Origin of the sequence: Leclercia sp. LSNIH8, assembly GCF_002920195.1 — a bacterium.
Classification (GTDB): Bacteria; Pseudomonadota; Gammaproteobacteria; order Enterobacterales; family Enterobacteriaceae; genus Enterobacter.
This window is the reverse complement of record NZ_PQJY01000002.1, coordinates 686,988-741,640: the sequence shown is the minus strand read 5'-3', so window position 1 is coordinate 741,640 and position 54,653 is coordinate 686,988. Positions and strand designations below refer to the sequence as shown.

The 54,653-nt window shown below is 55.6% G+C and carries 49 protein-coding genes, 1 tRNA gene, 2 rRNA genes and 1 pseudogene (1 of these 53 only partly in view); 23 read left to right on the top strand and 30 right to left on the bottom strand.

From position 1 onward, the window contains the following. The first annotated feature begins 3 nt into the window (after positions 1–3). The 3 genes from rrf (C3406_RS08520) (at position 4) to rrf (C3406_RS08510) (ending at position 368) form a co-directional block, all read left to right on the top strand. Positions 4–119 (top strand): 5S ribosomal RNA (gene rrf / locus C3406_RS08520). Positions 120–133: 14 nt separating this feature from the next. After that, a tRNA-Thr gene (locus tag C3406_RS08515) sits at positions 134–209 on the top strand. A 43-nt stretch (positions 210–252) separates the two neighbouring features. Then, positions 253–368, top strand: a 5S ribosomal RNA gene (gene rrf / locus C3406_RS08510). Positions 369–469: 101 nt separating this feature from the next. Here rrf (C3406_RS08510) and C3406_RS08505 read toward each other — a convergent pair. The 7 genes and pseudogenes from C3406_RS08505 to C3406_RS08475 all read right to left on the bottom strand — a co-directional run bounded on the left by C3406_RS08505 (position 470) and on the right by C3406_RS08475 (position 9,843). Continuing rightward, entirely contained in the window at positions 470–1,228 is a 759-nt protein-coding gene (locus C3406_RS08505; protein WP_103824982.1) for an amino acid ABC transporter ATP-binding protein, read from the bottom strand. Positions 1,229–1,235: 7 nt separating this feature from the next. After that, a complete protein-coding gene (locus tag C3406_RS08500) occupies positions 1,236–2,339 on the bottom strand; it encodes an amino acid ABC transporter permease (protein ID WP_103824981.1) in 1,104 nt (367 codons plus the stop codon). A 9-nt stretch (positions 2,340–2,348) separates the two neighbouring features. Further along, positions 2,349–3,530, bottom strand: coding sequence for an amino acid ABC transporter permease (locus tag C3406_RS08495; RefSeq protein WP_103824980.1), 1,182 nt, complete (start codon positions 3,528–3,530; stop codon positions 2,349–2,351). 68 nt (positions 3,531–3,598) lie between these two features. After that, complete coding sequence (locus C3406_RS08490; RefSeq protein WP_103824979.1) at positions 3,599–4,624, bottom strand: amino acid ABC transporter substrate-binding protein; 1,026 nt, start codon at positions 4,622–4,624, stop codon at positions 3,599–3,601. Between the two features lie 416 nt (positions 4,625–5,040). After that, positions 5,041–5,262, bottom strand: a complete 222-nt coding sequence (locus C3406_RS08485) for a lipoprotein (RefSeq protein ID WP_103824978.1) — start codon at positions 5,260–5,262, stop codon at positions 5,041–5,043. Positions 5,263–5,580: 318 nt separating this feature from the next. Next, positions 5,581–8,636, bottom strand: a pseudogene (locus C3406_RS08480) (efflux RND transporter permease subunit). 67 nt (positions 8,637–8,703) lie between these two features. Next, the gene (locus C3406_RS08475; RefSeq protein WP_103824977.1) at positions 8,704–9,843 is read right to left on the bottom strand and encodes an efflux RND transporter periplasmic adaptor subunit; all 1,140 of its coding nucleotides are present in this window, start codon (positions 9,841–9,843) and stop codon (positions 8,704–8,706) included. A gap of 393 nt (positions 9,844–10,236) precedes the next feature. Here C3406_RS08475 and envR point away from each other — a divergent pair, with 393 nt between their 5' ends. Further along, positions 10,237–10,875, top strand: coding sequence for an acrEF/envCD operon transcriptional regulator (envR, locus tag C3406_RS08470; protein WP_103824976.1), 639 nt, complete (start codon positions 10,237–10,239; stop codon positions 10,873–10,875). A 10-nt stretch (positions 10,876–10,885) separates the two neighbouring features. On the opposite strand, the gene C3406_RS08465 is transcribed toward envR, so the two are convergent. The 14 genes from C3406_RS08465 to acuI all read right to left on the bottom strand — a co-directional run bounded on the left by C3406_RS08465 (position 10,886) and on the right by acuI (position 23,817). Then, entirely contained in the window at positions 10,886–12,967 is a 2,082-nt protein-coding gene (locus C3406_RS08465; protein ID WP_103824975.1) for a putative bifunctional diguanylate cyclase/phosphodiesterase, read from the bottom strand. A 127-nt stretch (positions 12,968–13,094) separates the two neighbouring features. Continuing rightward, positions 13,095–13,259, bottom strand: coding sequence for a DUF2556 family protein (locus C3406_RS08460; protein WP_039030652.1), 165 nt, complete (start codon positions 13,257–13,259; stop codon positions 13,095–13,097). A gap of 199 nt (positions 13,260–13,458) precedes the next feature. Continuing rightward, the gene (gene fis / locus C3406_RS08455; RefSeq protein WP_000462905.1) at positions 13,459–13,755 is read right to left on the bottom strand and encodes a DNA-binding transcriptional regulator Fis; all 297 of its coding nucleotides are present in this window, start codon (positions 13,753–13,755) and stop codon (positions 13,459–13,461) included. A gap of 23 nt (positions 13,756–13,778) precedes the next feature. Then, entirely contained in the window at positions 13,779–14,744 is a 966-nt protein-coding gene (gene dusB / locus C3406_RS08450) for a tRNA dihydrouridine synthase DusB (RefSeq protein WP_103824974.1), read from the bottom strand. A gap of 330 nt (positions 14,745–15,074) precedes the next feature. Then, entirely contained in the window at positions 15,075–15,815 is a 741-nt protein-coding gene (locus tag C3406_RS08445; protein ID WP_103824973.1) for a carbonic anhydrase, read from the bottom strand. 120 nt (positions 15,816–15,935) lie between these two features. Continuing rightward, the gene (prmA, locus tag C3406_RS08440) at positions 15,936–16,817 is read right to left on the bottom strand and encodes a 50S ribosomal protein L11 methyltransferase (RefSeq protein WP_103824972.1); all 882 of its coding nucleotides are present in this window, start codon (positions 16,815–16,817) and stop codon (positions 15,936–15,938) included. An 11-nt stretch (positions 16,818–16,828) separates the two neighbouring features. Further along, the gene (gene panF, locus C3406_RS08435; protein ID WP_103824971.1) at positions 16,829–18,280 is read right to left on the bottom strand and encodes a sodium/pantothenate symporter; all 1,452 of its coding nucleotides are present in this window, start codon (positions 18,278–18,280) and stop codon (positions 16,829–16,831) included. Continuing rightward, positions 18,270–18,515: a YhdT family protein gene (locus C3406_RS08430; protein ID WP_103824970.1), complete on the bottom strand. Its 246-nt coding sequence runs from the start codon at positions 18,513–18,515 to the stop codon at positions 18,270–18,272. Before C3406_RS08430 ends, panF begins: the two co-directional genes overlap by 11 nt. Before the next feature lie 109 nt (positions 18,516–18,624). Next, positions 18,625–19,974, bottom strand: a complete 1,350-nt coding sequence (gene accC / locus C3406_RS08425) for an acetyl-CoA carboxylase biotin carboxylase subunit (RefSeq protein ID WP_103824969.1) — start codon at positions 19,972–19,974, stop codon at positions 18,625–18,627. A gap of 10 nt (positions 19,975–19,984) precedes the next feature. Further along, positions 19,985–20,455, bottom strand: a complete 471-nt coding sequence (gene accB / locus C3406_RS08420; RefSeq protein ID WP_103824968.1) for an acetyl-CoA carboxylase biotin carboxyl carrier protein — start codon at positions 20,453–20,455, stop codon at positions 19,985–19,987. A 22-nt stretch (positions 20,456–20,477) separates the two neighbouring features. Further along, positions 20,478–20,930, bottom strand: a complete 453-nt coding sequence (gene aroQ, locus C3406_RS08410; RefSeq protein ID WP_103824967.1) for a type II 3-dehydroquinate dehydratase — start codon at positions 20,928–20,930, stop codon at positions 20,478–20,480. Between the two features lie 233 nt (positions 20,931–21,163). Next, a complete protein-coding gene (gene msrQ / locus C3406_RS08405; RefSeq protein WP_103824966.1) occupies positions 21,164–21,763 on the bottom strand; it encodes a protein-methionine-sulfoxide reductase heme-binding subunit MsrQ in 600 nt (199 codons plus the stop codon). After that, a complete protein-coding gene (gene msrP, locus C3406_RS08400) occupies positions 21,764–22,765 on the bottom strand; it encodes a protein-methionine-sulfoxide reductase catalytic subunit MsrP (protein ID WP_103824965.1) in 1,002 nt (333 codons plus the stop codon). Between the two features lie 77 nt (positions 22,766–22,842). Beyond that, the gene (acuI, locus tag C3406_RS08395) at positions 22,843–23,817 is read right to left on the bottom strand and encodes an acrylyl-CoA reductase (NADPH) (protein ID WP_103824964.1); all 975 of its coding nucleotides are present in this window, start codon (positions 23,815–23,817) and stop codon (positions 22,843–22,845) included. A 183-nt stretch (positions 23,818–24,000) separates the two neighbouring features. Here acuI and csrD point away from each other — a divergent pair, with 183 nt between their 5' ends. From csrD to tldD, 8 genes are all read left to right on the top strand, one after another. Continuing rightward, complete coding sequence (gene csrD, locus C3406_RS08390; RefSeq protein WP_103824963.1) at positions 24,001–25,941, top strand: RNase E specificity factor CsrD; 1,941 nt, start codon at positions 24,001–24,003, stop codon at positions 25,939–25,941. Positions 25,942–26,221: 280 nt separating this feature from the next. Beyond that, positions 26,222–27,265, top strand: coding sequence for a rod shape-determining protein MreB (gene mreB, locus C3406_RS08380; RefSeq protein WP_000913396.1), 1,044 nt, complete (start codon positions 26,222–26,224; stop codon positions 27,263–27,265). 62 nt (positions 27,266–27,327) lie between these two features. After that, on the top strand, positions 27,328–28,344 hold the full coding sequence (mreC, locus tag C3406_RS08375) for a rod shape-determining protein MreC (protein WP_103824962.1): 1,017 nt from the start codon (positions 27,328–27,330) through the stop codon (positions 28,342–28,344). Continuing rightward, complete coding sequence (gene mreD / locus C3406_RS08370; RefSeq protein WP_103177230.1) at positions 28,344–28,832, top strand: rod shape-determining protein MreD; 489 nt, start codon at positions 28,344–28,346, stop codon at positions 28,830–28,832. Before mreC ends, mreD begins: the two co-directional genes overlap by 1 nt. A gap of 9 nt (positions 28,833–28,841) precedes the next feature. Beyond that, complete coding sequence (locus C3406_RS08365) at positions 28,842–29,435, top strand: Maf family protein (RefSeq protein ID WP_103824961.1); 594 nt, start codon at positions 28,842–28,844, stop codon at positions 29,433–29,435. Beyond that, positions 29,425–30,894 (top strand): ribonuclease G, encoded by a 1,470-nt coding sequence (gene rng, locus C3406_RS08360; protein ID WP_103177228.1) that lies wholly within the window; start codon positions 29,425–29,427, stop codon positions 30,892–30,894. Before C3406_RS08365 ends, rng begins: the two co-directional genes overlap by 11 nt. Positions 30,895–30,936: 42 nt before the next feature. Then, the gene (gene yhdP / locus C3406_RS08355; protein WP_103824960.1) at positions 30,937–34,734 is read left to right on the top strand and encodes an AsmA2 domain-containing protein YhdP; all 3,798 of its coding nucleotides are present in this window, start codon (positions 30,937–30,939) and stop codon (positions 34,732–34,734) included. Positions 34,735–34,820: 86 nt separating this feature from the next. After that, on the top strand, positions 34,821–36,266 hold the full coding sequence (gene tldD / locus C3406_RS08350; RefSeq protein ID WP_103824959.1) for a metalloprotease TldD: 1,446 nt from the start codon (positions 34,821–34,823) through the stop codon (positions 36,264–36,266). A 34-nt stretch (positions 36,267–36,300) separates the two neighbouring features. On the opposite strand, the gene aaeR is transcribed toward tldD, so the two are convergent. Next, positions 36,301–37,224 (bottom strand): HTH-type transcriptional activator AaeR, encoded by a 924-nt coding sequence (gene aaeR / locus C3406_RS08345; protein WP_103824958.1) that lies wholly within the window; start codon positions 37,222–37,224, stop codon positions 36,301–36,303. A gap of 177 nt (positions 37,225–37,401) precedes the next feature. Between aaeR and aaeX the strand changes: the two genes are divergently transcribed. The 5 genes from aaeX to C3406_RS08320 all read left to right on the top strand — a co-directional run bounded on the left by aaeX (position 37,402) and on the right by C3406_RS08320 (position 42,374). Further along, positions 37,402–37,605 (top strand): p-hydroxybenzoic acid efflux pump operon protein AaeX, encoded by a 204-nt coding sequence (gene aaeX / locus C3406_RS08340; RefSeq protein ID WP_032614553.1) that lies wholly within the window; start codon positions 37,402–37,404, stop codon positions 37,603–37,605. A 7-nt stretch (positions 37,606–37,612) separates the two neighbouring features. Beyond that, on the top strand, positions 37,613–38,545 hold the full coding sequence (aaeA, locus tag C3406_RS08335; protein ID WP_103824986.1) for a p-hydroxybenzoic acid efflux pump subunit AaeA: 933 nt from the start codon (positions 37,613–37,615) through the stop codon (positions 38,543–38,545). A gap of 5 nt (positions 38,546–38,550) precedes the next feature. Then, positions 38,551–40,518, top strand: a complete 1,968-nt coding sequence (aaeB, locus tag C3406_RS08330) for a p-hydroxybenzoic acid efflux pump subunit AaeB (RefSeq protein ID WP_103824957.1) — start codon at positions 38,551–38,553, stop codon at positions 40,516–40,518. 87 nt (positions 40,519–40,605) lie between these two features. Then, the gene (locus C3406_RS08325; RefSeq protein ID WP_103824956.1) at positions 40,606–42,060 is read left to right on the top strand and encodes an NAD-dependent succinate-semialdehyde dehydrogenase; all 1,455 of its coding nucleotides are present in this window, start codon (positions 40,606–40,608) and stop codon (positions 42,058–42,060) included. Between the two features lie 44 nt (positions 42,061–42,104). Continuing rightward, on the top strand, positions 42,105–42,374 hold the full coding sequence (locus C3406_RS08320) for a barstar family protein (RefSeq protein ID WP_103824955.1): 270 nt from the start codon (positions 42,105–42,107) through the stop codon (positions 42,372–42,374). Between the two features lie 61 nt (positions 42,375–42,435). On the opposite strand, the gene yhcN (C3406_RS08315) is transcribed toward C3406_RS08320, so the two are convergent. The 3 genes from yhcN (C3406_RS08315) to argR all read right to left on the bottom strand — a co-directional run bounded on the left by yhcN (C3406_RS08315) (position 42,436) and on the right by argR (position 43,923). Then, positions 42,436–42,699, bottom strand: coding sequence for a peroxide/acid stress response protein YhcN (gene yhcN / locus C3406_RS08315; RefSeq protein WP_103824954.1), 264 nt, complete (start codon positions 42,697–42,699; stop codon positions 42,436–42,438). A gap of 112 nt (positions 42,700–42,811) precedes the next feature. Beyond that, entirely contained in the window at positions 42,812–43,075 is a 264-nt protein-coding gene (gene yhcN, locus C3406_RS08310; RefSeq protein WP_103824953.1) for a peroxide/acid stress response protein YhcN, read from the bottom strand. A gap of 377 nt (positions 43,076–43,452) precedes the next feature. Continuing rightward, entirely contained in the window at positions 43,453–43,923 is a 471-nt protein-coding gene (argR, locus tag C3406_RS08305) for a transcriptional regulator ArgR (protein ID WP_103824952.1), read from the bottom strand. Between the two features lie 404 nt (positions 43,924–44,327). Here argR and mdh point away from each other — a divergent pair, with 404 nt between their 5' ends. Continuing rightward, a complete protein-coding gene (gene mdh, locus C3406_RS08300) occupies positions 44,328–45,266 on the top strand; it encodes a malate dehydrogenase (protein ID WP_103177218.1) in 939 nt (312 codons plus the stop codon). 68 nt (positions 45,267–45,334) lie between these two features. On the opposite strand, the gene degS is transcribed toward mdh, so the two are convergent. The 3 genes from degS to zapG form a co-directional block, all read right to left on the bottom strand. Next, positions 45,335–46,402: an outer membrane-stress sensor serine endopeptidase DegS gene (gene degS / locus C3406_RS08295; protein WP_103180994.1), complete on the bottom strand. Its 1,068-nt coding sequence runs from the start codon at positions 46,400–46,402 to the stop codon at positions 45,335–45,337. Positions 46,403–46,490: 88 nt separating this feature from the next. Further along, a complete protein-coding gene (degQ, locus tag C3406_RS08290) occupies positions 46,491–47,858 on the bottom strand; it encodes a serine endoprotease DegQ (protein WP_103824951.1) in 1,368 nt (455 codons plus the stop codon). A gap of 170 nt (positions 47,859–48,028) precedes the next feature. Continuing rightward, entirely contained in the window at positions 48,029–48,427 is a 399-nt protein-coding gene (gene zapG, locus C3406_RS08285) for a Z-ring associated protein ZapG (RefSeq protein WP_103177216.1), read from the bottom strand. Positions 48,428–48,617: 190 nt separating this feature from the next. Here zapG and zapE point away from each other — a divergent pair, with 190 nt between their 5' ends. The 5 genes from zapE (at position 48,618) to sspB (ending at position 52,306) form a co-directional block, all read left to right on the top strand. Then, complete coding sequence (gene zapE, locus C3406_RS08280) at positions 48,618–49,742, top strand: cell division protein ZapE (RefSeq protein WP_103824950.1); 1,125 nt, start codon at positions 48,618–48,620, stop codon at positions 49,740–49,742. A gap of 279 nt (positions 49,743–50,021) precedes the next feature. Then, the gene (gene rplM, locus C3406_RS08275) at positions 50,022–50,450 is read left to right on the top strand and encodes a 50S ribosomal protein L13 (protein ID WP_024551131.1); all 429 of its coding nucleotides are present in this window, start codon (positions 50,022–50,024) and stop codon (positions 50,448–50,450) included. A gap of 15 nt (positions 50,451–50,465) precedes the next feature. After that, positions 50,466–50,858 carry a 30S ribosomal protein S9 gene (rpsI, locus tag C3406_RS08270; protein WP_003860436.1) on the top strand — a complete coding sequence of 131 codons (393 nt, stop codon included), beginning with the start codon at positions 50,466–50,468 and terminating at the stop codon, positions 50,856–50,858. A gap of 312 nt (positions 50,859–51,170) precedes the next feature. Next, positions 51,171–51,809, top strand: a complete 639-nt coding sequence (sspA, locus tag C3406_RS08265; protein ID WP_103177214.1) for a stringent starvation protein SspA — start codon at positions 51,171–51,173, stop codon at positions 51,807–51,809. Between the two features lie 5 nt (positions 51,810–51,814). After that, the gene (gene sspB / locus C3406_RS08260; RefSeq protein WP_103824949.1) at positions 51,815–52,306 is read left to right on the top strand and encodes a ClpXP protease specificity-enhancing factor; all 492 of its coding nucleotides are present in this window, start codon (positions 51,815–51,817) and stop codon (positions 52,304–52,306) included. Between the two features lie 79 nt (positions 52,307–52,385). Here sspB and gltD read toward each other — a convergent pair whose 3' ends face one another. Together gltD and gltB are read right to left on the bottom strand one after the other, a co-directional pair. Next, on the bottom strand, positions 52,386–53,804 hold the full coding sequence (gene gltD / locus C3406_RS08255; RefSeq protein ID WP_103824948.1) for a glutamate synthase subunit GltD: 1,419 nt from the start codon (positions 53,802–53,804) through the stop codon (positions 52,386–52,388). Between the two features lie 9 nt (positions 53,805–53,813). Continuing rightward, a protein-coding gene (gene gltB / locus C3406_RS08250; protein WP_146052371.1) for a glutamate synthase large subunit crosses the window boundary here: on the bottom strand, positions 53,814–54,653 show its final stretch. Its footprint extends 3,621 nt past the window's final position; the window shows 840 of its 4,461 coding nt (coding positions 3,622–4,461); its start codon lies off the right edge, out of view; it ends in the stop codon at positions 53,814–53,816.

Sequence of the window (54,653 nt, the reverse complement as noted above, 5' to 3'; positions counted from 1 at the left end):
TTGCCTGGCGGCTGTAGCGCGGTGGTCCCACCTGACCCCATGCCGAACTCAGAAGTGAAACGCCGTAGCGCCGATGGTAGTGTGGGGTCTCCCCATGCGAGAGTAGGGAACTGCCAGGCATCAAATTTAGCGTGCTGATATGGCTCAGTTGGTAGAGCGCACCCTTGGTAAGGGTGAGGTCCCCAGTTCGACTCTGGGTATCAGCACCACTTTATACTTAGGTTAAAGTTCGGCAAGAAGTAAAAGAATTTGTCTGGCGGCTGTAGCGCGGTGGTCCCACCTGACCCCATGCCGAACTCAGAAGTGAAACGCCGTAGCGCCGATGGTAGTGTGGGGTCTCCCCATGCGAGAGTAGGGAACTGCCAGACATCAAACAAGTGAAAAGGCCATCCGAAAGGATGGCCTTTTTGCATTTCTGCGCCACAAAAGCCATGGCCCGACGCGTACAGCGCCGCCGGGCCAATCAACATTAGTGGATAACCTGCGACAAAAACGCGCGCGTACGTTCTGATTTCGGGTTGGAGAAAAATTCATCCGGCGGTGCCTGCTCGACAATTTCTCCGCGATCCATAAAGATCACTCGGTCCGCCACGGTTCTGGCGAAGCCCATCTCGTGCGTGACGCAGAGCATGGTCATTCCCGATTCCGCCAGGCCTATCATCGTATCCAGAACCTCTTTCACCATCTCGGGATCGAGCGCTGAAGTCGGCTCATCAAACAGCATAATTTTAGGTTTCATGCACAGAGAGCGGGCGATGGCCACGCGCTGCTGCTGCCCGCCCGAGATCTGCCCCGGAAATTTATGAGCGTGTTCAGCAATGCGTACCCGCTCCAGATAGTGCATGGCAAGTGCCTCCGCTTCTTTTTTCGGCATCTTACGGACCCAGACAGGCGCCAGGGTGCAGTTTTGCAGAACGGTCAGATGGGGGAATAAATTGAAATGCTGGAAGACCATGCCCACCTCCTGGCGAACACGCTCAACGTTGCGGATGTCGTCATTCAGCTCGATACCATCTACCACAATCCGGCCTTGCTGATGCTCTTCCAGATGGTTGATACAGCGGATCGTTGTTGATTTACCCGAGCCTGAAGGCCCACAAAGGACAATACGCTCGCCTTGTTTCACCTTCAGGTTAATGTTTTTCAGCACATGAAATTGCCCGTACCACTTATTCACGTTATCCAGCGTAATCATCGCGTCAGCGGGGGTCATAGTTATCTGGCTCATAGGTTCCTCAGTGCGGTGTACGCCCGGTGTTAAAGCGCTTTTCCAGATGCTGGCTGTAGCGCGACATGCTAAAACAGAAAATCCAGTAGATAAGTGCTGCAAAAACGTAGCCTTCTGTCGACATGCCCAGCCACGCCGGGTCGACGGTAGCCTGCTGCACGCTACTGAACAGATCGAATAATCCAATAATGATCACCAGACTGGTGTCCTTAAACAGCGCAATGATGGTGTTCACCAGGCCCGGGATCACCAGCTTCAGCGCCTGGGGAAGGATCACCAGTCCCTGCGTTTTCCAGTAACCCAGCGCCAGCGATTCGGCTGCTTCATACTGGCCTTTGGGGAGCGCCTGCAATCCGCCGCGCACGACCTCGGCGACATAAGCAGACTGGAACAGAATGACACCGACCAGGGCGCGGATCAGCTTGTCGATGGTAGTGCCTTCCGCCATAAACAGCGGTAGCATCACGGAAGACATAAAGAGCACGGTGATCAGCGGAACGCCGCGCCAGAACTCAATAAAAATTACCGAGAGGACGCGCACGACCGGCATGGTTGAGCGGCGACCCAGCGCCAGTAAAATCCCTAATGGCAGTGCGCCGGCAATCCCTACCGAGGCGATAATGAGCGTCAGCGTCAGACCGCCCCACTGGCGGGTTTCAACGCGATCCAGCCCCAGCACACCGCCATACAACAGCCCCCAGACGAGCAGGGGATAAATCACCGCCCAACAGGCGATGTATCGTCCCCGATGGGGTAACCTCTTCCAGAACATGGGAACGACAGAAAGCAGCCCGATAACCAGCGCAAGGTTAATGCGCCAACGCTGATCGTGGGGATAGAGCCCATACATAAACTGGCCGAAGCGCTGATGAATAAAGACCCAGCAGGCTCCCTCTTTTGTGCAATCGGCGCGGGTGGTACCGATCCAGTTAGCCTGCAAAAAAGCCCAGTTAATGAGTGGCGGGATAAGCTCCCACATCAGCCAGAAGCAGAACAGGGTGAGCAAACTGTTGCTCCAGCTGGAGAACAGGTTTTTACGAGCCCAGTTAATGATGCGTCCGTTGCCGGTTGTGGCCGGACGCGCAGGGTGAGACAAGACCGCTTTTGTCATCATGGTTCCTTAGCGTTCAACCAGCGCGATACGACGGTTGTAGATATTCATCAACAGTGAAATGGTCAGGCTAATAATCAGGTAGACCGACATCGTAATGGCAATGGTTTCTATTGCCTGGCCGGTCTGGTTAAGAACGGTTCCGGCAAACAACGAGACCATATCGGGATAGCCGATCGCCGCCGCGAGAGAGGAGTTTTTCACGATGTTGAGATATTGGCTGGTCAGCGGAGGGATGATCACCCGCAAGGCCTGGGGGATGATGACCTGGCGCAGAGTGACCGGATTGGGAAGCCCAAGGGAGCGAGCAGCCTCATGCTGACCATGGGGAACGGCCTGAATACCGGCGCGAATAATCTCTGCGATAAAGGCTGAGGTATAGATGGAGAGCGCCAGCGTCAGGGCGGCCAGCTCCGGGATCAGTACCATGCCGCCGCGGAAGTTAAACCCCTTCAGCTGCGGAACATCCCAGTGCATTGCCGGGCCAGCTATTGTATGCGCCAGCCACGGCAGGATCACCACTAAAACCAGGGTGACGGGCCAGGTGCGCCGTAGCTGGCCGGTTTTAATCTGATGCATGCGGTTGTAGCGAAACAGCGCAACCGAAACGCCAATTACGCACGCCAGCGCGGCCAGCAATGCCAGCATCCCTTCGGCAATCTGCGGCGCGGGGATATAGAGACCGCGGTTGCTTAAAAAGGCCAGATCGAACGCATCCACCGCCTGACGGGGGCCTGGCAGGTTGCGCAGGACGGCGAAATACCAGAAGAAGATCTGCAGCAGCGGGGGAATGTTACGGAAGGTCTCGATATAAAACGTGGAGAGCTTACGCAGCAGCCAGTTATCCGAGAGACGCGCGAGCCCGAGGAAAAAGCCCAGCAGAGAAGCAAACACAATGCATAACGCTGAAACCAGCAGGGTATTCATCAGGCCGACAAGGAATACGCGGCCATAGGTATCGCCTTCACCGTAATCAATTAAGTGCTGAACAATGCCAAACCCTGCACTACGGTCAAGGAAGGCAAAGCCCGACGTAATGCCGCGTGTGCTGAGGTTGGTAACAGTGTTGTGGAACAGGTAGATCGCGACGGCCAGGACAGCGAGAACAGCGAGGATCTGAAACAGCCAGGCGCGAACCGCAGGATTAGAAAAGGAGAGAGCTCCTTTCAGGGCTAAGCGGCGATGGAACATATAAAACCTCGGGTAACCATGACTCTGGACTGGGCACTGCGCTGGCAGTGCCCGTTACAGCAAGATGCTTAGCGTACTGGCGGCGCGTATTGAATGCCGCCATTGTTCCAGAGGTTGTTCTGCCCACGGCTGATCTTCAGCGCGCTCTCAGATCCAACGTTACGCTCGAAGATCTCCGCGTAGTTACCCACCTTTTTAATGATGTTGTACGCCCATTTGTTATCCAGCTTCAGATCCTTGCCGTAATCTCCTTCTTTGCCCAGCAGATGGGCCATATCAGGCGTGGCCGGATTAGCCGCCTTCTCATCGACGTTCTTTGAGTTGACCCCCATCTCTTCCGCGTTGAGCATGGCGAACAGCGTCCAGCGAACGACTGCGTTCCATTCATCATCCCCGCGACGGACGACCGGCCCCAGCGGCTCTTTGGAGATTACTTCTGGCAGGACGATCCATTCCGCCGGATTGCTCAGCTTGATCCGCAGCGCATAAAGCTGAGACTGATCCGAGGCCAGGGTATCGCAGCGGCCGGACTCCAGCGCTTTGGCGGATTCGTCAGAGCGGTCAAAGGTCACTGGGGTATATTTCATGTTGTTGGCTTTGAAATAGTCGGCGACGTTCAGTTCAGTATCCGTACCCGCCTGAATACAGACGGTGGCACCATCCAGCTCCTTCGCACTTTTGAGGCCCGCTTTATTGTGCGTCAGGAAACCAATGCCGTCGTAATAAGTTACACCGGTGAAGGTCATTCCCATCCCGGCATCACGGGATGAGGTCCAGGTGGTATTACGCGAAAGCATATCCACTTCGCCGGATTGCAGGGCAGTAAAGCGCTCTTTCGCCGTCAGCGGGGTATATTTCACTTTGGTGTCGTCGCCGAATACCGCAGCGGCAACGCCACGGCACACGTCGACATCGATACCGGAGAATTTACCGTTGGCATCTGCATAGGAGAAACCCGGCAGACCATCGCTGATCCCACATTGCACGAAACCTTTCTGCTTAACGGCATCCAGAGTCGCACCTGCCTGAGCCTGGCCGGTCATTGCAACAAGCACACCTGCAGCGGCGAGGCTGGCCATCATCATCTTTTTCATAATGCATCCTGTGTAGCGAAAAATTATCGTTATAGTGAAGCGCTTATAAACGCTTTAACCTGTCTGTGGCTGTGGCCGACGTTAATAAAGCAAACGCGATGCCAGTTTTGCATTTGACGTAATAAACGATTACGCAACGCGTAAAGCTGAGTGTAGACAGTGATAATTAAATCGAGCGCCCTGAAATGGTGCGAAATTACAACCTGCGCCACAATTCAGAGCAAAAGTCTGATTAAGAAACGAGAAAATTAAGGGAGGGGGGATGGCGTGAATATCAGAAACCAGAAAGGTGTGAATAACATCACGTCGGCACTCTGAAAGGAAAATAAAAAAGCAAAAGGATGTGAGCAAATTCAGATTTAATTATTAACCTGAATTGGGAAAGCAAAAGCGCGAACGAATTCGCGCTTTCTGGATTACTTGGACACGGCAATGATGCCCAGTGTCAGGCCAGCTAAAGCCGCTGCGCCACCTGCGATTGCCCCTGCGGTTTCCCAGTTATCCTGCGTGGTACCCTTCATACAGGTATTGGTGTGAACCAGTCGGCCCTGATCGTCGTACACCGGTACGCACGGAGAGTCATGCGCGCAGCCCGCAAGCAGCGCGGCAAGGAGTGCAACCGAAATGAATCTTTTCATGGTGTTACCTCAAAATGAAATCTAACTTTGCGATATAGTCAGTACGGTCTTTTGCAAAGCTGAGGGTTATATTACCACCGCTTAAAAATAGCGATGAAGAGTGAATAATCTCAAATTATTTGGATTGTAAAAAAGATGGAGAAATCCCTCTTGTGCACGCTAATTATGGAGAGATAAGGGAGGCGAATTGATTAAATGCGCAAGTTAAAAATCGCAAGCAAACAATTCATTGGCGCGCTAATTAATAAGAAAATGAAATGGATAAGAATAATTTTGTGTTTATTATCATGAATAAAGGCGCCGGAGCGCCTTTATCTATTACTGTTCCTGATGACGCGTAAAGCGTCGCCGCACTACCACAAAGAAGACCGGCACAAAGAAGATTGCCAGCAGGGTAGCTGAAAGCATACCGCCCATCACGCCGGTCCCCACGGCGTTTTGCGCGCCGCTGCCCGCTCCGTGACTGATGACCAGCGGCAACACGCCAAGGATAAATGCCAGCGAGGTCATGAGGATAGGACGAAGGCGCATGCGTGATGCCTCCAGCGTGGCTTCAATAATCCCTTTCCCCTCTTTCTCCATCAGATCCTTAGCAAACTCGACAATCAGGATGGCGTTCTTTGCCGATAGACCAATGGTGGTGAGCAGCCCCACCTGGAAGTAGACGTCATTATTCAGCCCACGCAGGGAAGCGGCCAGCAGGGCACCAACCACCCCTAATGGCACCACCAGCATTACCGAGAAAGGAATCGACCAGCTCTCATACAGCGCCGCCAGGCAGAGGAACACCACCACCAGCGAGATGGCATACAGGGCAGGCGCCTGGTTGCCGGAGAGCCGTTCCTGATAAGACATGCCTGTCCAGTCGTAACCGATGCCGGTTGGCAGTTTCGCCGCCAGTTTTTCCATTAGCACCATGGCTTCACCGGTACTCTTGCCGGGCGCGGCTTCCCCGAGGATCTCCATGGAAGGGCTGCCGTTATAGCGCTCCAGGCGCGGTGAGCCGTAGATCCAGTGCGACTGGCTGAACGCGGAGAGCGGCACCATTTCACCGTTGGCGCTGCGGACATAGAGACGATTAATATCCTCCGGCAGCATCCTGAAGTGGGCATCCGCCTGGACATAGACTTTCTTCACCCGGCCACGGTCGATGTAGTCATTGACATAGGTTCCCCCCAGCGCGGTGGAGATGGTCTGGTTGATGTCCGACACGCTCACGCCCAGCGCTTGCGCTTTTTCCTGATCGATATCCAGCTTGAACTGCGGGGTATCTTCCAGCCCATTGGGACGCACACGTACCAGCATATCGCTGTGCTCTTTGATCATGCCCAGTAGCCGGTTTCGCGCCTGCGTTAGCTGGTTATGTCCCAGGTTGGCCTGGTCAATCAGTTCAAAATCGAAGCCGTTGCGGTGCCCAGTTCGATAATGGCGGGCAGGTTGAACGGGAAGACCAGCCCGTCTTTGATCTGACTAAAGGCCCGTGTTGCCCGGCTGACGATGGCCCCAACGCTGTTTTCCGCACCCGGGCGCTCCTCCCAGGGCTTCAGGCTGATAAACGCCACCCCGGCGTTTTGCCCCTGGCCGCTGAAGCTGAAGCCGTTAACGGTAAACACCGATTCTACGTTGGCCTTCTCATTGTTGAGGTAGTAGTGCTCAACCTGATCCAGCACCTTCTGGGTGCGGCTTTGCGTCGCGCCTGCCGGGAGCTGCACCATCGTCATAAACACGCCCTGATCCTCTTCCGGCAGGAAAGAAGTGGGCAGGCGCAGGAACAGCACCGCCATGCCGCCGACAATCAGGACATAGACCACCAGGTAGCGGCCCGTCTTACGCAGAATATGGCTCACGCTGTTGCTGTAATGGGCCACGCTTCTGTCGAACAGGGCATTAAACCAGCCGAAAAAGCCGCCTTTGTTCGCATGATGCTCGCTGGGGGCCTTTAGCAAGGTGGCACACAGAGCAGGGGTCAGGATCAGCGCCACCAGCACCGAGAGCGCCATCGCCGAAACAATGGTCAGGGAGAACTGGCGATAAATCGCCCCGGTGGAGCCGCCGAAAAAGGCCATCGGGATAAATACCGCTGAGAGCACCATGGCGATGCCGACCAGCGCCCCCTGAATTTGCGACATCGATTTTTGCGTCGCCTCTTTTGGCGGGAGTTTCTCCTCCACCATCACGCGCTCGACGTTTTCCACCACCACGATGGCATCATCCACCAGCAAGCCTATTGCCAGCACCATACCAAACATGGTCAGGGTGTTTATCGAGAAGCCAAACGCCGCCAGTACCGCAAAGGTGCCCAGCAGAACCACCGGCACGGCAATGGTCGGGATGAGCGTGGCCCGCAGGTTTTGCAGGAACAGGTACATCACGAGGAAGACGAGAATGATGGCTTCAAACAACGTCTTGACCACTTCATGAATGGAGATCTTCACGAACGGCGTGGTGTCATAGGGGTAGACCACCTTCAGCCCCTGCGGGAAGAAGGCTTGCAGCTGCGCCAGTTTGCTTTTGATCGCCGCGGCGGTATCCAGCGCGTTGGCACCGGTAGCGAGCTTAATACCGAGCCCGGTTGCCGCCTGACCATTGATTTTGGTCACCATGTTGTAGTTTTCACCACCTGGCGCAATGCGGGCGACATCTTTCAGATGCACCATCGACCCGTCCTGGTTGACCTTCAGGGTGATGTTGCCGAACTCCTCTGCGGTTTTCAGGCGCGTCTGGGCGATGATGGAGGCGTTGAGCTGCTGGCCCGGCACCGACGGCGTTCCGCCGAGCTGGCCGGCGGCAATCTGGTTGTTCTGGGTTTTTAACTGGTTAATCACGTCCAGTGGCGTCAACTGATAGGCGTTCAGCTTATTCGCATCCAGCCAGATACGCATCGCATATTGGGCGCCAAACAGCTGCACATCGCCCACCCCGGAGGTGCGGCTGATAGCATCCTTGACGTTAGAGGCGACATAGTCGGAGATATCTTCCTGGCTCAGGTTCTTATTGTCCGAGACAAAACCGGCCACCAGCAGGAAGCTGCTGCTCGATTTCTCTACGCTAATCCCTTGCTGCTGCACTTCCTGCGGCAGTAACGGCATGGCCAGCTGCAGCTTGTTCTGCACCTGTACCTGAGCGATATCCGGATCGGTTCCCGACTGGAAGGTCAGGGTGAGGGTAACACTGCCCGCTGAATCGCTGGTGGAGGACATGTACATGAGGTTATCGATACCGTTCATGTTCTGCTCGATAACCTGGGTCACCGTATCCTGCACCGTCTGGGCATCCGCGCCGGGATAGGTCGCCGAGATAGCCACGGCAGGCGGCGCAATGGTGGGATACTGCGCCACCGGCAGCTTCAGGATCGCAAGCCCGCCCGCCAGCATCAGGATAATGGACAGCACCCACGCAAAGATTGGGCGCTGAATAAAGAAGTTAGCCATGCTCTGTTCCTTATCGCACTTTCTGCGCAGCGGTGTCCGGCGTTGCCACCACCGCGACGCCAGGACGTACTTTTTGCAGCCCGCTGATAATCACCCGGTCGCCTTCCTGTAGGCCGTCTGTAACCAGCCATTGATCGCCAATCGCCTGAGGGGCGACAACGTTACGGGCTTCAACCTGGTTTTTACTATTGACCACCATCACGCTGGCCTCACCGCGTGGGGTGCGCGTAACGCCCTGTTGTGGAACCAGAATGGCGTGCGGCTGGGTGCCTTCATTAATGCGCGCGCGGACAAACATGCCGGGCAGCAGGATATGTTGCGGGTTGGGGAAAATAGCCCGCAGGGTGATGGAGCCGGTGCTCTCATCCACGGTGACATCTGAGAATTGCAGCGATCCTTTTAACGGATAGGGCTGACCGTTTTCCATCAACAGCTGTACGCTGCTGGTGCCTTCGCCGGTCTGCAGGCTGGACTGCTTGAGACGCATAAAATCGTTGCTGGACTGTGTAACATCGACATAAATCGGATCAAGCTGCTGAACCGTTGCCAGCGCTGTGGCCTGTCCGTTCGCGACCAGGGCACCTTCGGTGACGCTGGATTTACCGATCCGCCCGCTGATAGGCGACGTCACTTTGGTGTACGCAAGGTTGATGCGCGCGGTTTCGACGGCGGCTTTGGCTGCAATCACCGAGGCATCAGCCTGACGGGCATTCGCCACTGACTGATCGTACTCCTGTTTGCTGACGTACTGCGTGCCGACCAAGGGTAAATAGCGTTTTACCGTCAGGTGAGCAATGCTGGCGGCAGCCTGGGCTTTTGCCAGTTCCCCTGAAGCACTATCAAATGCTGCCTGATAAGAGGCGGGATCGATCTGATACAGTGACTCGCCAGCTTTCACATCGCTGCCTTCAGTAAAGTTGCGCTTCAGTACAATGCCGCTGACCTGCGGGCGAACCTCGGCGACGCGGTAAGCATCGGTCCGGCCAGGCAGCTCGGTGGTCACCTCCAGCGGCGCACTCTTCACCACATGCACCACGACCTGGGGTGTCGGCGGCTGCTGCGCCTGGCCTGCATGATCATCACAACCCACAAGCAATGCGGCACCGATGATAAAACCGGATAAGGGTAAAAACCTGAAATTAGGCGTCATGACTATTCCTTCAAAATCATCAATCCGCATTAACCGACACGGTTAAGCGTTAAATAGAGGTAAACGGAAAAGGGCGGGCGCCATAATAAAGAATGGCCGTGCGGGTTTTTGATTTATAAGTGCGGAGAATGAACTGAGGATAAAAAAAAGAGCAGCGAGTGAGCGTAAACAATGATATAGCACGTCCGGCTATGTATTGCTGGCCGTTTTGCTTTAGATGCATTCATGTATTTTATGAATTGAATGCCTGGTAAATATCATCATGGTTTATAAGTTAGGTGAGTTAACTTTTTTTGTTCATATTTATTTTCCTGACTGATAGATAATTCCTGCTCCGACGATTATTGTCGTTGTTTAATAAAAGTAACCAATCCGTTAAACGAGTGATTTTCTATGGCGCGCAAAACCAAGGCCGAGGCGCAGAAGACACGGCAGTTATTGATTGAGGCGGCAATAGAGCAGTTCGCCACACGGGGTGTCGCCAACACGACGCTGACGGATATCGCCGATGCTGCCTGCCTGACACGGGGAGCCGTTTACTGGCATTTCACCAGTAAAGCGGAGATATTTAACGCTATCTGGCAGGAGCAACGCCCGCTGCGCGAGATTATTCGCGGTCAGCTGTCGCAGGCAGAAGAGAGCGATCCGTTATTAATTTTGCGTGAGCAGTTTGTTACCGCTTTGCAATATATTGCCCAGGATCGGCGCCAGCGGACTTTATTGCAGATCCTGTATCACAAATGTGAATTTGATGAGGATATGATTTCAGAAACCCAAATTCGCGAAAGGATTGGATTCAATTATGAAAACGTCCGTGAAATATTGCAGAGAGGCATTATGCTTGGCAGCATCTCCGCGCAGATCAATATCGACACGACGTTAATTGTTTTGCATGGCTTTTTTTGCGGGCTGATTAAAAACTGGTTAATGAGCCCGGAACACCTGGATCTCTACCGGCAGGCTCCGGAACTGGTCGACAATATTCTCTCAACGTTGCCGATAGCCCATAGAGAATACGACACCGCCTCATAGCGGCATCGCGTCAGATTTGCTGCGTCAGCATGGCCTGCGGATCGCGGCTCAAAGCGTTGATAGCTTGTGCCGTGACGGGTTTACCCAGCAGATAGCCTTGTAGCGTATTACATCCCAGATTGGTCAAAAAGGTCTGCTGCTCTTCGGTTTCCACCCCTTCGGCAACCACCTTCAGATTGAGCGTTTTTGCCAGCGCAACAATGGCGGAAACGATGGTTGCATCATCACCTGTGCTGTTGAGATCTTTCACAAACGCCCGATCAATTTTCAGCTCGCAGGCGGGCAGCATTTTCAGGTACAGCAGGCTGGAATAGCCGGTGCCAAAATCATCGATCGAGGCTTTTACCCCGGCCTGAGTCAACTCAGTCAGCACCCGGACGCTCTCATCGGGGTTATTCATGGCCGTGGTTTCGGTCACTTCCAGAATCAGGGTATGCGGCGGAATACGGTGTCGCGCCAGGCTGCCCATCACTGTCTCAACCAGCTGGGGCTGTTCAAACTGCAGCGTAGAGAGGTTCACCGCCATCGACCATTCAGTATGGCCGTCAAGATGCCATACGCGCAGCTGGCGGCACGCTTCATCAATTACCCAGTTGCCGATAGGAATAATCAGCCCGCTTTTTTCTGCCAGCGGCAGGAACTGGTCGGGAGATAACAAGCCCTGGACAGGATGTTGCCAGCGCAGCAGGGCTTCAAAGCCGACAATGGGGCCCATCGGCGCCTGGAACTTAGGCTGATAGACCAGATGCAGCTCCTTGCGCTCCAGCGCCAGCCACAGATCGTTCATTAGCTGTAGCTGATTTTGCGCCAGGGTATTCATCGACGGCTGGAAGAAGTGATAGCCGTTACGCCCCATGTGCTTGGTGTGATACATCGCCGCATCGGCGTTGAACATCAGTTCGCGCTGGTTTTTGCCGTCATGGGGATAAATAGCGATGCCCACGCTAAGCGTCACTACCACATCGTACAGCTCAAGGCTGAAAGGCTGATCGATAACGTGCACCAGCGAGCTGGCGAGTGATGCGGCATCGTTGGGAGAGTCGATCTCGGCCAGCAGCACAAACTCGTCGCCACCAATACGAGCGAGGGTGTACTGGCCCTTCAGGGGCTGTTCCAGACGCTCAGTCACGGCAACCAATAGCTTATCGCCCGTATCATGGCCGTAGGCATCGTTAACAGCTTTGAAGCCATCCAGATCCATAAACAGCAGGGCAAACAGTTTGCCTTCGCGATCGGCTTTGTTGATCGCCTGCTCGAGACGATCTTCCAGCAGTACGCGGTTCGGCAAGCGGGTCAGCGTATCGTGCAGCGCCAGTTGGGCCAGCTCGCGGTTGGCTTCCGCCAGCGATGAGGCGAGAAGGGAGGTGCGGGCCTGCAGCCGGGCATCAAACATAGAAACCAGCAGCGTAATACCCAGAATAGAGAGCGCCACAACGCTCACCAGCACCGCCAACCAGCTGCCGTTCACCCCCTGATGATGCATATGCACCTGAAGCGGAAACTGGGCCGCTTTCATGCCGGTGTAGTGCATGCCGGCAATCGCGATGCCCATCAGCACGGCAGCGCCCGCACGCATCAGCGCGACCTGGGCGGCATCCCGCCGTAAACGGAACGTCAGCCACAGGGCGGCCAGCGAGGCGAGGAGGGCGATAACCACCGACAGCGCAACCCAGCGCATATCCCAGACGATAGCGGGCGCTACCTGCAGGGCTTTCATGCCGGTGTAGTGCATCGCCACGATACCTGTCCCCAGGATCACCGCGCCGGTAAACAAGCGGCGTTTGCGTAAATGATCGCGGCTCACCAGCCAGAGGGCAAACAGCGAGGCGCCAATGGCGATCAGCATGGAAAGACCTGTTTTTGGCAGGTCGTAATTCATCCGCATGGAGATATCCATCGCCAGCATGCCGATAAAATGCATGGCCCATATCCCGATACCCATAGCGATCCCCCCGCCCGTCAGCCAGATATGTGCCGCGACGCCGGTACTGCCGGCAACCCGCCCTGCCATATTCAGCGCGGTATAGGATGCAAGAATGGCGACAACAAAGGAGATAACCACAAGAAGTTGGTCGTATTGGCTAACCAGCATGATCTCATCAACTCATACGCAGTGGGGTATTACGTGATACCGGGTGAGACGGGCTGAGACATTATCATCCAACAGAGATGCCTCAAAGGTTTTTAAAACCGCACATTTTTCGAGGAAAAGCAGGCGTTTAATCCAGATCCGAGCAATTAACCAGCTTAAGCGGATTAACCGAATTCATGTTGCGGCATTGGTCCGTTTCCGTAGACATCAACTCAATCCACTGCATTAGCAGCGCATCGAAAAGGAAAACGCTAATCGCGAAGACGACTAACCACCAATACTTACGGATCATTCGGAATTTCCGGAGACAATTGACAAGAGTGCAGGAAATATACACGAAAAATAGCGGCTGAGAAGTGGGCTGAGAGATGTTTACGTTTCGGGGGATAATGGTGTGAGAAGCGTTAAAAAACGAGGGAAGGCCAGGCATAAAAAAGGCGCTTCCCCATGCCGGTTCGCGCCTTTTTAAACAAGCATTTAGCTAATCGAAATTAGTTCATGCCGTATTTTTTCAGTTTCTTACGCAGCGTACCACGGTTGATGCCCATCATCAGAGCAGCACGGGTCTGGTTACCGCGGGTGTATTGCATCACCATGTCCAACAGGGGCTGTTCAACTTCAGCCAGTACCAGCTCATACAGGTCGTTAACGTCCTGACCATTCAGTTGAGCAAAATAGTTCTTCAGTGCCTGTTTAACCGAGTCACGCAGGGGCTTTTGAGTTACCTGGTCCTGAGAGTTAACGGTGGAAACGGTCAGTACGTCAGAATTTACGCGTTGTTCGAACATAGTTCTGTCAGCTCTTTATTTCATTACGCAAGATTTTCGAAGTATGCCTCCAACGCCTCCAGCTGTTCGCTGGCATCCTCTATGGCGTTGAATGTGCGCCGAAACTGGTCATCCGGAGCGTGTTCCTGGAGATACCAGGATACGTGTTTACGCGCAATTCGGTACCCTTTAGCCTGACCATAAAAGTCGTGCAGTTCCCGAATATGTGCGCATAGCAAGTGCTTAACCTCTGCCAGCGGCAGCGGGGCAAGCAACTCCCCAGTGTCCAGATAATGCTGGATTTCCCGAAAGATCCAGGGTCTTCCCTGAGCTGCACGTCCTATCATCAGAGCATCAGCCCCTGTATAGTCGAGCACAGCTCTGGCTTTAAGCGGGTCAGTAATGTCGCCATTCGCGATAATCGGAATGGAAACTTTCTGCTTAACTGCCCGAATGCTGTCGTATTCAGCTTCACCGTTGAACAAACAGGCGCGGGTGCGTCCATGTATGGTCAGGGCCTGAATGCCACAGTCTTCGGCCAGTTGGGCAATCTCTACACAGTTACGGTGATCCGGCGACCAACCCGTGCGAATCTTTAACGTAACAGGAACGTCCACTGCGCTGACAACCGCGGTCAGGATTGACTTCACCTGATCGGGGTATTGCATAAGGGCTGAACCTGCAAGCTTGCGATTCACCTTTTTGGCCGGGCATCCCATATTGATATCAATAATCTGGGCGCCACTTTCCACGTTGATACGCGCGGCATCTGCCATCTCTTCAGGCACGCTCCCGGCGATTTGCACGGTGCGGATACCTGGTTCGTCAATATGCACCATCCGAAGACGGGATTTATCGCTTTCCCAAACCTGCGGGTTAGACGACATCATCTCTGAAACGGTTAATCCTGCTCCCATCTCATAGCACAGCGTCCTGAATGGTCGGTCGGTAATACCTGCCATAGGTGCTGCGATCAGGCGATTTCTGAGCTGGTGGTTTCCGATGCGCATGAGTTAAGAAATGACCATACTGTGACTGCAAGGCGGCGTATCTTACGCATTTTTTGCACGAGATGAAAGGCCAAACTTTGAACAATCCCCTGTTGCAGATCATGGAATCACAGGCGAAGCTATTGCTGTGTAAATATAATTTATTTAAATCATGCATTTAATGAATTATGCTGTTTTTATGACCGCTTACAATTTCCCAAAACTTCTCGTTTATTCTTAATGAATGAAACCTCCCGGCGAGATAATCTGCTGTTTTTAACAGCAGATTTCCCCTGTTCTTTGCGATCTGCGTCGCATTTTAGAACATCATGTCAGGACGGGGATTGTGCATTATTCAACCACAATACGACCGTGGAGCGACTGTACCGGGCGGTTATTATTGTGATGCAGCGTATGACGGAATTTTTCCAGCTGTGTGGCTGAGAGCGTCAGGGGATGCTTCATGACTATCCAGGTCACGCCTTCAGAGCAGGGCGGGGTGGTCAATGAACCGCTAAAGCGCCAGTAGGTTTTATCCGCTGGCAGCAGATGGTCCAGATCCAGATGTTCTGTTATGGCGGTCGACTCTTCCGGCTGCGCAGGCATGGCGCGCCACAGTTTTTCCAGTTGCGGATTGGCGGCCCCCTGCTCAAACATCACGGCGACGACGGCGATCTCACCTTCGTCATTCTTGTGTACCAGATGCATTTCCATCGCGTATGTTTTGCCCTGCACAGTATTTTCACTGGGGGCATGGAAGTGGAACTGCTGTAGCATCCACTTTTTACCGTCGAGGGTAATGCTGTCCTGGGTATTGATTTTTTCGCCTGCCTGAATGGTATGGCCGTTGTTAATCAACGTGGCCGGGCCGTCCGTATAGTGAGTGACCAGCGGGTTGAGGTGGGCTTTCAGCGTTGAGTCAATATTGATTGGGGATTGGTTCATCCCGGTCCGGCAAGTCTTCCAGGCTTCATCCAGCTCGCCCCAGTGCTCGGGGGCGCCTTCCCCTTCGTAACTCCAGTGTGAAGCGTATCCTGAAGCGGACATGATACTCAGTGTCAGTAGCGCGGCCTTGCCAATACGTCTGGTCATAATATTCTTCCGATGAATTGTATGTAAAATAAGACATATACTTCGAAGGGATATTATTACGAGGCTAAACGCTTGTAAACGCGGTAAAAACTGCGTGGCCAGAACGGCCACGCGGCAGGATTACTTCTTACAACCCGTAATACGGCACCACTCCTCTTTCTCAACCACCGGGTCGAGAGCGAAAAGCTCGGTGTAGGCTTCGCATACGCTTTCTGCCTGGCTGGCAAGGATACCGGAAAGGCCCAGCAGACCGCCCTCAACGGGCAGCACGCTGATTAACGGTGCCAGCTCACGTAACGGGCCAGCCAGAATGTTCGCGACCACCACGTCCGCTTTCATGGCTTGCGGCTGGTCATTCGGCAGATAGAGTTCAAGACGATCGGAGACACCGTTGCGTTCGGCGTTATCGCGACTGGCCTGAATCGCCTGCGGATCGATATCGATCCCAATCGCTTTTGCCGCACCCAGCTTCAGGGCCGCGATGGCGAGGATCCCGGATCCGCAGCCAAAGTCGATCACCGTCTTGCCATCCAGATCCAGGCTATCCAGCCACTGCAGGCACAGAGAGGTGGTCGGGTGAGTACCGGTACCAAACGCCAGGCCCGGATCGAGCATCACGTTTACCGCATTTTCATCCGGCACGTCGCGCCAGCTCGGGCAGATCCACAGACGCTTACCGAACTGCATCGGGTGGAAGTTATCCATCCACTCGCGCTCCCAGTCTTTGTCCTCCAGCTGTTCAATCTTGTGCGCAAAACCGGCGCCCAGCAGCGGGTGATTTTCCAGAATCGCGACCACTTCAGCCATATCAGTTTCGGCGTCAAACAGGCCGATGACGTCGGTATCGCCCCAAAGACGCGTTTCACCCGGCAGCGGTTCAAACACTGGCGTGTCATGCGTGTCCTGGAAAGTGATGGAGACCGCTCCGGCCTCCATCAGCGCATCGCTCATCTCTTCGGCGTTAGCGCCGGTCGTATTCAGTTTTAATTGGATCCACGGCATGGCAAAACTCTTTATTTATCAGTAGAAATGACGACGCTCTGTGGTGCGGGTTGACCGAAACGGTTCCCTACCACAAACGCCAGCAAACTTAGCAGTAACGAAGGCACAATCGGATGGAAGCCCAGGTACTGAATCTTAAGGGTGGCGAGCACGGCATAGAGTACGCCGCCGACAATCATCGCGCTCAGGGCACCGGCTGCATTGGCGCGCTCCCAGTAGAGCCCCAGCACCAGCGGCCAGAGGAACACTGCTTCAAGGCCACCAAACGCCAGCAGGTTCAGCCAGATGATCATCTCAGGCGGCTTCCATGCGGCCAGCAGCAGTAACGCGCCCAGCACCAGGGTGATGACGGCAGACATCCGCTTCAGGCGTCGCTCGTTGGTCATCTGATCTGGGCGCATGTTCAGGTAGAGATCTTTAATGATCGTAGCGGAACTTTGCAGCAACTGGGCGTTAATTGTCGACATGATCGCCGCCATTGGCGCGGCGAGGAAGATCCCGGCAGCAAACGGCGGCAGCACTTTCACCATCAGGGTAGGGATCACCAGATCCGGCACGGTTAAGTCAGGTATCACCGCCCGGCCCAGCGCGCCCGCAAGGTGCATACCGAACATCAGGATCGCCACCACGACAGTGCCGATGACAATCCCGCGGTGTACCGCCTTGCTGTCTTTATAGGAGATGCAGCGCACGGCGGTATGGGGTAAACCAATCACCCCGAAGCAGACCAGCACCCAGAAGGAGGTCATAAAGGTTGGCGACAGAATGTCGTCCGCACCTTGCGGCGAAACCAGTTTCGGATCGATGGCCTGCAATGTCTCCACCGCGTGGCTTAACCCACCCGCCGCATGTACCACGCCCACCAGCAGCACAAGGGTGCCAATCAGCATTACCATGCCCTGCATGGTGTCGTTGAGCACGCTGGCGCGGAATCCGCCAAAGGCGGTATAGAGCGCAATACTGATACCAAAAATCAGCAGGCCCGTTTCATAGGGGATACCGGCTGCGGTTTCAAGCAGGCGCGCGCCGCCGATAAACTGCACGGTCATGGCACCCACGAAGGCCACCAGCAGGCTAAGGCTGGCCAGCCAGACCAGCAGGCGGCTCTGATAGCGGGCAAACAGCATGTCGTTGAGGGTTACTGCATTATAACGACGCGCCAGGATAGCGAATTTCTTCCCCAGAATGCCCAGCGAGAGCCAGATGGCGGGGAGCTGGATCATCGCCAGCAATACCCAGCCCAGCCCATATTTATAGGCCGCACCCGGACCGCCAATAAAAGAGCTGGCGCTGATATAGGTGGCGGTCAGGGTCATCGCCAGCACAATACCGCCCATCGAGCGGCTGCCAAGAAAATACTCGTTCAGGAACGTGCCCGTTGTCCGTTTGCGCATGGCATAAACGGACAGACCAAAAACAATAAAAAGATACGCGACGAGCGGCAGGATCACTTCAAGCTGCATTATCGTCATCCTCCAGCGGAATATCGCGATAGATGAATTTCACCATCGCCCAGCAGAGCAGAATAAACACCAGCGGGATGAGCAGGCAGGCCATCTCAAACCAGTGAGGCAGTCCGGTGATCCCGATTGTAGAGCCAGGTAAGTAAGCGGCCACTAACCATGCCGCGAGATAGAGAAGGGTTAACCACAGCGCCCAGCGCGCTTCTTTATGGGCCTGAACAAAACGTTTGTCCATTTTTTGTCCCTTGTGGAAAAAGAAAGCGGGGATTGTACCTTATGGGGCCTGGCGATCCCCAGAAATAAAAAAAGGCCGGATTAACCGACCTTTTTACGCTTACGCAGGCTTATTTCTCATTAAGACCGAGTTTTTTCTCCAGATAGTGGATGTTGGTTCCACCATGCTGGAAGTTCTCGTCGCTCATGATACGCATCTGCAGATCAACGTTAGTTTTGATGCCGTCGATGATCAGCTCCTGCAGGGCGTTCTTCATGCGGGCAATCGCCACATCACGGGATTCGCCGTAGCAGATCAGCTTGCCGATCATTGAGTCATAGTACGGCGGTACGGTGTAACCGGCGTAGATATGAGACTCCCAGCGCACACCAAAGCCACCCGGCGCGTGGAAACGCGTGATTTTACCCGGGCTTGGCAGGAAGGTGTTCGGGTCTTCGGCGTTGATACGGCATTCCACCGCATGGCCTTTAACCACAACTTCATCCTGCTTGATGGAGAGGGGCTGACCGGCAGCAATGCGCAGCTGCTCTTTGATCAGGTCAACGCCGGTGATCATTTCGGTAACCGGGTGTTCAACCTGAATACGGGTGTTCATCTCGATGAAGTAGAACTCGCCGTTTTCGAACAGGAACTCGAAAGTACCCGCCCCGCGATAGCCGATATCCACACAGGCTTTGGCGCAACGCTCGCCGATGTAGCGACGCAGCTCCGGCGTGATGCCCGGTGCTGGTGCCTCTTCGACCACTTTCTGGTGACGACGCTGCATGGAGCAGTCACGTTCTGCCAGATAGATTGCGTTACCCTGACCGTCTGCCAGCACCTGAATTTCGATGTGGCGTGGGTTTTCCAGGTACTTCTCCATGTAGACCATGTCGTTGTTGAACGCGGCTTTCGCTTCCGCTTTGGTCATGGAGATAGACTGGGCCAGTTCGGCATCGCTGCGCACAACGCGCATACCGCGACCGCCGCCGCCGCCAGACGCTTTGATGATAACCGGGTAGCCAATGCGTTTCGCATGGGCGCGGTTAGCATCCATATCGTCGCCCAGTGGGCCGTCGGAACCTGGTACGGTCGGTACGCCCGCTTTCTTCATCGCGGTGATCGCAGACACTTTATCGCCCATCAGACGAATGGTGTCAGCTTTCGGGCCGATGAAGATAAAGCCAGAGCGTTCAACCTGCTCAGCAAAGTTGGCGTTCTCAGAGAGGAAGCCATAACCCGGGTGAATAGCCACCGCGCCGGTGATCTCAGCGGCGCTGATGATTGCCGGGATGTTCAGATAGCTTTTGACGGACGGAGCCGGGCCAATACAGACCGTCTCATCCGCCAGTAATACGTGTTTCAGATCGCGGTCCGCGCTTGAGTGCACAGCGACGGTCTTGATGCCCAGCTCTTTACAGGCACGAAGGATGCGCAGGGCAATCTCGCCACGGTTAGCGATAACAATTTTATCCAGCATGTTCGCCTCGTTACTCGATGACGACCAGCGGCTCGTCAAATTCAACCGGCTGACCACTTTCGACCAGAATCGCTTTCACAGTACCTGATTTGTCTGCTTCGATCTGGTTCATCATTTTCATGGCTTCAACGATGCACAGGGTATCGCCCACGTTAACTTTCTGGCCCACTTCGATGAACGCTTTCGCGTCCGGGCTCGGGGTGCGGTAGAAAGTACCAACCATTGGGGAACGTACGATGTGGCCACTGATTTCAGCTGCTGCTGGCGCTTCCATTGCTGGAGCCGCTGCTGGCGCGACAGCGTTAGACAGCGCTGGCTGCTGCATCATTGGCGCAGCATAAGCCTGTTGCATAACCGGGAAGCCTGCGTTTGGCGCTGCACGGCTGATGCGTACAGACTCTTCGCCTTCAGAAATTTCCAGTTCGGAGATGCCTGATTCTTCAACCAGCTCGATCAGTTTTTTAATCTTACGAATATCCATGAGTGGGTTCCGTACTCTTTGTTTAGTGTGATTGTGACAGGCGTTTTACCGCTGTCTGTAAAGCGAATGAATAACCGTCAGCCCCCAGTCCACAGATGACGCCAGTGGCGATATCCGACAGGTAGGAGTGGTGGCGGAACGGCTCCCGCGCATGCACGTTGCTGAGGTGGATCTCAATAAATGGGATGCTCACTGCCAGCAGCGCGTCGCGAATAGCAACACTGGTGTGCGTAAACGCGGCCGGATTGATCAGGATATAGTCAGTCTTGTCTTTAGCCTGATGAATGCGGTCGATGAGTGCGTACTCCGCGTTTGACTGAAAATGGTCAAGTTCCACATTGAGCGCCGCTGCTTCGCTACACAGACGATTAACAATATCGGTGAGCGTCAGCGTGCCGTACTTCTCGGGTTCACGGGTGCCGAGCATATTCAGGTTCGGTCCGTTCAAAACTAAGATGTGAAACTTGTCAGCCATTGTGCCGCTATCTCCTGCGATTCTCCGGTAAAAAACAAAATATACCTTCGATGCGCGATTGTCACCCTTTCAGGCCATGAAAAACCCGTCGGGAAAACCAAAGTGGCACATTATAACGATTTCGTAGCATTTGGCAGCTAAATACTGGTCTTATCAGGGAAGATTATCAACAGGATTCGGATAAATACCCGGGAAGGTTAAACGATCTGCGGCAACAGGCACGTTTTCGTGCACTATCGCCACCATTGGCGAAACTTCTTATAACGCCATGCCAGAAGCCCCACTGCCAGCAACGCATAGATGATGGGCTGTGGCGAGAGAATTTTCACTGACCAAAGGTAGTGGATGGGTGCCAGGATCGCGACAAGATAAACGAAATTATGCAGAAGTTGCCAGCGCCTTCCCAGTTTTCGCTGGGCGAACTGGGTAGAGGTGAGGGTTAACGCCAGCAAAATCACCCAGCTGACGATCCCGAGCGTCAGGTATGGACGAGTCACCAGTTCGCTCCCCAGCAGGGCCAGATTGTTGATGCCCAGTTCCAGTAACGCATAGCTGGTGAGGTGTAACGTCGCCCAGGCGAAGCACCAGAGCCCCAGAAGGCGACGGGTGCGGATCAGCAGCGGCTGTTTTGCATAGCGCGCCAACGGTGAAACCAGCAGCGTCGCCAGTAAAAACTTCAGCGCGGTCCGGCCGGTAAAGTGCTGGATATCTTTGGCCGGATCGGCGCTAAACCCGCCATGACTGGCGGCCCAGAAGAGCCATATAAAAGGAAGCAACCCTGCAAGATGCAGGGCGACTTTCAGCCAGGTAATCTGTTTTGCCGTCAGACGCACTTAGAAAAACTCCTTTAAATCGAGGCCGCGATAGAGCGAGGCCACCTGGTCAGCATAGCCGTTAAACAGCAGCGTCGGCTGGCGTTTGACGTCCAGCGCGCCGCCTGAGCCTATAAAGCGCTCGGTAGCCTGCGACCAGCGCGGGTGATCGACGTGCGGGTTCACGTTGGCGTAAAAACCGTACTCGTTTGGTGCGGCAAGGTTCCAGGTGGTAGGCGGACGCTCGCGGGTCAGCTTGATGCTGACAATCGATTTGATCCCCTTAAAGCCATACTTCCACGGCACGGTCAGGCGGATGGGCGCGCCATTTTGCGGCGGCAGGGCTTTGCCATACACACCCACGGTGAGCAGCGTGAGCGGGTGCATGGCCTCGTCAATCCGCAGCCCTTCCACGTACGGGTAATCGAGTCCGCCGCCGATAAACCGGTCTTTCTGCCCGGGCATGATCTCCGGGGCGTAAAGGGTCTGGAAAGCGACATACTTCGCGTTGCTGGTGGGCTCTACCAGCGCCAGCAGTTTATGCAGCGGAAAACCTATCCACGGCACCACCATCGACCAGGCCTCAACGCAGCGCATACGGTAAATTCGCTCTTCCAGCGGAAAACGATTAGTCAGGTCGTCGTAATCAAGGGTCAGCGGTTTTGCCACTTCGCCGTCGATTTTCAGCGTCCAGGGATTGGTCTTCAGGCTGCCGGCGTTGGCGGCAGGATCGGCTTTATCGAGGCCAAACTCATAGAAGTTGTTATAGCCCGTCACTTTCTCTTCAGGCGTCTTCGCAAGCTGGCTTTGCCACTGGGCAGGCTGGGTAAAGGTGAGCGGTTTTCCGGGTGGCGCTTTTGGGCGATCGTTGCCTTTGAACCAGTCCAGCAGGTCGGCCTGGGCGAGGGGCGAAAGGGTCAGCGCACCAGCACCGATCCCCAGCATCTTCAGGATCTGGCGGCGCTTGAGCATAAAAACGGATTCCGCGGTGATATCGGCTTCCGTCAGGGGTTTCACTTTCATGGCATCCTCCGTCATGCATTTTTCTAAGCATGACGGAGGAGCGGGGTTAAAGCGAATATGTCACGAAAATTTGAAGATTACGCCAGCTTCACCAGGGTACGGCCCTGGATCTGGTTATTGATGATCTTCGCGGCATACTCTGGCGCCTGTTCAAGGCTAATCTGGGTGGCGCTTTGAGCAAAGAAGGCGGCCGGCAGATCGCGAACCAGTCGCTCCCAGGCCTGGGCACGGCGCTCTGGCGGGGTCATCACGGAATCGACACCCTGCAGACGGACGTTGCGCAGAATAAACGGCATCACCGTGGTCGGCAGGGCAAAACCGCCCGCCAGGCCGCACGCCGCCACGCAGCCGCCGTAGTTCATCTGCGCCAGCACTTTCGCCAGCACTTTGTCGCCCACGGTATCAATGGCTCCGGCCCAGATCTGTTTCTCCAGCGGGCGGGTCTCAGCGAACTCGTCGCGGCCCAGAATGCGGCTCGCGCCCAGGGAACGCAGATAGTCATGGGTGCTTTCACGGCCGGACACCGCCGCCACCTGATAGCCCAGCTTATGCAGCAGGGCAACCGCTGTACTGCCGACGCCGCCGCTGGCGCCCGTCACCACCACTTCACCCGATTCAGGACGCACTCCGGCCTCTTCCAGCGCCATCACGCAGAGCATCGCGGTAAAACCGGCGGTACCGATAATCATCGCTTTCCGGCCATCCAGCCCTTGTGGCATTGGCACTAGCCAGTCGCCATTGACACGCGCCTGCGCCGCCAGCCCGCCCCAGTGGTTCTCGCCCACGCCCCAGCCGGTCAGCAGCACCTGCTGGCCGGCATGAAAACGTGGGTCTTCGCTTGAGTGCACACGTCCCGCAAAGTCAATACCTGGAACCATTGGGAAATTACGAATGATTTTTCCAGTGCCCGTAATGGCGAGGGCGTCTTTGTAATTCAGACTGGACCAGTCGATATCAACGGTCACGGTTCCTTCAGGCAGGCGGCTCTCCTCGATAGATTGCACTGATGCAAGAGTTTTGCCTTCCTGCTGTTCTAAGATCAAAGCCTGCATACGATTCCTTACTCAGCATGATGATTGGAAAAAATTTTTTGAAGACTATACTCGCTCATTGACATGCAATGCCGATTTAACGCAATAAATTGCCAGATACACCGGATTTGGTAGTATGCCGATGCCGTATTGCAAGTTAGTACTTACTTGCTATCCTCACCAACTCACGGAGTAATCTCAAGGATGCGATTATCGACGAAGTTCTCCGCTTTTATCTCCTTGCTTACCGGATTGACCATTTTTGTCACCTTTATTGGCTGCTCGCTCAGTTTTTATAATGCGATTCAGGGGAAGCTGGCGAACCGCGTCCACTCTGTGGCGGCAGTGATTGATTCCCGCCTTGTCAGCACACCCTTTCCAGAACTTTCCCGTCAGCTGGATGAGCTGATGGCCCCGGTGGATATCATGCGGGTGGAGATTAAGCAGGGCGGCAACCTCCTTTTAAGCCACACCGGGCATACGCATTACCGGCAGGCGGGTTCACCTCCGCAGCTGCTCGAACTCACCGTCCATTCCCTGAAAAACCCCGGTATAACGATAAGCCTGGTCTATCTGGACCCCATGACCAGTTATTTTCGTTCATTGATGACCACCGCCCCGCTGACGGTAGCGGTGATTTTCATCGTGGTGCTGATCTTCCTGGCCGTGCGCTGGCTGCGGCGTCAGCTCGCGGGACAAGAGTTACTGGAGTCGCGTTCCACGCGGATCCTCAACGGTGAACGCGGTGCGCAGGTGCGCGGCTCGGTCTATGAGTGGCCCTCACGTACCAGCAGCGCGCTGGACGTTTTGCTGTCCGAAATTCAGTTCGCCAGTGACCAGCGCAGCCGGATAGACACCCTGATCCGATCCTATGCCGCCCAGGACAATAAAACCGGCCTCAATAATCGTCTGTTCTTTGATAATCAGCTGGGCACTTTGCTGGAAGATCAGGAGAACGTGGGCACACATGGGGTGGTGATGATTATCCGTCTGCCGGACTTCGATCTGCTGAAAGATAACTGGGGCCGGGCAGTGGCGGAGGAGCAGCAGTTTACGCTCATTAATATGCTCTCCACCTTTATCATGCGTTACCCCGGCGCGCTGCTGGCACGCTATCACCGCAGTGATTACGCCGTATTGCTGCCGCACCGCACCCTGAAAGAGTCTGAAAGCATTGCCGGGCTGCTGTTGAAATCGGTGGATGCGCTCCCCCCCAGCAAAATGCTCGATCGTGATGATATGGTGCATATCGGCATTTGCGCCTGGCGCGGCGGGCAGACCACCGAACAGGTGATGGAGCATGCGGAAGTCGCTACCCGCAACGCGGTCCTTCAGGGGGCGAACGGCTGGGCGGTTTATGATGACTCCCTGCCAGAAAAAGGACGCGGCAACGTGCGCTGGCGAACCTTAATCGAGCAGATGCTTACCCGCGGCGGGCCGCGGATTTATCAAAAACCGGCAGTGTTGACCAGTGGCAAGGTCCATCATCGGGAACTGCTCTGCCGGCTCTTCGACGGTAATGAAGAGGTGGTATCAGCGGAGTTCCTGCCGATGGTCCTGCAGTTTGGCCTCTCTGAAGAGTACGACCGTCAGCAGATATCCCGATTGATGCCATTCTTATCCTACTGGCCTGAAGAGAACCTGGCGCTGCAGGTGACGGTGGAGTCGCTGATCCGCCCGCGTTTCCAGCGCTGGCTGCGCGATCTGCTGATGCAATGTGAAAAATCGCAGCGTAAACGGATTATTTTTGAACTTGCAGAGGCGGATGTTTGTCAACACATCAGTCGGTTACAGCCGGTCGTTCGGCTCATCAACGCATTGGGTCCGCGTGTCGCGGTGACGCAGGCGGGTTTAACGCTGGTCAGCACCAGCTGGATCAAGGCGCTGGAGGTAGAGCTACTGAAGCTGCATCCGGGGCTGGTAAGGAATATCGAGAAGCGCACAGAAAACCAGCTGCTGGTACAGAGCCTGGTGGAAGCGTGCAAAGGAACGCAAACGCGTGTATTTGCTACAGGTGTACGCTCGCGAACGGAATGGCAGACATTGACAGAGCGCGGCGTGACAGGGGGCCAGGGGGATTTTTTCGCGGCCTCTCAGCCTCTTGACAGCAATGTGAAAAAATATTCGCAAAGATACTCTGTTTAACCTGCCGTTTGGTGAGTTTTCACGTAGAATATCGCGCCTGTAGCGTGAGGTATGACGAGCAAAAAGACAGTGAACGACCTTTAACGGGTTACAAATGTACGTGAGGAATACTGCTGTTTTCTCAGCCCTGAGGGAGTCAGGCGACGATTTGTAACAAAGGAAACGTGCTGCACTAATTTTCACCGTAGCAGGCGATTTTTGCGCCTTGTCGCTGCTGCGTGTGGTTGGTAAAGTAAGCGGATTTTGTTTTCCGCCCCAGCTTTCAGGATTATCCCTTAGTATGTTGAAAAAATTTCGTGGCATGTTTTCCAATGACCTGTCCATTGACCTGGGTACCGCGAATACCCTCATTTATGTAAAAGGACAAGGCATCGTACTGAATGAGCCTTCAGTTGTGGCCATTCGTCAGGATCGTGCTGGTTCACCGAAAAGCGTAGCGGCTGTAGGCCATGACGCTAAGCAGATGCTTGGCCGTACGCCGGGTAATATCGCTGCCATTCGTCCGATGAAAGACGGCGTTATCGCTGACTTCTTCGTGACCGAGAAAATGCTTCAGCACTTTATCAAGCAAGTGCATAGCAACAGCTTTATGCGTCCGAGTCCACGTGTTCTGGTGTGTGTGCCGGTTGGCGCGACCCAGGTTGAACGTCGTGCTATTCGTGAATCCGCTCAGGGCGCTGGTGCGCGTGAAGTCTTCCTGATTGAAGAACCAATGGCTGCGGCAATCGGCGCGGGTCTGCCGGTTTCCGAAGCAACCGGTTCCATGGTGGTGGATATCGGTGGCGGTACCACTGAAGTGGCCGTTATCTCCCTGAATGGTGTGGTTTACTCCTCCTCCGTACGTATCGGTGGCGACCGCTTTGACGAAGCCATCATCAACTACGTACGCCGTAACTACGGCTCTCTGATCGGTGAAGCCACCGCAGAGCGTATCAAGCACGAAATCGGTTCTGCTTATCCGGGTGATGAAGTTCGCGAGATCGAAGTTCGCGGCCGTAACCTGGCAGAAGGGGTTCCGCGTGGCTTTACCCTGAATTCCAATGAAATCCTCGAAGCGCTGCAGGAGCCGTTAACCGGTATCGTCAGCGCCGTCATGGTTGCCCTCGAGCAGTGCCCGCCGGAACTGGCTTCCGATATCTCCGAGCGCGGTATGGTTCTGACCGGTGGTGGTGCGCTGCTGCGTAACCTCGACCGCCTGTTGATGGAAGAGACAGGAATTCCTGTCGTAGTTGCAGAAGATCCACTGACTTGCGTAGCCCGTGGCGGCGGCAAGGCGCTGGAGATGATCGACATGCACGGCGGCGACTTGTTCAGCGAAGAGTAGTCAGGTGTGAAAGGGTAGCGGATGGCTACCCTTTCTCTCTGACGCGAGAGTACGCATAGCCTATGAAGCCAATTTTTAGCCGTGGCCCGTCGCTACAGTTTCGCCTCATCCTTGGGGTGTTGGTAGCGCTTGGTGTCATTATTGCCGATAGCCGCCTCGGTACGTTCAGCCAGATCAGAACGTACATGGATACCGCCGTCAGTCCTTTCTATTTTGTATCAAATGGTCCCCGTGAATTACTCGACAGCGTCTCGCAAACCCTGTCCTCACGCGATCAACTCGAACTTGAAAACCGCGCGTTACGACAGGAACTGCTGCTGAAAAACAGCGAACTGCTGATGCTGGGCCAGTACAAGCAGGAGAATGCCCGTCTGCGCGAGCTGCTGGGCTCTCCGCTGCGTCAGGATGAGCAGAAGATGGTGACCCAGGTGATCTCCACCGTTAACGATCCGTATAGCGATCAGGTGGTCATCGACAAAGGCAGCGTTAATGGCGTCTACGAAGGCCAACCTGTTATCAGCGATAAAGGCGTCGTCGGCCAGGTGGTGGCTGTTGCCAAGCTTACCAGCCGCGTATTGCTGATTTGCGATGCGACCCATGCGCTGCCGATCCAGGTTCTGCGTAACGACATCCGGGTGATCGCCGCCGGTAACGGCTGTACGGACGATTTGCAACTGGAACATCTGCCGGCGAATACCGATATTCGCGTGGGTGACGTGCTGGTGACCTCCGGTCTCGGCGGGCGTTTCCCGGAAGGGTACCCGGTTGGGGTGGTCTCCTCCGTGAAGCTGGATACTCAGCGCGCGTATACCGTGATTCAGGCACGTCCTACCGCGGGCTTGCAGCGTCTGCGCTATCTGCTGCTGTTGTGGGGCGCCGATCGTAACGGTAGCAACCCCATGACGCCGGAAGAGGTGCACCGCGTGGCGAATGAACGTCTGATGCAGATGATGCCGCAGGTTCTGCCTGCGCCAAACTCCATGGGGCCGCCGGCGCCAGTCCCTGCGCCGGCGACAGGGCTGACCCAGCCACCGCCTGATGCGCCGCCGCCACCGCAACTCTCTTCAGGAGGGCAATAGTGGCAAGCTACCGTAGCCAGGGACGCTGGGTTATCTGGCTCTCGTTTTTGATCGCGCTGTTGCTGCAAGTCATGCCCTGGCCGGACGACATTCTCGTTTTCCGGCCAAACTGGGTGCTGCTGATTTTGCTCTACTGGATCCTCGCTCTGCCGCACCGCGTAAATGTGGGCACAGGTTTTGTGATGGGTGCCATACTGGATCTGATCAGTGGCTCGACGCTTGGCGTACGCGCACTTTCCATGAGTATCATCGCATACCTGGTCGCACTGAAATATCAGCTCTTTCGTAATCTGGCGCTCTGGCAACAGGCGCTGGTGGTGATGCTGTTATCCATGGCCGCGGATATCATTGTTTTCTGGGCAGAGTTTTTAGTGATCAACGTCTCTTTCCGTCCGGAAGTGTTCTGGAGTAGTGTAGTAAACGGTGTGCTCTGGCCATGGTTATTCCTGTTGATGCGTAAGGTCCGCCAGCAATTTGCCGTGCAATAAAAGGTTTCTATGACGTCTTTATATCTCGCTTCCGGCTCCCCGCGCCGTCAGGAGTTGCTCACGCAGTTGGGTCTCTCTTTTGAACGTATCGTTACCGGCATTGAGGAAACACGGGCTGAGGGCGAAAGCGCTCAGCAGTATGTCTCTCGCCTGGCGCGGGAGAAAGCGCAGGCTGGCGTGGCGCAGGCGCCGCGCGATTTACCGGTGCTGGGCGCAGATACCATCGTGATCCTTTACGGTGAAGTCCTCGAGAAACCTCACGACGGCGAGCATGCCTTCAGGATGCTGCGCAAATTGTCCGGACAAACGCATCAGGTGATGACCGCCGTCGCGCTGGCTGACCGTCAGCACGTGCTCGACTGTCTGGTTGTCACCGATGTCACGTTCAGAGTACTCACAGATGAGGATATCGCCGGTTATATCACCAGCGGTGAACCTATGGATAAAGCAGGTGCATACGGTATTCAAGGGTTGGGTGGCTGTTTTGTCAGGAAGATCAATGGCAGCTATCACGCCGTAGTCGGCTTACCGCTGGTGGAAACGTATGAGTTGCTGAGCAATTTTAACTCACTGCGTGAGGGAAGGGATAATTATGACGGCTGAATTGTTGGTAAACGTAACGCCATCGGAAACCCGTGTGGCCTATATTGATGGCGGCATTCTTCAGGAAATCCATATTGAGCGCGAAGCGCGACGCGGAATAGTAGGCAATATCTACAAAGGTCGTGTCAGTCGTGTACTACCGGGTATGCAGGCGGCATTTGTAGATATTGGACTCGATAAAGCGGCATTTTTACACGCCTCAGATATCATGCCGCACACCGAATGCGTGGCGGGAGAAGAGCAGAAGCAGTTTACCGTCCGTGATATCTCCGAGCTGGTGCGTCAGGGCCAGGATCTGATGGTGCAGGTGGTGAAAGATCCGCTGGGCACCAAAGGGGCGCGCCTGACCACCGACATCACCTTACCCTCCCGTTATCTGGTCTTTATGCCCGGCGCGTCACACGTTGGCGTCTCCCAGCGTATCGAAAGTGAAAGCGAGCGCGAACGGCTGAAAAAGGTCGTCAGTGCTTATTGCGATGAGCAGGGCGGGTTTATTATTCGCACAGCCGCAGAGGGGATTAGCGAAGAGGATCTGGCCTCGGATGCGGCCTACCTGAAACGCGTCTGGACCAAAGTGATGGAGCGTAAAAAACGCAACCAGACCCGCTGTCAGCTGTACGGCGAACTAGCGCTGGCCCAGCGCGTCCTGCGCGACTTCGCCGATGCCCAGCTTGATCGCATCCGCGTCGACTCCCGTCTGACCTATGATGCGCTGCTCGAATTCACCGCTGAATATATTCCTGAAATGCCGGGCCTGCTGGAGCACTACACCGGCAAGCAGCCTATCTTCGATCTCTACGACGTCGAGAACGAAATTCAGCGCGCGCTGGAGCGTAAAGTCGAGCTTAAGTCCGGCGGCTATCTGATTATCGATCAGACCGAAGCGATGACCACCGTGGATATCAACACCGGGGCGTTTGTCGGGCATCGCAATCTGGACGACACCATTTTCAATACCAACATTGAAGCGACGCAGGCCATTGCGCGTCAGCTTCGTCTGCGCAATCTGGGTGGCATCATCATCATCGACTTTATCGATATGAGTAACGAAGACCACCGCCGTCGCGTGCTGCATTCGCTGGAGCAGGCGCTGAGTAAAGATCGCGTGAAAACCAGCATTAACGGCTTCTCCCAGCTTGGGCTGGTAGAAATGACCCGCAAGCGCACCCGTGAAAGCGTGGAGCATGTGCTGTGTAACGAGTGCCCAACCTGCCATGGTCGCGGCACGGTGAAGACGGTAGAGACGGTTTGCTACGAGATTATGCGTGAGATCGTTCGCGTGCATCACGCCTACGACTCCGACCGTTTCCTGGTCTATGCTTCTCCTTCGGTGGCGGAAGCCCTGAAAGGAGAAGAGTCACACGCTCTGGCGGAAGTGGAAATCTTTGTCGGCAAACAGGTAAAAGTACAAATCGAGCCGCTCTATAATCCGGAGCAGTTTGACGTGGTGATGATGTAAAACGCAGCGTGCTGCGAGAAAACGGCTGACAAGGAGAGACGCGTGAGGCGATTGCCGGGGATTTTACTGCTTACAGGGGCAACGCTGATAGTGATTGTCGCGCTGCTGGTAAGCGGGCTGCGTCTCGTATTGCCGCATCTGGACAACTGGCGCCCGCAGCTGCTGGCGAAGATCGAATCCGCGACCGGCATGCCCGTCGCGGCCAGCCAGCTCAACGCGAGCTGGCAAAATTTTGGCCCGACCCTGGAAGTGCGCGACATCAACGCGCAGCTAAAAGATGGCGGCCACGTTAAGATTAAGCGTGTGACCCTGGCGCTGGATGTCTGGCAAAGTCTGCTGCATCTGCGCTGGCAGTTTCGCGATCTCACCTTCTATCAGCTGCAATTTCTGACCAACACCCCGCTGCGCAGCGACGATCAAGGCGAAGGCTTCGAAGCCAACCGCATCAGCGATCTCTTTCTGCGCCAGTTCGATCATTTCGATCTGCGCGACAGCGAGATTAGCTTTATCACCCTTTCCGGGCAGCGTGCCGAGCTGGCGATCCCCCAGTTAACCTGGCTCAACGGCAAAGAGCGCCATCGCGCCGAAGGCCAGGTCAGCCTCTCCAGCCTGAACGGACAGCACGGCGTGATGCAGGTGCGTATGGATCTGCGTGACGACAATGGCCTGCTGAATAACGGTAAAGTGTGGATGCAGGCCGACGACGTGGATGTCAAACCCTGGCTGGGGGAGTTGCTGCAGCAGGACATGCAGCTCGAAACCGCACGCTTTAGCATTGAAGGCTGGATGACTCTCACTAATGGCCAGTTCGCCAGCGGCGATCTCTGGCTTAAGCAGGGAGGCGCTACCTGGCCGGGGGAAACGCGTCAGCATCAGCTCTCTGTGGATAATCTCACCGCCCATGTGACCCGTGCCAATGAGGGGTGGCAGTTCGCCATTCCGGATACCCGCATCACCCTGGATGACAAAGCCTGGCCACGTGGGGCGCTGTCGCTGGCCTGGATCCCGGCGCAGGATGTGGGCGGCGTTAACAGTAAACGCAGCGATGAACTGCGCATTCGCGCCAGCAATCTGGAGCTGTCTGGCCTTGAGGGGCTGCGGACCATTGCGGCGAAGCTCTCTCCGGCGCTGGGCGAAGTCTGGCAGGCCACCCAGCCGGTGGGAGCGATCAACGCTCTGGCACTGGATATTCCGCTGCAGGCAACAGAAAAAACCCGCTTCAACATTGCCTGGACCGATCTCGCCTGGAAGCAGTGGGAGATGTTGCCGGGCGCCGAGCATTTTAGCGGCACGCTGGAAGGCAGCATGGAAGATGGCCGTCTGGTAGCCCATATGCGTGATGCTAAAATGCCGTATGAAACGGTTTTCCGCGCACCGCTGGAAATTGAAAAAGGGACCGCCACCCTCCACTGGCTGAAGAACGAGAAGGGTTTCCAGCTCGACGGGCGCGACATCGACGTGAAAGCCAAAGCGGTACATGCCCGGGGTGATTTCCGCTATCTGCAACCGGCGGGCGATGAACCCTGGCTGGGGATCCTGGCGGGCATCAGCACCGACGACGGCTCACAGGCCTGGCGCTATTTTCCTGAAAACCTGATGGGTAAAGCGCTGGTGGACTATTTGAGCGGCGCCATTCAGGGCGGGCAGGCGGACAGCGCCACCCTGGCGTATGGCGGCAACCCGCATCTGTTCCCCTACAAGCACAACGAAGGGCAGTTCCAGGTGCTGGTGCCGTTACGCAACGCCACCTATGCCTTCCAGCCTGGCTGGCCGGCGTTGAAAAACCTCGATATTGAACTCAACTTCATCAATGACGGCTTGTGGATGAAAACCGACGGCGTGGCGTTGGGCGGCGTGAAGGCCAGCAACCTGACGGCGGTGATCCCCGATTATTCAAAAGAAAAACTGCTGATCGACGCCGATATCAACGGGCCTGGAAAAGCCGTTGGGCCCTATTTTGACGAGACGCCGTTAGACGATTCGCTGGGCGCCACGCTCCAGCAGCTCCAGCTGGATGGCGATGTGAATGCTCGCTTACATCTGGATATCCCGCTGGACGGCACCATGACCACCGCCAAAGGCGACGTCAGGCTGAAAAATAACAGCCTGTTCATCAAGCCGCTGAACAGCACGTTGAAAAACCTGACCGGCCAGTTCAGCTTCGTGAATGGCGATCTGAAAAGCGGGCCGCTGACCGCAAACTGGTTCAGCCAGCCGGTGAAGATGGATTTCTCCACCACCGAGGGCGAGAAAGCCTACCAGGTGGCGGTCAATATGGATGCCAGCTGGCAGCCTTCGCGGATGGATGTGCTGCCCAAAGTGGTCAGCCAGTCCCTTGAAGGCCGTTTACCGTGGAACGGCAAAGTCGCGATCGATTTGCCTTATCGTGGCACCCCGCATTACAAGGTGGACATCAGCGGCGACCTGAAAAGCGTTAGCAGCGATCTGCCTTCGCCCCTGAACAAGCGCGCAGGCGAGCCGCTGCCGGTGAAGCTGAATGTCGACGGGGATCTCAACAGCTTTACCCTGACCGGTAACGCCAGCGGGACAAATCACTTTAACAGCCGCTGGCTGCTGAACCGCAAGCTGACGCTGGATCGCGCCATCTGGACCACCGACAGCCGCACCCTGCCGCCGCTGCCGGAGCAGGCGGGTATAGAGCTCAACCTGCCGCCGATGGATGGGGCAGAATGGCTGGCGCTTTTCCAGCGCGGGGTGGGGCAAAATGTGGATGAAGCGGCGCAGTTCCCGCAACACATCACGGTACGCACGCCAGCGCTGACGCTGGGCGGGCAGCAGTGGAATAACCTGAGCATTGTCTCGCAGCCCACCCTCAACGGTTCGAAAATCGATGCCCAGGGACGGGAGATCAACGCCAGCCTGCTGATGCGTGACACCGCGCCGTGGCAGGCGCAGATCCGCTATCTTTATTACAATCCGGTCTCCGTCACCGCCGGGGCAAGCAATAACGTCTCGCCGTTATCCAGTACCTCACGAATCGATTTTAGCGGCTGGCCTGACCTACAGCTGCGCTGCGCCGAGTGCTGGCTCTGGGGACAGAAGTATGGCCGGATTAATGGCGATTTCACTATTAAGGGCGATACCCTGACCCTGGCGGGCGGGTTGATTGATACCGGCTTCGGGCGCCTGACCGCCAACGGCGAATGGGTGAACGGCGCCCGCGAGAAGCGCACCTCCCTGAAGGGGCAAATTAAGGGCAACAAGCTGGATGCCGCCGCTAACTATTTTGGCGTCACGACCCCGATTCGCGGTTCGTCGTTTGATGTCGATTACGATCTGCACTGGCGCGACATGCCCTGGAAGCCTGACGAAGCCTCGCTGAACGGCATTCTGAAAACGCGGCTGGGGAGAGGTGAAATCGCCGATCTCAGTACCGGCCATGCAGGGCAACTGTTGCGCTTACTCAGTTTCGATGCCCTGCTGCGCAAGCTGCGCTTTGACTTCAACGATACTTTTAATGAAGGCTTCTACTTCGACTCGATCCGCAGCACCGCGTGGATCAAAGATGGCGTATTGCACACCGACGACACGCTGGTGGATGGGCTGGAAGCCGATATCGCCATGAAAGGCTCCGTCAATCTGGTGCGCCGCGAGCTGGATATGGAAGCAGTGGTGGCGCCGGAAATTTCCGCCACCGTCGGCGTGGCGGCGGCTTTTGCCGTTAACCCGATTGTGGGCGCGGCCGTGTTTGCCGCCAGCAAAGTGCTGGGGCCGCTGTGGAGCAAAGTCTCTATTCTGCGCTATCACATCACCGGCCCGGTGGATAAACCGCAGATTAATGAAGTGCTGCGTCAGCCACGCAAAGATGCACAGCAATGATTTGACGCGGGCAATTAATTGCCTCACTCTCAATAGATAAGATCTTAGATACGTCCTGTGGACGGCAACGAACGAGTAGCAAAACGATGAGTCTGAACCTGGTAAGTGAACATCTGCTGGCAGCGAACGGCCTGAGCCATCAGGACTTGTTTTCCATTCTTGGTCAACTGACCGAACGCCGTCTCGACTACGGCGATCTCTACTTTCAGTCGAGCTATCACGAATCCTGGGTTTTAGAAGACAGCATCATCAAAGATGGCTCGTATAACATCGACCAGGGCGTCGGCGTACGTGCCATTAGCGGTGAGAAAACCGGTTTTGCCTATGCGGACCAGGTTAGCCTGACCGCGCTGGAACAGAGCGCGCAGGCAGCCCGCACCATCGTGCGCGAGAGCGGCGATGGCCGGGTGAAAACCCTGGGCGAAGTGCAGCACTCTGCGCTCTATACCAGCGTCGATCCGCTGCAAAGCATGAGTCGTGAAGAGAAGCTGGATATCCTGCGCCGGGTGGACAAAGTCGCCCGGGCGGAAGACAAGCGCGTGCAGGAAGTCTCGGCCAGCCTGAGCGGCGTGTATGAGCTGATTCTGGTGGCGGCAACCGACGGCACCCTGGCCGCCGACGTGCGTCCGCTGGTGCGTCTCTCCGTCAGCGTGCTGGTGGAAGAGGATGGCAAACGCGAGCGCGGCTCCAGCGGCGGCGGCGGTCGTTTCGGTTATGAATGGTTCCTCAATCCGGTGGATGGCGAAGTGCGTGCCGATGCCTGGGCGAAAGAGGCGGTGCGCATGGCGCTGGTCAACCTCTCTGCCGTGGCGGCACCTGCGGGTACGCTGCCGGTGGTGCTGGGTGCGGGCTGGCCTGGGGTACTGCTGCACGAAGCGGTAGGCCACGGTCTGGAAGGTGACTTCAACCGCCGCGGCACTTCTGTATTCAGCGGTCAGGTAGGGGAGCTGGTGGCTTCGGAACTCTGTACCGTAGTGGATGATGGCACCATGACCGACCGTCGTGGCTCGATCTCCATCGACGATGAAGGCACGCCGGGCCAGTACAACGTGCTGATCGAAAACGGCATCCTGAAAGGCTATATGCAGGACAAGCTGAATGCGCGCCTGATGGGCGTTGCGCCAACCGGCAATGGCCGTCGCGAATCCTATGCGCACCTGCCGATGCCGCGTATGACCAACACCTATATGCTGGCGGGTAAATCCACGCCGCAGGAAATTATCGAATCCGTTGATTACGGGATCTACGCCCCGAACTTCGGCGGTGGCCAGGTGGATATCACCTCCGGTAAATTTGTCTTCTCAACCTCAGAAGCCTATCTGATTGAGAAGGGCAAAGTGACCAAAGCGGTGAAAGGCGCCACCCTGATTGGCTCCGGCATCGAAGCGATGCAGCAGATCTCAATGGTGGGTAACGATCTGAAGCTGGATAACGGCGTCGGTGTCTGCGGTAAAGAGGGGCAGAGCCTGCCGGTGGGTGTCGGCCAGCCAACCCTGAAAGTGGATAACCTGACCGTCGGCGGTACCGCGTAATCTTGTCATCCTGACCCTCTCCCGCGGGAGAGGGTTACTCCTTCCTTCCCCGCATCTCCTGAAACAGCGTCGCCACCTGCACAAAATAGTCCGTCAGATAGTTAATGCACACCTGCACCTTCAGCGGCAGCTTGTCCTTTTGGGTATAGACCGCGTACACCGGGCGTGGATCCGACTGATAGCGCGGGAAGAGGATCTCCAGTTCCCCGCTGTTGATCTCGTTGATCACCCACATCAGCGGCACATAGGCGATCCCGGCGCCCGCCACCAGCCAGCGGGAGATGGTCATCGGATCGTTAGTCACAAAACGCCCCTGCGGCAGCAGCTTTGTTGACAGACCCTCTGGCGCAGTCAGCTCAAATTCATTATCCGGGCGCACGCTGTACTCCAGCCAGGCGTGATTGCTGAGGTCCGCCGGTTTTTCCGGGATCCCCGCTCTGGCGAGGTACTTTTTCGCCGCGCACACCACCATCGGCATGCTCCCCAGACGACGCGAAAAGAGGCTCGAATCCTGCAGGGCCCCGACGCGGATCACCACATCCAGGCCATCGGCAATCAGATCCGGGGCGGGAATACCGGTGACCAGATTAACCGTCAGCCCCGGATACTCCTGCAACATCTCGGCGGTCATTTCAGCCAGGACATTTTGTGCCATAGTTGAAGAGCAGCCGATGCGCAGCGTGCCGATGGGGGTGTTATTGAAAGCGTAGAGTTGCTCATGCACTGACTGGGCTTCATACAACATTCGCCGGCAGCCCTGATAATAGATTTTCCCGGCCTCCGTCAGGCCGAGGCTGCGCGTGCTGCGGTTGAGAAGCTTCACCTGGAGGTCATCTTCCAGTTTGGCAACGGTCTGGCTGATAGAAGAGACGCTCATCTGTAGTTGCCTGGCCGCGGCGGTAAAAGAGCCCAGCTCAACGACTTTGGCAAAAACTGACATCCATTTTAGACGTTCCATTATTCACTCTGGCTTAAAAGTGATTTAGATCACATATGATAGATAACAGCATAACAGTTACGCTAATATATTATTAATACATTATAGCTACGCCACTCTCGCCCGGCTTTTCTGGCCACTTCTGCGGTGGTGTACGCTGAATAATTCTTTCGCCTGCTCGCTCTAATCAAGGTCAACATGAGTCTGTTTCCCGTTATCGTGGTGTTCGGTTTGTCGTTCCCACCGATATTCTTCGAACTGCTTTTATCACTGGCGATTTTTTGGCTGGTGCGAAAGGTGCTGGCTCCAACCGGGATCTATGATTTCGTCTGGCACCCTGCATTGTTCAATTCCGCGCTCTATTGCTGCCTGTTCTATCTGGTATCGCGCCTGTTTGTTTGAGGTAGATGTGAAAACACTAACAAGAAAAGTCTCCCGTACCGCCATTACGCTGGCACTGGTCATCCTCGCGTTCATCGCTATTTTCCGCGCGTGGGTTTACTACACCGAATCACCGTGGACGCGTGATGCGCGCTTTAGCGCCGACATCGTCGCCATCGCCCCGGATGTGGCGGGGCTTATTACCGCCGTCAATGTGCATGATAACCAGCTGGTCAAAAAGGACCAGGTGCTGTTCACCGTTGACCAGCCTCGTTACCAGAAAGCCCTGGAACAAGCAGAAGCGGATGTCTCCTATTACCAGGCGCTGGCCGCGGAAAAACGCCGCGAGGCAGGGCGGCGTAATAAGCTGGGGGTGCAGGCGATGTCCCGTGAGGAGATTGACCAGTCCAACAACGTGCTGCAAACCGTACTGCATCAGCTGGCGAAGTCCGAGGCCACGCGCGATCTGGCGAAGCTCGATCTCGAGCGTACCGTCATCCGCGCCCCGTCCGATGGCTGGGTGACCAACCTCAACGTCTATACCGGTGAATTTATTACCCGCGGCTCCACCGCCGTGGCGCTGGTGAAACAGCACTCCTTCTATGTGCTCGCCTATATGGAAGAGACCAAGCTGGAGAACGTCCGTCCGGGCTACCGGGCGGAGATCACTCCGCTGGGCAGCAACCGCGTCATTAAAGGGACGGTCGACAGCGTGGCGGCAGGGGTGACCAACTCCAGCGCCACCCGCGACAGCAAAGGGATGGCGACCGTCGATTCCAATCTGGAGTGGGTGCGACTGGCGCAGCGCGTGCCGGTGCGTATTCGTCTGGATGAGCAGCAGGGCGACCTGTGGCCAGCGGGTACGACGGCGACGGTGGTGATCACCGGTGAGAAAGACCGGGATGCCAGCCACGACTCGCTGTTCCGCAAAATTGCCCACCGTCTGCGCGAGTTTGGTTAATCGCCATGGGTATCCTTTCCATCGCCAATCAGCACCTACGCTTCGCGATTAAGCTGGCCTTCGCCATTGTGCTGGCGCTGTTTGTCGGGTTCCACTTTCAGCTGGAAACGCCCCGCTGGGCGGTGCTGACGGCCGCGATTGTTGCCGCCGGCCCGGCGTTTGCCGCAGGCGGTGAACCTTACTCCGGCGCCATCCGCTATCGCGGGATGCTGCGTATCGTCGGCACCTTTATCGGCTGTATCGCGGCGCTGACCATCGTGATCCTGATGATCCGCACCCCGCTGCTGATGCTGATGGTGTGCTGTATCTGGGCCGGTTTTTGTACCTGGATCTCCTCCCTGGTGCGGGTGGAAAACTCCTACGCCTGGGGCCTTTCCGGCTATACGGCGCTGATCATTATCATCACCATTGAGGCCAACCCGCTGTTGACGCCGCAGTTTGCCGTTGAGCGCTGCAGTGAGATCGTGATGGGGATCGTCTGCGCGATCGTAGCGGATCTGCTGTTTTCTCCGCGCTCGATCAAACAGGAGGTGGATCGCGAGCTGGATGCGCTGATCGTTGCCCAGTATCAACTCATGCAGCTCTGCATCGAGCACGGCGACAGTGAAGAAGTGGATAATGCCTGGAGTGCGCTGGTACGCCGTACCACCGCACTGGAGGGGATGCGTAGCAACCTCAATATGGAGTCGTCGCGTTGGTCGCGGGCAAACCGCCGCCTGAAGGCGCTTAATACCGTCTCCTTAACCCTGATCACCCAGGCCTGTGAAACCTATCTGATCCAGAACACGCGCCCCGAGGCGATCACCGGGACCTTCCGGGAGCTGTTTGCCACCCCCGTTGCCACCGTTCAGGACGTGCATAAACAGCTCAAACGCATGCGCCGGGTCATCGCCTGGACCGGCGAGCGTGATACCCCGGTGACTATCTACACCTGGGTTGGCGCGGCGACGCGCTACCTGCTGCTCAAACGTGGCGTGATCGGCAACACTAAAATCAGCGCCACCGAAGAGGAGGTGTTGCAGGGGGAAGTGGTGGTGAAAGCCGAGTCGGCGGAACGTCACCATGCGATGGTTAACTTCTGGCGCACTACGCTGGCCTGTATGCTGGGTACGCTTTTCTGGCTCTGGACCGGCTGGACCTCCGGCAGCGGTGCGATGGTGATGATCGCGGTGGTCACCTCGCTGGCGATGCGTCTGCCTAATCCCCGGATGGTGGCACTCGATTTTCTGTATGGCACGCTGGCGGCGCTGCCGCTTGGCGCCTTCTATTTCCTGGTGGTTCTCCCGTCGACCCAGCAAAGCATGCTGTTGCTCTGTCTGAGTCTCGCCGTTATGGCCTTCTTTATTGGTATCGAGGTGCAGAAGCGACGCCTCGGATCGCTGGGGACCTTGGCCAGTACCATCAATATTCTGGTGCTGGATAACCCGATGACCTTCCACTTCAGCCAGTTTCTCGACAGCGCGCTGGGGCAGATTGTCGGCTGCTTCCTGGCGATGATGGTGATCCTGCTGGTGCGCGATAACTCTCAGGCCCGAACCGGCCGCGTACTGCTGAACCAGTTCGTTTCTGCCGCCGTCTCGGCGATGACCACTAATACCGCCCGGCGTAAAGAGAACCATCTGCCTGCGCTCTATCAGCAACTCTTTTTACTGCTGAACAAGTTCCCGGGCGATATCGCGAAATTCCGCCTGGCCCTGACGCTGATCATCGCCCACCAGCGTCTGCGCAACGCGCCGATTCCGGTTAATGACGATCTCTCCGCCTTCCACCGCCAGCTGCGCCGTACTGCCGATCATGTGATTTCGGCGTCCAGCGACGACAAGCGCCGACGCTACTTCACGCAGCTGCTGGCGGAGCTGGATATCTATCAGGAAAAACTGCGTATCTGGGAGGCGCCGCGACAGGTGACCGAACCGGTGCAGCGGCTGGTGGGCATGCTGCATCGTTACCAGAATGCCCTGACCGACAGCTGATCCTTCCGAAAACCGACGCCATAAGCGTCGGTTTTTTTGTGACTATACTTATTCGGGCAAGTACTTAAACCCAGAATGGGAGGATACATGACTACCCAGTCTCTTCAGGATAGTGCGCTATTTCAGACCGGATATTTAGTCGATGGCGTATGGAAAACGCTCGATACCACATTCGATGTACTTAACCCGGCGACCGGGGCGGTAGTAGCCCAGGTGGCAAAAGCAGGCAAGAAAGAGACCGAAGAGGCCATCGCCGCCGCAAGCCGTGCTTTCCCGGCCTGGCGTGCCAGAACCGCAAAAGAGCGTTCGGCCATCCTCTATCGCTGGTATGAATTAATCATTGAAAACAAGCAGTGGCTTGGCCAGCTGATGACCACCGAGCAGGGCAAACCGCTGAAAGAGGCGGAAGGGGAAGTGGAGTATGCGGCCAGTTTCATCCAGTGGTTTGCCGAGCAGGCCAAACGCGCCAACGGCGAAATCATCCCTCCTGTTAAACCCGGCTCCCGAATTCTGGCCACCCGTGAACCGGTTGGCGTGGTGGCGGCTATCACGCCGTGGAACTTCCCGATGGCGATGCTGACCCGCAAGCTGGGCCCGGCGCTGGCGGCAGGCTGTACCGGGGTGATAAAACCGGCCAATAACACGCCGCTTAGCGCCTTTGCGCTGCTCACTCTGGCTAAAAAAGCGGGTGTCCCGGACGGCGTACTCAACGCGGTGGCCGGAAATACCGCTGAGATAAGCGACGCGATCATGTCCAGCCCTGAGGTGCGCAAAATCTCCTTTACCGGCTCGACGGCGGTGGGCAAAACCCTGATGCGTAATGCCGCCGAGACCATGAAAAAAGTCTCAATGGAGCTGGGCGGGAATGCGCCTTATATCGTCTTTGACGACGCCGATATCGATGCGGCGGTGAAAGGGGCGATTGCCAATAAATTCCGTAACGCGGGTCAGGTCTGCGTCAGCGTTAACCGCTTCTATATTCAGGAGTCGGTGTATGAGGCATTTGTCAGCAAACTCGTGGCTGCCGTGAACGACTTAAAAGTGGGTGACGGTCTGGAAGAGGGGACCGTTGTCGGGCCGTTGATTGAACCCGCCGCAGTGAAAAAAGTGCGTGAACATGTGGAGGATGCGGTCGCCAAAGGAGCCACGGTGCTGGCGGGCGGCAAAGCCCATGCCCTCGGCGGCAACTTCTGGCAACCGACGGTATTGGGAAACTGTCATGAAGGGATGGCGCTTGCCAGCGAAGAGACCTTCGGACCCGTGGCGGCCTGCTTCCGTTTTACCTCCGAAGAGGAGGTGATCCAGCGTGCCAACAATACGCCGTTTGGCCTGGCTGCCTATTTCTATACTCAGAATTTGCAGCGGGTGTTCCGCGTTTCGCAAGCCATTGAGAGCGGGATGATTGGGATTAATGAATGCGCGGTCTCTACCGAACTGGGGCCGTTTGGCGGGGTGAAAGAGTCGGGGCTGGGCCGCGAAGGGTCAGTACTGGGACTGGAGGAGTTCCTGGAAGTGAAAACCCTGCATATCGGGGGATTATAATCGACGGGGCGGCAGAAGCCGCTCACCTGGACGGGGTGGCTGGCATGAATATCTATACGTTTGATTTTGATGAAATTGACAGTCAGGAGGATTTCTACCGTGAGTTTTCACGGACCTTCGGCATAGGTCAGGAGAGGGTGACGGATCTGGACTCCCTGTGGGAAATAGTGACCAGTAGCCAGTTGCCGCTACCGCTTGAAATCGAATTCATCCATTTACCGGAAAAGCTGCGCAGACGTTTTGGGGCGCTGATCCTGCTGTTTGATGAGGCGGAAGAGGAGCTGGAAGGGCAGATTCGCTTTAACGTACGTTAGTGCGGGGCATAAAAAAGCCCCTGCAAAGCAGGGGCAAGTCGTATATCAATACGACGAGGGTTTATTTGTACAGCTCAGCGGTCGCGTGCCAGTGGTCACCGGTGTTCAGTTCGGTGACGCGGTAGCTGCTGGCGCCCGCCTTTTCAGCTTTTTCCGCCAGAGCCTGACGGATATCCATCGGAGAACCGGCAACCTCATTAACAGAGATACTTCCCATCGATTGCAGGCCTTGCGCCTGGTCAGCGTTTACCTGGTGTACGGCTGCGCCGGCACCAAATGAGAGAACGGAAGCGAAACCAGCGGCGATGATTAATTTAGTGTTCATAGTCTTTACTCCTGGAGTGCAGGCTCAACGGCAGGAAGGGTTGTGCTGCTATTTTTATGCTTGATGCCGTTGAACAGAGATATCGGGTAGTACGGGTAATGCTCGGTACGACTTATTTGTACAGCTCAGCAGTGGCGTGCCAGTGGTCACCTGAACGCGCTTCGATAACGCGATAAGCAGAGGCACCCTGCTCCTGTGCTTTTTTGTTCAGCATCTGATTCATGTCCATCGGAGAGGTACCGATAGCACCGACGGAAACCGTACCGATAGATTCACGGGACTGGGCCTGCTCGGCGTTAATCGCATCGGCGGCAAAAGCACCGAAAGACAGGACAGACAGAATGCTTAGTGTGGCTACGGTAGTTTTGATTTTCATGATTCTCTTCCTCGTCATATTCTTTACTGGGGTCTTCGTTTCGTGACCCTCATCACAAAATCAAGTATACACTAATAACTGCAAAAATTAATACCATGCTAATTGTTTCTTGTGTAATCACGTATTAAGCAAAATGCTTTTTATAACCACATGGAATAAAAACCAGAAGATTAAGCGGAGTTCAGACGTTTATTTCTATTAAAATTAATGGGATACGCGAATTTGATTATTCGTGCGATCTCGCGGTTTATCATTCACTGGGTGAATGCATTAGGACAGAAAAACGCACTATTTGTTAAATTACAGATAACAGATTGTAGGGAAAAACGAGGCGGGAGCAGAAGGTTCCCCGCCGCGAGTGGCAGCGGGGAAGGGGATCAGAGTTCCTGTTCGAACAGCACCAGAATGGCTTCGTAGAGATCTTTCACCGAGAAACCATTGGCCGGGGTCGTGAAGATGGTATCGTCACCGGCAATAGTGCCGAGGATACCTTCCGCTTTACCCAGCGAGTCGAGCAGGCGCGCAATCAGTTGTGCTGCACCCGGGCTGGTGTGGATCACCACCACAGCATCGTTGTAGTCGATATCCAGTACCAGATTCTTCAGCGGGCTCGACGTGGTCGGAACGCCCAGTTCGGCTGGCAGACAGTAGACCATCTCCATTTTGGCGTTGCGGGTACGCACCGCGCCGAACTTGGTTAACATGCGGGAGACTTTCGACTGGTTGATGTTTTCGAAACCCTCATCCTGTAGAGCCTGGACAATCTCCCCCTGGGAACTAAATTTTTCTTCTTTAAGCAGCGCTTTAAACGCTTTAACCAATTCTTCTTGTTTAGAAGAGATTCGCATAAATCACCCGAAATATAGCGGTAGAAACAACATTATTATGCACATGGATGAATTTTTATGCAAATTATCTGCCCAATCTTAGGCTGAAATAATGTTATGAAAGGGAGTGATTTTATCAAAATTCGTTATCAAGGAACATGCCTGCGTCACGCCTCGCAAATAAGCTTAAAAGTAAATTAAATGTTATCAAATTGATGTTGTTTTGGTGGCTGGCGAGGGTGTATTGTAACCACCTCTTGATTCGTTGCTTAGTTATCGCATAACGCCCGATAGCTTTCCGGCAGAAGCGAAAAGCGCGTGACCGCTAATTCCTGATACATCACGATTGTAATTATTGATCTGCTGAATTAAGGTCGCCGCGACGGAGTAACAGAAAGTTAGCTCACCATAATAAGGAGTTTAGGATGAAAGTCGCAGTCCTCGGCGCTGCTGGCGGTATCGGCCAGGCGCTTGCCCTACTACTGAAAACTCAGCTGCCTGCAGGCTCAGAACTCTCTCTCTACGATATCGCCCCGGTAACACCTGGTGTGGCGGTAGACCTCAGCCACATCCCGACGGCTGTTAAAATTAAAGGCTTCTCCGGTGAAGATGCTCGCCCGGCGCTCGAAGGCGCAGACGTGGTGCTGATCTCCGCAGGCGTGGCGCGTAAGCCAGGTATGGATCGTTCCGACCTGTTCAACGTGAACGCGGGTATCGTTAAGAACCTGATTCAGCAGGTTGCTACTACCTGCCCGAAAGCCTGCATCGGTATCATCACTAACCCGGTTAACACCACTGTGGCTATCGCGGCAGAAGTGCTGAAAAAAGCGGGCGTGTATGACAAGAACAAACTGTTTGGCGTGACCACGCTGGACATCATCCGCTCCAACACCTTTGTGGCGGAACTGAAAGGCAAACAGCCAACCGAGCTGGAAGTCCCAGTTATCGGCGGCCACTCTGGCGTGACTATTCTGCCACTGCTGTCCCAGATCCCAGGCGTGAGCTTCACCGAGCAGGAAGTGGCTGACCTGACCAAACGTATCCAGAACGCCGGCACCGAAGTGGTGGAAGCGAAGGCGGGTGGCGGTTCTGCAACCCTCTCTATGGGCCAGGCTGCGGCACGTTTCGGTCTCTCTCTGGTTCGCGCCCTGCAGGGTGAGCAAGGCGTGGTGGAATGCGCTTACGTTGAAGGTGATGGCGAGCACGCTCGCTTCTTCTCTCAGCCGCTGCTGCTGGGTAAAAACGGTATCGAAGAGCGTAAGTCTATCGGCACCCTGAGCGCGTTTGAACAGCAGGCGATGGCTGGCATGCTGGAAACCCTGAAGAACGATATCGTTCTGGGCGAAGAGTTCGTTAATAAGTAAGCGACGCGCTTCCCGTCAGGGCAATAAAAAACCGGAGCATGGACTCCGGTTTTTTTATGCCTGCCAACTCAGTTGGTGGCCGGGTATTCCTGAATGGTCACCTGCAGGGTCAGTTTCTTATCATCACGCATCACTTCCACCGGGATGATAGAGCCAGGCCTGATCTCCGCCACCTGATCCATGGTTTCCAGCGCCGACACGGCCGGTTTGCCGTTCACCGAGACAATCACGTCGTTAACCCTGATACCCGCTTCTGCCGCCGGGCCGCCAGGGGTCACTTCGTTCACCACAATCCCCTGGATCTGATCGATTCCGCCACCCTGAGAATGCAGCGGAGCAATCTCACGCCCGCCAATGCCAATGTAGCCGCGGATCACGCGTCCGTCGCGAATCAGCTTATCCATAATCTTGTTGGCGAGCTGGAACGGGATGGCGAAGCCGATCCCTTCGGGCGTTTCCCCGTCGTTGCTCTTATCAAACGAGAGGGTGTTGATGCCCATCAGTTCGCCCAGCGAGTTCACCAGCGCGCCGCCGGAGTTGCCATGGTTGATGGACGCGTCCGTTTGCAGGAAGTTCTGCCGTCCGGATGGATTCAGGCCGATACGCCCGGTTGCGCTGATGATCCCCTGGGTAATGGTCTGTCCGAGGTTATAGGGGTTGCCAATGGCCAGCACCACGTCGCCGATATGCGGCGTCCGCTTACGGTTGATGGGGATAACGGGCAGCCCGCCCGTGGCGTTGATTTTGAGGACTGCCAGATCCGTCAGACTGTCGGAGCCCACGAGCAGTGCCTCAAAGACGCGGCCATCCTGCAGCGCCACGATGATCTGATCGGCATCGTTGATCACATGTTTGTTGGTAATAATGTAGCCGCGTTCATCCATGATCACCCCGGAGCCAAGGGTGCGGATCTCCAGCTGATTATGGCTGGTGCTGTTCAGCCCACGGTTATAAACGTTAACCACCGCAGGGGCGGCGCGGCGTACTGCCTGGTTATAACTGGCAGGCGTTTCATCTGCGCTGTCGAACTGCGGCGCAGCCAGCTGATTGAACTGACGTAAAGAGGGCATCGCGGCCAGTAACAGGCCACCTACTACCAGGCCGATGGCGACCGAACGAATGAGCTTAAAAACCATGATACGGGCGTCGTTAAAGGGAAAACGCAAGCAGCATAACATGACTTATCCGGACATCACACGGGGCGATGTCCGGACAGGCACAGGCTTAACGCAGCAGAATATAGAGCGTATCGTTACCACGCACGATCTGCAGGGCGATAACGGTAGGTTTGCTCTCCAGCACCTTGCGCATTTCGGCGATAGACTGCACGCGAACGCGGTTCACCCCGATAATCACATCGTCCTGATGAAGCCCCGCCTGCGCGGCAGGGCTGCTCTTCTCAACGCTGTCGAGGGTGATGCCTTTAGTGCCATCTTTTAACTGCCCGTCACTTAAGGTGGCTCCCTGTAGCGCGGGAGCAATCATCTCTGCGCTGGCCGATGAAGAGGTGCTTTTATCGAGCGTGACCTGCAGATCCAGCGGCTTCCCGTCACGCAAAATGCCGAGCTTAACCGTCGCACCCGGCTCCGTTGTGGCGATGCGCGAGCGCAGTTCGGCAAAGCTGCTTAACGGTTTATCATTCAGGCTGACAATCACGTCCCCGGATTTCACGCCCGCTTTTGCGGAACCGGAATTCGGCAATACCTCGCTGACGAAGGCGCCGCGCTGCACGTTCAGGTTGAATGCTTTGGCGATATCCGCGCTCATCTCGGTGCCTTTAATACCCAGCAGGCCACGTTTCACTTCGCCAAACTCAATCAGCTGCTGGGCCAGCGTGCGGGCCATGTTGCTGGGAATGGCAAAGCCAATCCCGACGCTACCGCCGCCTGGGGCCAGAATGGCGGTGTTAATGCCAATCAGCTCGCCGTTCAGGTTCAGCAGCGCGCCGCCGGAGTTCCCCCGGTTAATGGAGGCGTCGGTCTGGATAAAGTTTTCCAGCCCTTCAAGATTCAGGCCACTGCGGCCCAGCGCGGAGATAATGCCGGAGGTGGCGGTCTGGCCGAGGCCGAAGGGGTTACCCACCGCCACCGCGAAATCGCCGACGCGCAGTTTATCGGAGTCAGCAATAGCGATTTGCGTCAGGCCGGTTGGGTTTTGCAACTGCAGCAGGGCGATGTCGCTCTGATCGTCACCGCCAATCAGTTTGGCATCGAACTCCCGGCCATCATTCATCTGCACGCTGATTTTATCGGCATGGCTGATGACGTGGTTATTGGTCAGGACATAGCCCTTCGCGGCGTCGATGATGACCCCGGAGCCCAGACCTTCAAAGGGCTGTCCCTGCTGGTCAGGTGCCTCATCGCCAAAATACTTTTTCAACTCTTCCGGAATACGCTGGCTCTGCACCGCAGTGCCTTCGACCTGTACGCTCACGACGGCGGGCAGGACTTTCTCCAGCATCGGCGCCAGGCTCGGCAGGGCGGCTTCGCCGGGAACCTGCAAAGGGAGTGCGGCGGCCAGCGGATACGAGGCCGACAGGGATAAACCGATACTCAATGCTAACGCGCTCAACAGCTGATTTTTTTTGTTCATTTATGCTGGCTCTCGCAACCTGGAATGAAGGGATAACGGCCCTGAAACAGACTGATGTTATTGAATTTTAAAACGCTGAACAATGAGGTGTTTGACTAAATAATAGCTGGGGTCAGGAAGAAAGGACGGGCGCAAAGGCTGCGCCCGTAAAATTTATTTTCGATCTGCGATTAGTCGCGCTTTGCGCCACCGCGCAGCAGGCCGGAAGCCCCTTCGGAGTAGTCACGTGGCATCTGTACAGGCGCTTGATCGTTACTGGCTTCGGACTCGGCCAGACGGTTACGGAACGGATTGTTTTCCGCGCTCATCTCCGGCAGCAGGCTGCTGGAGCTTTTCGCCATGTGCTGATAAAGCTGACGGTAGTCATGCGCCATGTTGTCCAGCAGCTCGGCGCTCTGAGCAAAGTGGCTGACCAGCTCTTCACGATACTCGTCCAGTTCAGCTTTGTTCTTTTCCAGTTCGTACTGCAACGCCTGTTGCTGACGCAATTTGCGATTACCAAAACGCATGGCCACGGCGCCGATAGCGATGCCGACGACTAAACCAATTAGCGCATATTCCCAGGTCATGAACTTCTCCCGTTGTCTTGTGGTTCCGTAGGGTGTTGGCTCGGCTCCATGCCAGGGCCTGATTATGCCACTATAACCGCTATTTCCTTAGAAGTGGAATCCCGCCGCATCATCGCGTACTGTAGAACGGCCTTTTTTTCGTCAACTGAGCCGTCTGACGGGTATTAATTGAAGGAATAACAATAACATTATGCAAAGTCTCTCCCCTACATCGCGTTATCAACAGGCCCTGAGCGAGGGCTCCCACCAGCCAGATGAGGTACAGCGTGAAGCGGTAAGCCGTCTGGACGGCATCTGGCATGCGCTGACGGCCCGGCCAGCCGAAGCTGCGCCTTCCGGTGGGTTAAAAGCCGCATTTGGACGGTTGCTGGGCAAGAAAGCGCCGCAGAGCGTCACGCCAGTGCGCGGCTTATATATGTGGGGGGGCGTCGGGCGCGGCAAAACCTGGCTGATGGATCTTTTTTACCAGAGCCTGCCGGGGACGCGTAAGCAGCGTCTGCACTTTCACCGCTTTATGCTGCGGGTGCATGAAGAGCTGACGGCCCTGCAGGGGCAGAGCGATCCGCTGGATATCGTCGCTGAGCGTTTTAAAGCCGAAACCGATGTGCTCTGCTTCGATGAGTTTTTTGTCTCGGATATTACCGACGCCATGCTGCTGGGCGGATTAATGAAAGCGCTCTTTGACCGGGGTATCACCCTGGTGGCGACATCGAACATTCCGCCAGATGAGCTCTACCGTAACGGCCTGCAACGTGCCCGCTTCCTGCCTGCTATCGCGGCGATTAAAGAGCATTGTCACATCATGAATGTGGATGCTGGCATCGACTACCGTCTGCGTACGCTGACCCAGGCCCATCTGTGGATTTCGCCGTTGAATGACGACACGCAACAGCAGATGGACAAGCTGTGGCTGGCGCTTGCTGGCGCGGAGCGGGGTAACGCCCCGGTGCTGGAGGTAAACCATCGTCCCCTGCAAACGCTGGGCGTCGTCAACCAGACCCTTGCCGTGTCGTTTGCCACCCTATGTGTCGATGCCCGTAGCCAGCATGACTATATTGCGCTCTCGCGCCTGTTCCATACGGTGATGCTGTTTGAGGTGCCGGTGATGACCACCTTGATGGAGAGCGAAGCCCGACGTTTTATCGCGCTGGTGGATGAGTTCTACGAACGCCACGTCAAGCTGGTGGTGAGCGCAGCCGTGCCTTTATATGAGATCTATCAGGGGGAGCGGCTGAAGTTTGAGTTCCAGCGCTGCTTGTCACGCCTGCAGGAGATGCAAAGCGAAGAGTATCTGAAGCGCGAGCATATGCCGTAATAAATGCCACCCTCTCCCCGTGGGAGAGGGCAACAGACCGCGCTTTTCCCGCCCCTGGAAAAACCCGCTTCAAATCACAATTAAGGGTCGATCTTTACCCCTGACTTCTCTATAATCTTGCGACCCCACGTTACAAGAAGGTTTTTTTCCCAAAACTTTCTCTGCGCCGGCATAGGCTATTCGAAGGGGTAGGTTTGCTGGACAATGTCGTGTGAACCTCAACTACTAAACGTTTGGGTGTTCACCAACGTGTAACTTATTTATTTGGGTAAGCTTTTAATGAAAACTTTTACAGCTAAACCAGAAACCGTAAAACGCGACTGGTATGTTGTTGACGCGACCGGTAAAACTCTGGGCCGTCTGGCTACCGAACTGGCTCGTCGCCTGCGCGGTAAGCACAAAGCGGAATACACTCCGCACGTCGATACCGGTGATTACATCATCGTTCTGAACGCTGACAAAGTTGCTGTAACCGGCAACAAGCGTACTGACAAAGTGTACTATCACCACACCGGCCACATCGGCGGTATCAAACAAGCGACCTTTGAAGAGATGATTGCCCGCCGTCCTGAGCGTGTGATTGAAATCGCGGTTAAAGGCATGCTGCCAAAAGGCCCGCTGGGTCGTGCTATGTACCGTAAACTGAAAGTTTACGCAGGTAACGAGCACAACCACGCGGCACAGCAACCGCAAGTTCTTGACATCTAATCGGGATTATAGGCAATGGCTGAAAATCAATACTACGGCACTGGTCGCCGCAAAAGCTCCGCCGCTCGCGTGTTCATCAAACCGGGCAGTGGTAAAATCGTAATCAACCAGCGTTCTCTGGAACAATACTTCGGTCGTGAAACTGCCCGCATGGTAGTTCGCCAGCCGCTGGAACTGGTTGATATGGTAGAAAAACTGGATCTGTACATCACCGTTAAAGGTGGTGGTATCTCCGGTCAGGCAGGTGCGATCCGTCACGGTATCACCCGCGCTCTGATGGAGTACGACGAATCCCTGCGTTCTGAACTGCGTAAAGCTGGCTTCGTTACTCGTGACGCTCGTCAGGTTGAACGTAAGAAAGTGGGTCTGCGTAAAGCACGTCGTCGTCCACAGTTCTCCAAGCGTTAATTGCTTTCTGCTTCGGCAGACAACAATTTGCGAAAAACCCGCTTCGGCGGGTTTTTTTATGGTTCATGCTCAACGCATCCACGTCCAGAGGCCCTTTCTGACCTCTTTTTCCGTATTTCCAGAATACCCTCACCACAAAGGTCGCAAAATCTGGTAAACTATCATCCACTTTTCTGCCCAAATAATGGTGAATGCTCGATTTTTGTTCTCTTTTTGAACAAGAGTAGAAATTCCCAGGGATGGGCAACAAAACATCTGGCTGGCCTGTATGGCCGGTAGCAGTAAAAATTCTGAATATACCTGGAGGTTTTCATGGCTGTCGCTGCCAACAAACGTTCGGTAATGACGCTGTTTTCTGGTCCTACTGACATTTATAGCCATCAGGTTCGTATCGTGCTGGCCGAGAAGGGTGTCAGTTTTGAGATCGAGCATGTGGAAAAGGATAACCCGCCTCAGGATCTTATTGATCTCAACCCAAGCCAGAGCGTACCAACGCTGGTGGATCGTGAGCTGACCCTGTGGGAATCCCGTATCATTATGGAATATCTGGATGAGCGTTTCCCGCATCCGCCGCTGATGCCGGTCTATCCGGTTGCGCGTGGGGAAAGCCGTCTGTACATGCAGCGTATCGAGAAAGACTGGTATACGCTGATGAACGTCATTGCGAACGGTTCCTCTTCGGAAGCCGATGCTGCGCGTAAACAGTTGCGTGAAGAGCTGCTGGCGATCGCACCGGTATTCGGTCAGCGTCCGTTCTTCCTGAGCGATGAGTTCAGCCTGGTGGATTGCTACCTGGCTCCGCTGCTGTGGCGTTTGCCAACTCTGGGTGTTGAATTCAGCGGTCCTGGCGCGAAAGAGCTCAAAGGCTACATGACGCGCGTATTTGAACGCGACTCCTTCCTTGCTTCTCTGACTGAAGCTGAACGTGAAATGCGTCTCGGCCGGGGTTAATCATTGTGGAAATGTCACAGCTTTCTCCGCGCCGTCCGTATCTGCTGCGTGCCTTCTATGAATGGCTGCTGGATAACCAGCTCACGCCGCACCTGGTAGTGGATGTGACGTTACCGGGCGTGCAGGTTCCTATGGAATATGCACGTGACGGGCAAATTGTGTTGAACATTGCGCCGCGCGCGGTGGGTGGTCTTGAGCTGGCGAACGACGAAGTTCGCTTCAACGCCCGCTTTGGCGGCGTTCCGCGTCAGGTTTCTGTGCCGCTGGCTGCTGTACTGGCTATTTACGCACGGGAAAACGGCGCGGGCACCATGTTTGAGCCGGAAGCGGCTTATGATGAAGACGTTGCTGGCCTCAATGATGAACATGGCGCGACCGAGAGTGAAAGCGAACCGGTCATGTCGATTATCGATGGCGATAAGCCCGATCACGATGATGATCCAGACGACACGCCGCCACCACGCGGTGGGCGTCCATCGCTTCGCGTTGTGAAATAAAAAAGGGCCTGTTGGCCCTTTTTTTATCCCATAAACACCTCTTTAACGGTTCGGCGGGAGTCAATCCCACCGGGCCTGTTTACACTTCGAGGTAGTTCATGATGCCGTCAGCCGCTTTACGGCCTTCGGCAATGGCGGTCACCACCAGGTCTGAACCGCGAACGATATCGCCACCGGCGAAGATTTTCGGGTTGCTGGTCTGGAAGGCGTTGTCGCTGCCTTCCGGGGCGATGATGCGGCCCTGAGAATCCAGCTCGACGCTGTGCTTCGCCAGCCACTCCATGCTGTGAGGTCGGAAACCGAACGCCATGACGACCGCGTCAGCCGGGATCACAAACTCGGAACCAGCCACAATCTCCGCGCGGCGACGGCCTTTGGCATCTGGCGCACCCATCTCGGTACGCGCCATTTTCACGCCACTCACCTTACCGTTGGCATTCACTTCAATACCCAGAGGCTGGATGTTGAACTGGAATTCCACGCCCTCTTCACGCGCGTTTTTCACTTCGCGTTTAGAGCCCGGCATGTTCTCTTCATCACGACGGTAGGCACAGATAACGTGTGCCGCATTCTGACGAATGGAGGTACGCACGCAGTCCATCGCGGTATCACCCCCGCCCAGCACCACCACGCGTTTGCCTTCCATGCTCACAAACGGCTCGTCGGCGGTTTCGCCATAGCCCATCAGCTGCTTGGTGTTGGCAATCAGGAACGGCAGCGCGTCGTATACGCCTGGCGCCTCTTCGTTCTCCAGCCCACCACGCATCGACTGATAGGTCCCCACGCCCAGGAATACGGCGTCGTAATCTTTCAGCAGATCGTCGAGCTGAACGTCACGGCCCACTTCGGTGTTGAGTTTGAACTCAATGCCCATGCCGGTGAAGATTTCACGGCGGCGGGTCATCACCTCTTTTTCCAGTTTGAAGGCCGGGATGCCGAAGGTCAGCAGACCGCCGATCTCCGGATGACGGTCAAACACCACCGCTTTCACGCCGTTGCGGGTCAGCACGTCGGCACAGGCCAGTCCTGCCGGACCGGCACCGATGATCGCCACGCGTTTGTCAGTCTGACGCACGCCGGTCATATCCGGGCGCCAGCCCATCTCGAACGCTTTATCGTTGATATAGCGTTCGATATTACCGATGGTCACCGCACCGAACTCGTCGTTCAGGGTGCAGGAACCTTCACACAGACGGTCCTGAGGGCAGACGCGGCCGCACACTTCCGGCAGGGTGTTGGTCTGGTGAGAGAGCTCGGCGGCCTCAAAAATACGTCCTTCGTTAGCCAGCTTCAGCCAGTTCGGGATGTAGTTATGCACCGGACATTTCCACTCGCAGTACGGGTTGCCGCAGGAGAGGCAACGGTCTGCCTGTGCTTTGGCCTGGCCTTCGGAAAACGGCTCATAAATTTCAACAAATTCAATTTTACGGATCTTCAGCGGCTTCTTCGGCGGATCCACACGCTGCAGGTCGATAAACTGGTAAACATTCTGGCTCATCTGAATTCCTTACTGCGCCTGCACACGCAGCTCTGCTGCGCTACGACTACGGTGACCCAACAGGGCTTTAACATCGCTGGACTTTGGTTTAACCAGCGCGAATTTCGCAGAGAACGCCGGCCAGTTCGCCAGGATCTCTTCGCCGCGTACGGAACCGGTATGATGCACGTGCTCGGTAATCAGACCACGCAGGTGCTCCTCGTGGATCGCCAGACTATCAACCTCCAGCACTTCCACCAGTTCCGGGTTCACGCGTTTGCGGAACTCACCGTCTTCATCCAGTACATAGGCGAAACCACCGGTCATACCTGCACCGAAGTTAACGCCCGTTTTGCCCAGTACGCAGACAATCCCGCCGGTCATGTATTCACAGCCGTTATCGCCGATACCTTCCACCACGGTGATGGCACCGGAGTTACGTACCGCAAAACGCTCACCCGCACGGCCTGCTGCAAACAGACGACCGCCGGTAGCACCGTACAGACAAGTGTTGCCGATGATGCTCGCATCACAGCTGCGGAAGGCAGAGCCCACCGGAGGACGTACCGCCAGCAGACCGCCCGCCATGCCTTTACCAACGTAGTCGTTGGCATCGCCGGTCAGGTATAGCTCAACGCCGCCTGCGTTCCAGACGCCGAAGCTCTGGCCCGCGGTACCGCTGAAGTGCGCGATAATCGGATCGGCAGCCAGCCCCTGGTCGCCGTGCGTCTGCGCGATGTAGCCAGAGAGCGACGCGCCTACGGAACGGTCGGTGTTGCGAATATCAAACCAGAAGGTTTTGCTCTGCTTCTCATCCACAAACGGCTTCGCCTGCTGCAACAGCTGTGCGTTCAGCACGCCATTGTCGAA

What these genes read in the sequence shown, in the direction of transcription:
- C3406_RS08505 (WP_103824982.1), bottom strand. Translation starts at nt 1,228, where the DNA reads ATGAGCCAGATAACTATGACCCCCGCTGACGCGATGATTACGCTGGAT.
- yhcN (WP_103824954.1), bottom strand. Translation starts at nt 42,699, where the DNA reads ATGAACACTAAATTAATCATCGCCGCTGGTTTCGCTTCCGTTCTCTCA.
- mreB (WP_000913396.1), top strand. Translation starts at nt 26,222, where the DNA reads ATGTTGAAAAAATTTCGTGGCATGTTTTCCAATGACCTGTCCATTGAC.
- argR (WP_103824952.1), bottom strand. Translation starts at nt 43,923, where the DNA reads ATGCGAATCTCTTCTAAACAAGAAGAATTGGTTAAAGCGTTTAAAGCG.
- rpsI (WP_003860436.1), top strand. Translation starts at nt 50,466, where the DNA reads ATGGCTGAAAATCAATACTACGGCACTGGTCGCCGCAAAAGCTCCGCC.
- aaeB (WP_103824957.1), top strand. Translation starts at nt 38,551, where the DNA reads ATGGGTATCCTTTCCATCGCCAATCAGCACCTACGCTTCGCGATTAAG.
- aaeX (WP_032614553.1), top strand. Translation starts at nt 37,402, where the DNA reads ATGAGTCTGTTTCCCGTTATCGTGGTGTTCGGTTTGTCGTTCCCACCG.
- C3406_RS08365 (WP_103824961.1), top strand. Translation starts at nt 28,842, where the DNA reads ATGACGTCTTTATATCTCGCTTCCGGCTCCCCGCGCCGTCAGGAGTTG.
- degQ (WP_103824951.1), bottom strand. Translation starts at nt 47,858, where the DNA reads ATGAACAAAAAAAATCAGCTGTTGAGCGCGTTAGCATTGAGTATCGGT.
- rplM (WP_024551131.1), top strand. Translation starts at nt 50,022, where the DNA reads ATGAAAACTTTTACAGCTAAACCAGAAACCGTAAAACGCGACTGGTAT.
- envR (WP_103824976.1), top strand. Translation starts at nt 10,237, where the DNA reads ATGGCGCGCAAAACCAAGGCCGAGGCGCAGAAGACACGGCAGTTATTG.
- C3406_RS08500 (WP_103824981.1), bottom strand. Translation starts at nt 2,339, where the DNA reads ATGACAAAAGCGGTCTTGTCTCACCCTGCGCGTCCGGCCACAACCGGC.
- prmA (WP_103824972.1), bottom strand. Translation starts at nt 16,817, where the DNA reads ATGCCGTGGATCCAATTAAAACTGAATACGACCGGCGCTAACGCCGAA.
- csrD (WP_103824963.1), top strand. Translation starts at nt 24,001, where the DNA reads ATGCGATTATCGACGAAGTTCTCCGCTTTTATCTCCTTGCTTACCGGA.
- C3406_RS08445 (WP_103824973.1), bottom strand. Translation starts at nt 15,815, where the DNA reads ATGACCAGACGTATTGGCAAGGCCGCGCTACTGACACTGAGTATCATG.
- C3406_RS08430 (WP_103824970.1), bottom strand. Translation starts at nt 18,515, where the DNA reads ATGGACAAACGTTTTGTTCAGGCCCATAAAGAAGCGCGCTGGGCGCTG.
- C3406_RS08460 (WP_039030652.1), bottom strand. Translation starts at nt 13,259, where the DNA reads ATGATCCGTAAGTATTGGTGGTTAGTCGTCTTCGCGATTAGCGTTTTC.
- rng (WP_103177228.1), top strand. Translation starts at nt 29,425, where the DNA reads ATGACGGCTGAATTGTTGGTAAACGTAACGCCATCGGAAACCCGTGTG.
- panF (WP_103824971.1), bottom strand. Translation starts at nt 18,280, where the DNA reads ATGCAGCTTGAAGTGATCCTGCCGCTCGTCGCGTATCTTTTTATTGTT.
- zapE (WP_103824950.1), top strand. Translation starts at nt 48,618, where the DNA reads ATGCAAAGTCTCTCCCCTACATCGCGTTATCAACAGGCCCTGAGCGAG.
- C3406_RS08475 (WP_103824977.1), bottom strand. Translation starts at nt 9,843, where the DNA reads ATGACGCCTAATTTCAGGTTTTTACCCTTATCCGGTTTTATCATCGGT.
- C3406_RS08325 (WP_103824956.1), top strand. Translation starts at nt 40,606, where the DNA reads ATGACTACCCAGTCTCTTCAGGATAGTGCGCTATTTCAGACCGGATAT.
- tldD (WP_103824959.1), top strand. Translation starts at nt 34,821, where the DNA reads ATGAGTCTGAACCTGGTAAGTGAACATCTGCTGGCAGCGAACGGCCTG.
- yhcN (WP_103824953.1), bottom strand. Translation starts at nt 43,075, where the DNA reads ATGAAAATCAAAACTACCGTAGCCACACTAAGCATTCTGTCTGTCCTG.
- accB (WP_103824968.1), bottom strand. Translation starts at nt 20,455, where the DNA reads ATGGATATTCGTAAGATTAAAAAACTGATCGAGCTGGTTGAAGAATCA.
- C3406_RS08465 (WP_103824975.1), bottom strand. Translation starts at nt 12,967, where the DNA reads ATGCTGGTTAGCCAATACGACCAACTTCTTGTGGTTATCTCCTTTGTT.
- aroQ (WP_103824967.1), bottom strand. Translation starts at nt 20,930, where the DNA reads ATGGCTGACAAGTTTCACATCTTAGTTTTGAACGGACCGAACCTGAAT.
- accC (WP_103824969.1), bottom strand. Translation starts at nt 19,974, where the DNA reads ATGCTGGATAAAATTGTTATCGCTAACCGTGGCGAGATTGCCCTGCGC.
- dusB (WP_103824974.1), bottom strand. Translation starts at nt 14,744, where the DNA reads ATGCGCATCGGAAACCACCAGCTCAGAAATCGCCTGATCGCAGCACCT.
- mreC (WP_103824962.1), top strand. Translation starts at nt 27,328, where the DNA reads ATGAAGCCAATTTTTAGCCGTGGCCCGTCGCTACAGTTTCGCCTCATC.
- C3406_RS08490 (WP_103824979.1), bottom strand. Translation starts at nt 4,624, where the DNA reads ATGAAAAAGATGATGATGGCCAGCCTCGCCGCTGCAGGTGTGCTTGTT.
- sspA (WP_103177214.1), top strand. Translation starts at nt 51,171, where the DNA reads ATGGCTGTCGCTGCCAACAAACGTTCGGTAATGACGCTGTTTTCTGGT.
- C3406_RS08485 (WP_103824978.1), bottom strand. Translation starts at nt 5,262, where the DNA reads ATGAAAAGATTCATTTCGGTTGCACTCCTTGCCGCGCTGCTTGCGGGC.
- aaeR (WP_103824958.1), bottom strand. Translation starts at nt 37,224, where the DNA reads ATGGAACGTCTAAAATGGATGTCAGTTTTTGCCAAAGTCGTTGAGCTG.
- acuI (WP_103824964.1), bottom strand. Translation starts at nt 23,817, where the DNA reads ATGCAGGCTTTGATCTTAGAACAGCAGGAAGGCAAAACTCTTGCATCA.
- C3406_RS08495 (WP_103824980.1), bottom strand. Translation starts at nt 3,530, where the DNA reads ATGTTCCATCGCCGCTTAGCCCTGAAAGGAGCTCTCTCCTTTTCTAAT.
- degS (WP_103180994.1), bottom strand. Translation starts at nt 46,402, where the DNA reads ATGGTTTTTAAGCTCATTCGTTCGGTCGCCATCGGCCTGGTAGTAGGT.
- C3406_RS08320 (WP_103824955.1), top strand. Translation starts at nt 42,105, where the DNA reads ATGAATATCTATACGTTTGATTTTGATGAAATTGACAGTCAGGAGGAT.
- gltD (WP_103824948.1), bottom strand. Translation starts at nt 53,804, where the DNA reads ATGAGCCAGAATGTTTACCAGTTTATCGACCTGCAGCGTGTGGATCCG.
- fis (WP_000462905.1), bottom strand. Translation starts at nt 13,755, where the DNA reads ATGTTCGAACAACGCGTAAATTCTGACGTACTGACCGTTTCCACCGTT.
- zapG (WP_103177216.1), bottom strand. Translation starts at nt 48,427, where the DNA reads ATGACCTGGGAATATGCGCTAATTGGTTTAGTCGTCGGCATCGCTATC.
- msrP (WP_103824965.1), bottom strand. Translation starts at nt 22,765, where the DNA reads ATGAAAGTGAAACCCCTGACGGAAGCCGATATCACCGCGGAATCCGTT.
- mdh (WP_103177218.1), top strand. Translation starts at nt 44,328, where the DNA reads ATGAAAGTCGCAGTCCTCGGCGCTGCTGGCGGTATCGGCCAGGCGCTT.